At 67.0% G+C, this 57671-nt stretch carries 50 protein-coding genes, 2 tRNA genes and 1 riboswitch (2 of these 53 cut by a window edge); of the genes, 27 read left to right on the top strand and 25 right to left on the bottom strand.

The features are described 5' to 3' along the window. The 5 genes from NI1_RS38360 to NI1_RS36005 all read right to left on the bottom strand — a co-directional run. Positions 1–308, bottom strand: partial view of a hypothetical protein gene (locus NI1_RS38360; RefSeq protein ID WP_067830675.1) — the 5' portion only. Its footprint begins 121 nt before the window's first position; only the first 308 of its 429 coding nucleotides appear in the window; its start codon is at positions 306–308; its stop codon lies beyond the left edge, outside the window. 169 nt (positions 309–477) lie between these two features. Then, positions 478–831, bottom strand: a complete 354-nt coding sequence (locus tag NI1_RS36020; protein WP_067830673.1) for a UBP-type zinc finger domain-containing protein — start codon at positions 829–831, stop codon at positions 478–480. 2 nt (positions 832–833) lie between these two features. Further along, positions 834–2294: an ATP-binding protein gene (locus NI1_RS36015; protein WP_067830670.1), complete on the bottom strand. Its 1461-nt coding sequence runs from the start codon at positions 2292–2294 to the stop codon at positions 834–836. 10 nt (positions 2295–2304) lie between these two features. After that, entirely contained in the window at positions 2305–3978 is a 1674-nt protein-coding gene (locus NI1_RS36010; protein ID WP_067830667.1) for an NAD(P)/FAD-dependent oxidoreductase, read from the bottom strand. Between the two features lie 55 nt (positions 3979–4033). Beyond that, positions 4034–4213, bottom strand: a complete 180-nt coding sequence (locus NI1_RS36005; RefSeq protein WP_067830665.1) for a hypothetical protein — start codon at positions 4211–4213, stop codon at positions 4034–4036. Positions 4214–4388: 175 nt separating this feature from the next. Here NI1_RS36005 and NI1_RS36000 point away from each other — a divergent pair, with 175 nt between their 5' ends. After that, a complete protein-coding gene (locus tag NI1_RS36000; protein ID WP_067830662.1) occupies positions 4389–4838 on the top strand; it encodes an SRPBCC family protein in 450 nt (149 codons plus the stop codon). A 16-nt stretch (positions 4839–4854) separates the two neighbouring features. Next, positions 4855–5541 carry an SIMPL domain-containing protein gene (locus tag NI1_RS35995; RefSeq protein ID WP_067830660.1) on the top strand — a complete coding sequence of 229 codons (687 nt, stop codon included), beginning with the start codon at positions 4855–4857 and terminating at the stop codon, positions 5539–5541. A gap of 63 nt (positions 5542–5604) precedes the next feature. Here NI1_RS35995 and NI1_RS35990 read toward each other — a convergent pair whose 3' ends face one another. Beyond that, complete coding sequence (locus tag NI1_RS35990) at positions 5605–6633, bottom strand: beta-ketoacyl-ACP synthase III (RefSeq protein WP_067830658.1); 1029 nt, start codon at positions 6631–6633, stop codon at positions 5605–5607. Positions 6634–6914: 281 nt separating this feature from the next. Here NI1_RS35990 and NI1_RS35985 point away from each other — a divergent pair, with 281 nt between their 5' ends. From NI1_RS35985 to NI1_RS35970, 4 genes are all read left to right on the top strand, one after another. Then, positions 6915–7631 carry a phosphatidylserine decarboxylase gene (locus NI1_RS35985; RefSeq protein WP_067830656.1) on the top strand — a complete coding sequence of 239 codons (717 nt, stop codon included), beginning with the start codon at positions 6915–6917 and terminating at the stop codon, positions 7629–7631. Then, a complete protein-coding gene (gene pssA, locus NI1_RS35980; RefSeq protein ID WP_439957335.1) occupies positions 7628–8518 on the top strand; it encodes a CDP-diacylglycerol--serine O-phosphatidyltransferase in 891 nt (296 codons plus the stop codon). Before NI1_RS35985 ends, pssA begins: the two co-directional genes overlap by 4 nt. Before the next feature lie 173 nt (positions 8519–8691). After that, positions 8692–11301, top strand: a complete 2610-nt coding sequence (locus tag NI1_RS35975; protein WP_084524236.1) for an AAA family ATPase — start codon at positions 8692–8694, stop codon at positions 11299–11301. 492 nt (positions 11302–11793) lie between these two features. Continuing rightward, a complete protein-coding gene (locus tag NI1_RS35970) occupies positions 11794–13140 on the top strand; it encodes a hypothetical protein (RefSeq protein WP_157535530.1) in 1347 nt (448 codons plus the stop codon). Between the two features lie 67 nt (positions 13141–13207). Here NI1_RS35970 and NI1_RS35965 read toward each other — a convergent pair whose 3' ends face one another. The 5 genes from NI1_RS35965 to napA form a co-directional block, all read right to left on the bottom strand. Next, on the bottom strand, positions 13208–14560 hold the full coding sequence (locus NI1_RS35965; RefSeq protein ID WP_067830646.1) for a phosphatase PAP2 family protein: 1353 nt from the start codon (positions 14558–14560) through the stop codon (positions 13208–13210). Between the two features lie 174 nt (positions 14561–14734). Further along, entirely contained in the window at positions 14735–15883 is a 1149-nt protein-coding gene (locus NI1_RS35960; RefSeq protein ID WP_067830644.1) for a glutamate--cysteine ligase, read from the bottom strand. A gap of 14 nt (positions 15884–15897) precedes the next feature. After that, positions 15898–16596 carry a superoxide dismutase[Cu-Zn] gene (gene sodC / locus NI1_RS35955; protein WP_067830642.1) on the bottom strand — a complete coding sequence of 233 codons (699 nt, stop codon included), beginning with the start codon at positions 16594–16596 and terminating at the stop codon, positions 15898–15900. Positions 16597–16721: 125 nt separating this feature from the next. Then, entirely contained in the window at positions 16722–17303 is a 582-nt protein-coding gene (locus tag NI1_RS35950) for a LytR C-terminal domain-containing protein (protein ID WP_067830639.1), read from the bottom strand. Between the two features lie 17 nt (positions 17304–17320). Beyond that, positions 17321–17707, bottom strand: coding sequence for a nucleoid-associated protein NapA (napA, locus tag NI1_RS35945; RefSeq protein WP_084524235.1), 387 nt, complete (start codon positions 17705–17707; stop codon positions 17321–17323). A 182-nt stretch (positions 17708–17889) separates the two neighbouring features. On the opposite strand from napA, the gene NI1_RS35940 reads away from it, so the two are divergent. The 3 genes from NI1_RS35940 to NI1_RS35930 are packed head-to-tail and all read left to right on the top strand — an operon-like array spanning position 17890 to position 20298. Beyond that, complete coding sequence (locus tag NI1_RS35940) at positions 17890–18498, top strand: peptide deformylase (protein WP_067830636.1); 609 nt, start codon at positions 17890–17892, stop codon at positions 18496–18498. After that, the gene (locus tag NI1_RS35935; protein WP_067830633.1) at positions 18488–19447 is read left to right on the top strand and encodes an N-acetylglutamate synthase, CG3035 family; all 960 of its coding nucleotides are present in this window, start codon (positions 18488–18490) and stop codon (positions 19445–19447) included. Before NI1_RS35940 ends, NI1_RS35935 begins: the two co-directional genes overlap by 11 nt. 35 nt (positions 19448–19482) lie before the next feature. Next, on the top strand, positions 19483–20298 hold the full coding sequence (locus NI1_RS35930; RefSeq protein ID WP_067830630.1) for an exodeoxyribonuclease III: 816 nt from the start codon (positions 19483–19485) through the stop codon (positions 20296–20298). Here the strand turns inward: NI1_RS35930 and NI1_RS35925 are convergent. The 4 genes from NI1_RS35925 to NI1_RS35910 form a co-directional block, all read right to left on the bottom strand. Further along, positions 20295–20933, bottom strand: a complete 639-nt coding sequence (locus tag NI1_RS35925) for a hypothetical protein (RefSeq protein WP_067830628.1) — start codon at positions 20931–20933, stop codon at positions 20295–20297. The genes NI1_RS35930 and NI1_RS35925 overlap by 4 nt on opposite strands. Before the next feature lie 110 nt (positions 20934–21043). Continuing rightward, positions 21044–22870 (bottom strand): acyl-CoA dehydrogenase, encoded by a 1827-nt coding sequence (locus tag NI1_RS35920; RefSeq protein WP_067830626.1) that lies wholly within the window; start codon positions 22868–22870, stop codon positions 21044–21046. Between the two features lie 184 nt (positions 22871–23054). Next, positions 23055–24005, bottom strand: coding sequence for an oxygenase MpaB family protein (locus NI1_RS35915; RefSeq protein ID WP_067830624.1), 951 nt, complete (start codon positions 24003–24005; stop codon positions 23055–23057). 230 nt (positions 24006–24235) lie between these two features. Continuing rightward, complete coding sequence (locus NI1_RS35910) at positions 24236–26191, bottom strand: acyl-CoA dehydrogenase family protein (protein WP_067830622.1); 1956 nt, start codon at positions 26189–26191, stop codon at positions 24236–24238. Positions 26192–26395: 204 nt separating this feature from the next. Between NI1_RS35910 and NI1_RS35905 the strand changes: the two genes are divergently transcribed. The 4 genes from NI1_RS35905 (at position 26396) to NI1_RS35890 (ending at position 31905) form a co-directional block, all read left to right on the top strand. Then, positions 26396–27022: a TetR/AcrR family transcriptional regulator gene (locus NI1_RS35905; protein ID WP_067830621.1), complete on the top strand. Its 627-nt coding sequence runs from the start codon at positions 26396–26398 to the stop codon at positions 27020–27022. An 82-nt stretch (positions 27023–27104) separates the two neighbouring features. Beyond that, positions 27105–28310 carry a homogentisate 1,2-dioxygenase gene (locus NI1_RS35900; RefSeq protein ID WP_067830619.1) on the top strand — a complete coding sequence of 402 codons (1206 nt, stop codon included), beginning with the start codon at positions 27105–27107 and terminating at the stop codon, positions 28308–28310. A 10-nt stretch (positions 28311–28320) separates the two neighbouring features. Further along, the gene (gene fahA / locus NI1_RS35895) at positions 28321–29487 is read left to right on the top strand and encodes a fumarylacetoacetase (RefSeq protein WP_067830617.1); all 1167 of its coding nucleotides are present in this window, start codon (positions 28321–28323) and stop codon (positions 29485–29487) included. A 126-nt stretch (positions 29488–29613) separates the two neighbouring features. After that, the gene (locus NI1_RS35890) at positions 29614–31905 is read left to right on the top strand and encodes an MMPL family transporter (RefSeq protein WP_067830615.1); all 2292 of its coding nucleotides are present in this window, start codon (positions 29614–29616) and stop codon (positions 31903–31905) included. A gap of 4 nt (positions 31906–31909) precedes the next feature. On the opposite strand, the gene NI1_RS35885 is transcribed toward NI1_RS35890, so the two are convergent. Further along, entirely contained in the window at positions 31910–32587 is a 678-nt protein-coding gene (locus NI1_RS35885) for a TetR/AcrR family transcriptional regulator (RefSeq protein WP_067830613.1), read from the bottom strand. Positions 32588–32684: 97 nt separating this feature from the next. Between NI1_RS35885 and NI1_RS35880 the strand changes: the two genes are divergently transcribed. From NI1_RS35880 to NI1_RS35870, 3 genes are all read left to right on the top strand, one after another. Beyond that, complete coding sequence (locus NI1_RS35880; RefSeq protein WP_169815693.1) at positions 32685–34079, top strand: lipase family protein; 1395 nt, start codon at positions 32685–32687, stop codon at positions 34077–34079. A gap of 74 nt (positions 34080–34153) precedes the next feature. Next, positions 34154–34265: riboswitch (TPP riboswitch) on the top strand. Beyond that, a complete protein-coding gene (gene thiC / locus NI1_RS35875) occupies positions 34257–35927 on the top strand; it encodes a phosphomethylpyrimidine synthase ThiC (RefSeq protein WP_067830608.1) in 1671 nt (556 codons plus the stop codon). Its footprint overlaps the riboswitch before it by 9 nt. A gap of 285 nt (positions 35928–36212) precedes the next feature. Next, positions 36213–37292, top strand: a complete 1080-nt coding sequence (locus NI1_RS35870; RefSeq protein WP_067830606.1) for an alpha/beta hydrolase — start codon at positions 36213–36215, stop codon at positions 37290–37292. Between the two features lie 75 nt (positions 37293–37367). Here the strand turns inward: NI1_RS35870 and NI1_RS35865 are convergent, their stop codons facing one another. Beyond that, positions 37368–41078, bottom strand: coding sequence for an arabinosyltransferase domain-containing protein (locus NI1_RS35865; protein ID WP_084524232.1), 3711 nt, complete (start codon positions 41076–41078; stop codon positions 37368–37370). A gap of 65 nt (positions 41079–41143) precedes the next feature. Next, positions 41144–41551 (bottom strand): VOC family protein, encoded by a 408-nt coding sequence (locus NI1_RS35860; protein WP_067830604.1) that lies wholly within the window; start codon positions 41549–41551, stop codon positions 41144–41146. A 199-nt stretch (positions 41552–41750) separates the two neighbouring features. Here NI1_RS35860 and NI1_RS35855 point away from each other — a divergent pair. After that, a tRNA-Glu gene (locus tag NI1_RS35855) sits at positions 41751–41829 on the top strand. Between the two features lies 1 nt (position 41830). Next, positions 41831–41906, top strand: a tRNA-Glu gene (locus NI1_RS35850). Positions 41907–42340: 434 nt separating this feature from the next. On the opposite strand, the gene NI1_RS35845 is transcribed toward NI1_RS35850, so the two are convergent. Then, a complete protein-coding gene (locus NI1_RS35845; protein WP_067830602.1) occupies positions 42341–43024 on the bottom strand; it encodes a GAP family protein in 684 nt (227 codons plus the stop codon). A gap of 140 nt (positions 43025–43164) precedes the next feature. Between NI1_RS35845 and NI1_RS35840 the strand changes: the two genes are divergently transcribed. Continuing rightward, complete coding sequence (locus NI1_RS35840; RefSeq protein WP_067830600.1) at positions 43165–43599, top strand: DUF4189 domain-containing protein; 435 nt, start codon at positions 43165–43167, stop codon at positions 43597–43599. Between the two features lie 105 nt (positions 43600–43704). Then, entirely contained in the window at positions 43705–44574 is an 870-nt protein-coding gene (locus NI1_RS35835; RefSeq protein WP_067830597.1) for an oxygenase MpaB family protein, read from the top strand. Positions 44575–44592: 18 nt separating this feature from the next. On the opposite strand, the gene NI1_RS35830 is transcribed toward NI1_RS35835, so the two are convergent. Both NI1_RS35830 and NI1_RS35825 read right to left on the bottom strand, forming a co-directional pair. Next, positions 44593–45036 (bottom strand): hypothetical protein, encoded by a 444-nt coding sequence (locus NI1_RS35830; RefSeq protein WP_245663577.1) that lies wholly within the window; start codon positions 45034–45036, stop codon positions 44593–44595. 97 nt (positions 45037–45133) lie between these two features. Continuing rightward, the gene (locus NI1_RS35825; RefSeq protein WP_067830593.1) at positions 45134–45778 is read right to left on the bottom strand and encodes a TetR/AcrR family transcriptional regulator; all 645 of its coding nucleotides are present in this window, start codon (positions 45776–45778) and stop codon (positions 45134–45136) included. A gap of 88 nt (positions 45779–45866) precedes the next feature. Here NI1_RS35825 and NI1_RS35820 point away from each other — a divergent pair, with 88 nt between their 5' ends. Next, on the top strand, positions 45867–47003 hold the full coding sequence (locus NI1_RS35820) for an epoxide hydrolase family protein (protein ID WP_067830721.1): 1137 nt from the start codon (positions 45867–45869) through the stop codon (positions 47001–47003). Positions 47004–47057: 54 nt separating this feature from the next. Here the strand turns inward: NI1_RS35820 and NI1_RS35815 are convergent, their stop codons facing one another. From NI1_RS35815 to NI1_RS40030, 3 genes are all read right to left on the bottom strand, one after another. Further along, positions 47058–48290, bottom strand: coding sequence for a phthiocerol/phthiodiolone dimycocerosyl transferase family protein (locus NI1_RS35815; RefSeq protein ID WP_157535529.1), 1233 nt, complete (start codon positions 48288–48290; stop codon positions 47058–47060). Between the two features lie 114 nt (positions 48291–48404). Beyond that, positions 48405–51404: an AfsR/SARP family transcriptional regulator gene (locus tag NI1_RS35810; protein WP_067830589.1), complete on the bottom strand. Its 3000-nt coding sequence runs from the start codon at positions 51402–51404 to the stop codon at positions 48405–48407. 48 nt (positions 51405–51452) lie between these two features. Beyond that, positions 51453–51584 carry a hypothetical protein gene (locus NI1_RS40030; protein WP_281179530.1) on the bottom strand — a complete coding sequence of 44 codons (132 nt, stop codon included), beginning with the start codon at positions 51582–51584 and terminating at the stop codon, positions 51453–51455. 776 nt (positions 51585–52360) lie between these two features. On the opposite strand from NI1_RS40030, the gene NI1_RS35800 reads away from it, so the two are divergent. The 3 genes from NI1_RS35800 to NI1_RS35790 all read left to right on the top strand — a co-directional run bounded on the left by NI1_RS35800 (position 52361) and on the right by NI1_RS35790 (position 54047). After that, positions 52361–53134: a DUF5753 domain-containing protein gene (locus NI1_RS35800; RefSeq protein WP_157535528.1), complete on the top strand. Its 774-nt coding sequence runs from the start codon at positions 52361–52363 to the stop codon at positions 53132–53134. After that, complete coding sequence (locus NI1_RS35795) at positions 53131–53313, top strand: DUF397 domain-containing protein (RefSeq protein ID WP_067830583.1); 183 nt, start codon at positions 53131–53133, stop codon at positions 53311–53313. Before NI1_RS35800 ends, NI1_RS35795 begins: the two co-directional genes overlap by 4 nt. Before the next feature lie 110 nt (positions 53314–53423). Then, a complete protein-coding gene (locus tag NI1_RS35790) occupies positions 53424–54047 on the top strand; it encodes an NAD(P)-dependent oxidoreductase (RefSeq protein ID WP_067830580.1) in 624 nt (207 codons plus the stop codon). A 6-nt stretch (positions 54048–54053) separates the two neighbouring features. Here the strand turns inward: NI1_RS35790 and NI1_RS35785 are convergent, their stop codons facing one another. Beyond that, positions 54054–55202, bottom strand: coding sequence for a GTP-binding protein (locus tag NI1_RS35785; protein ID WP_067830578.1), 1149 nt, complete (start codon positions 55200–55202; stop codon positions 54054–54056). Positions 55203–55303: 101 nt separating this feature from the next. Here NI1_RS35785 and thiD point away from each other — a divergent pair, with 101 nt between their 5' ends. The 3 genes in view from thiD to NI1_RS35770 are tightly spaced (at most 53 nt apart) and all read left to right on the top strand, a layout consistent with a single transcriptional unit that may run on beyond the window. Continuing rightward, positions 55304–56155 carry a bifunctional hydroxymethylpyrimidine kinase/phosphomethylpyrimidine kinase gene (gene thiD, locus NI1_RS35780; RefSeq protein WP_067830576.1) on the top strand — a complete coding sequence of 284 codons (852 nt, stop codon included), beginning with the start codon at positions 55304–55306 and terminating at the stop codon, positions 56153–56155. A gap of 53 nt (positions 56156–56208) precedes the next feature. Next, a complete protein-coding gene (locus tag NI1_RS35775; RefSeq protein WP_067830573.1) occupies positions 56209–57474 on the top strand; it encodes a bifunctional glycosyltransferase family 2/GtrA family protein in 1266 nt (421 codons plus the stop codon). Further along, positions 57471–57671, top strand: partial view of an ArnT family glycosyltransferase gene (locus NI1_RS35770; RefSeq protein ID WP_067830570.1) — the start only. 1776 nt of this gene lie beyond the right edge of the window; the window shows 201 of its 1977 coding nt (coding positions 1–201); the start codon lies at positions 57471–57473; its stop codon lies beyond the right edge, outside the window. The genes NI1_RS35775 and NI1_RS35770 overlap by 4 nt, the downstream gene beginning before the upstream one ends.

The raw sequence follows: 57671 nt of genomic DNA, 5'->3' as shown, positions 1-57671 counted from the left end.
GCCGCCAGGATCTGGGTGATGACGTTCTTCTCGGTGGCGTCGTCCAGATCGCGGAATTCACCGCAGGTGGTCTGGGCGCCATTGGGAGCCGTGGTCTTCTTGGCGGCGGCGGTCGTGGTGGGAGCGGCGGTCGGCGGCTCGACCGGCGGCGTGACGACGGCGGAACTGGCGACAGCGGACGCCTTCACCGCCGTGCTGGATGTCGGCCGGGCGCTGTTCGATTCGGCTGATTTCGTATCCGAGCCGCAGCCGGCTAGCCCCAGCACCATCGCGCCTGCCGCGAGGGCGACGACAAACGTCCGCTTCATACCCTGCTTCCCGAGCTGCCGGAGGTGCTCTCCGGGAGTGCCTGCGCACCGACCTGCCCGGCGCTCGCAGCAGACTACCCGGACACGGCAAGTCCCGGTAGTGAAAGATCGCAGCCCGCAAAACCGCTGCGAGTGCGCTGCCGCGAGGCGTCCGGAATCGGGTCGGAGCTCAGTTCAGGTGCGACTGCCAGTCGGCCGGAACCCGGTCCCGCGGACCCGGAACGGACTGGTCCAGGGGATGGTGGTGCGGCGGAGCCAGTTTCGGGCCGCCCTCGAACATCTCCTGCGTCGGGAAGTTGTAGAACCACTCCTCGCCGGGCTCGTAACTCTGGATGAACGGGTGCCCGGTGGCTTCGAAGTGCTTGGTGCCGTGCTGGTTCGGCGACATGTCGCAGCAGCCGATGTGCCCGCACTGCGCGCAGCGGCGCAGATGCACCCACCAGCCGCCGCTCGCATCGCACTCCACGCAACCGGCCCCGCTGGGAGCGACGTCCGGATCGATACCCGCGATCTGCTCGGTCATCTCTAACCTTCCGTAATAGGTTGAGCCGCTTCGGTTTCCGGGGATTCCAGCGGCAGCCGGACGATGAACCGGGTATCGCCCGGCTCGGACTCCACGCGAATATCACCGTGATGCTTGTTCACCACGATGCGGAACGAGATATCCAGTCCCAGCCCGGTGCCCTCGCCGACCGGCTTGGTGGTGAAGAACGGTTCGAAGATGCGGGTCCGGATCTCCACCGGCACGCCCGGCCCGGTGTCGCCGATTTCCACTGCGGCACAACCGTTCTCACGATAGGTGCGGACGGTGAGCGTACCGCGCCCGGCCATCGCCGCGATGGCGTTGTCGATCAGGTTGGTCCACACCTGATTGAGTTCGGCCGCGAAGCAGGGCACATGCGGCAGCGTGTGGTCGTACTCCTTGACCACCTCGATATCGTCGCCGATCTTGCGCCCCAGCATGACCAGGGTGGAGTCCAGCAGGTCGTGGATGTCGACCACCTGGAACGGCGCCCGGTCCATCTGCGAGTACTGCTTGGCCGCGTTGACCAGCGAGGAGATGCGGGTGGTGGAGTCCGCGATCTCGTTCATGAGCAGTTCGGTCTCGACGGTGTAGTTGAGCCAGCGGATCGCGCCCTCGAAAGTGTCACCGCCGCAAGCGGTCAGGGTGCCGTGCACGGTCTCCAGCCAGTCGATCTCCAGTCCGGCCTGCACGAAGGTGGGCGCGATGTCCCAGCCGTTGGAGATGCCGTGCGCCTCCAGCCAATCGCCGAGTTCGTCCTCGCGATCGGCGGCTTCCAGGGAGGTCAGCGTCGGGGCCTTGGCGACCTGCGCGGCCGCCTCCTCCTGCAACTGCACCAGCGCTTCGAGGGTGTTGGAGTCGAACTTGCCGTGCGCCATCATCTTCAGCTTGTGCCGCATCCCGGCCACGCGTTCGCGCAGCGAGGAGGTGGCGCGCACGGCCGCGGCGGCGGGATTGTTGAGCTCGTGGGTCAGGCCCGCCGACAGCGAACCCAGCGCCAGCAGTCGTTCCCGCTGCCCGATGCGCTCGTTGGAGTTGCGATTGCCGAAGAAGACGCCTTCGAGCAGGTGCAAGGCCATCGGGAACCATTCGTGCATGATCGCCGAGAAGGTGCCCGCGTCGAGCACGAAGAACTTCGACGGCCGGGTCACATAGAGCGCGCCGTTGTAGGTCTGATCGACCTTGTCGCCCATGTACGCCGACCACGCGCCCGCGTACGAGCCGACATGGTCGGTGCGGACGAGCTCGATCTCCTCGCCGCCGGACATCTTGGTGATCACCACTTCGCCGTCCATCAGCACGTAGAAGCAGGTCGCCGGGTCGCCCTCGCGGTACACCGGACCGGTTTCGAAGGTTTCGACCCGCCCGTCGCGGCACAGCCAGGCCAGCTGTTCGTCGTCGAGTTTCTCGAACAGGAACAGCTTCCGCAGTTCGTTCGGATCGCAGATCAATTGGGTTCCCACGATGCGGCTCCTACTGTTTCGCCAGGTAGCGGTGCACGAGCATGACGGCCATGGCGCCTTCGCCGACCGCCGAGGCGACACGCTTCGCCGACTCCGAACGGACGTCACCGGCAATGAACACGCCCGGCACGCTGGATTCGAGATGGTGCGGCGGCCGGGTCAACTCCCAGCCGGCCGGGCGTTCGCCGTCGACCAGCAGGTCGGGTCCGGTGAGCACGTAGCCCGCCGGATCCCGCTTGACCATGCCGTCCAGCCATTCGGTTTCCGGTGCGGCGCCGATGAACAGGAACAAACGCTCCGCATCCACCTTTTCTTCCACCCCGGTCGCGTTATCGCGCAGCACCAGCCGTTCCAGATGATCGTCACCGTCGGCCGCGACCACCTCGGTGCGGGTGTGCAGCTTGATGTTCGGGATGTTCTCGATCTGCTGGATCAGGTAGTGCGACATGGAGGCTTCGAGCCCATCGGCGCGCACCAGGATGTGCACGGTCCGCGCGTTCCGGGACAGGAACACCGCCGCTTGGCCCGCCGAGTTCGCGCCGCCCACGATGTAGACGTCCTTGTCGGTGCAGTCGCTGGCCTCGGTCATGGCCGAGCCGTAGTAGACGCCGCGCCCGGTGAATTCGTCCACGCCCGGCGCGGGGTGATGCCGGTAGTTGACGCCGGTGGCGATCAACACCGAGTGCGCGGCGATGCTGCCGCCGTCCGCGAACTTCACCACGCGGGCGGCGCCGCACGCCTCCAGCGCGACAACCTCACGCGCCGTGATCAATTCGGCCCCGAACTTCACCGCCTGCCGCCGCGCGCGATCCGCCAGCTGGGCACCGGACACACCATCGGGGAAGCCCAGGTAGTTCTCGATACGGGAGCTCTGGCCGGCCTGACCGCCGGTGGCGGTGCGCTCGACCAGCACGGTCCGCAGGCCCTCCGACGCGCCGTACAACGCCGCGCCCAGACCGGCCGGGCCGCCGCCGACCACGATCAGGTCGTAGAAGTCGCTGGCCGCATCGGTATTGAGGCCGACGCCCGCCGCCAGCTCCGAATCCGAGGGCATCAACAGCACGTCACCGGCCTGGTTGATGATCACCGGGCACTGCTCCTCGGTGGCCCCGGCCGCGGTCAGCAGGCGTGCGCCCTCGGGCTCGTCGACCTGATAGAAGCGGTACGGCAATTGATTGCGCGCCAGGAACTCGCGCACCTCCGAGCAGCGCGCCGACCAGCGGTGGCCGACCACCTTGGTCTCGGTCACCGGCTTGTGCGCGTCCGAGCGCCAGGCCTCGAGCAGCGCGTCGATCACCGGGTACAGCTTCTCCTCCGGCGGATCCCACGGCTTGAGCAGATAGTGATCGAGATCCACCACATTGATGGCCTCGATGGCGGCATCGGTATCGGCGTAGGCGGTGAGCAGCACGCGCCGGGCATAGGGGTGCAGGTCCATGGCCTGCTCCAGGAATTCGACGCCGTTCATATTCGGCATCCGGTAGTCGGCGATCAGGACGGCCACGGGCTGCCCGCGCAGTTTCATCTCGCGCAGGGCATCGAGGGCGTCGGCGGCCGACTCCGCACGGAGAATCCGGTAGTCCGCCCCGTACCGGCGGCGCAGGTCGCGGACGACGGCGCGAGACACGCCGGGATCGTCGTCGACGCTGAGGATGGCCGGTTTGGCGGCAGCTGCTGAAGTCACCTAACGAGTATGGCTGTGCTTGGCAAATCGGCTGGAGGATGCGTTCGCCGCGTCATCAGATTCGATGATGCTGAACCAGATCCAGCTCACCGGGCGTGAGCAGGCGTTCGAGTTTTTCTTCCAACGCTCCATTGGTTCTGGATTTCGCGGTCCGGCCGGGCGGCGGCGGGGCTTCGTCGGCCGGCAAGAGCGGGACCGTTTCAGTTTTGCGATGCAGGAGCGAGCGCAGGTTCACGGCCGATCACCTCACGTTTCCCGTTCGGAAGCTGGTGGCTGTGGTCTGTTGCTACCTCTATCCCATATTGTGCGCCGCTCATTACATTGACCAGCGCGTCCCCATCGAAATGTGATCTACCCGTTTTTCAGCCTAGGATTCCTGGTACCGATAGTCACGTCTCACGGAGGCAGCGTTGCCGAACAATCTGGAAGCCAGCATCGACATTGCCGCCGCGCCCGAGCAGGTGTGGAGCGTCGTGTCGGACCTCAAGCGGATTCGCGAGTTCAGCCCGCAGACGCTGCGCATGCAGCCGATCGGCGCGGTCAAGACCGGAACCTGGACCATCAATCTCAACAAGGCCAAGGGTTACGTGTACCCGACCACCTCGCGGGTGGTGCGATTCGAGCCGAACAAGGCGATCGCGTTCCGGATGAACGAGAACCAGACCATCTGGAGTTACACGCTCGAGCCGACCGCCACCGGCACCCGCCTGGTGCAGCGCCGCGACACCCCGAACGGGGTCACCTGGATCGTGCGCAAGATGATCGACGGCATTCTCGGCGGCGAGCAAGCCTTCGAATCGGCGCTCGTGGACGGCATGAACGAAACCCTCGGGAAGATCAAGCGAACCGTCGAAGCCTGAGCGTAGTTTCGGCGGTATGCGACGACTTACAGGGATCTGCGCCGCGGCCGCCGGCGTCGCGTTACTGCTGAGCGGGTGCGGGAGCTCGGATTCGGGCGACCGCACCGTCACGGTGTCGGGGACCGGAAAGGTCCAGGGCACACCGGATGTGCTCGAGGCCGACCTCGGCGCGGAGGTCAATGCCACCGACGTCTCGACCGCTGTCGACGGGGTGAACGCCAAGGCCAAAGCCATGAGCGATGCCATGGTGACGGCGGGGGTCAAGAAGGAAGACATCAAGACCACCGAGCTGTCGGTGCAGCCGAGTTACGGGCCGGAGGGGCGGACCATCACCGGATACCGGGCGTCGAACTCGGTACATGTTGCGGTGCGGGATCTTTCGAAGGCGTCGGCGATTCTGGATGCCGCGGTCAAGGCGGGCGGCAATGACACCCGTATCAGCTCGGTGGCCTTCGATATCCAGGACGACTCGAAACTGGTGTCCGATGCGCGGGCCAAGGCATTCGAGGATGCCAAGAGCCGCGCCCAGCAGTACGCCGATCTGTCCGGGCTGAAGCTGAAGACGGTCAAGACCATCAGCGAGAACGGCAGCAGCGCACCGGGACCCATGTACAAGGAGGCGGCTCCCGCGAGCGGCTTCAATCTCGAACCGGGCCAGCAGACGGTGACCTTCACGGTCACCGTCGCCTGGGATCTGGGTTAACTCTCCGGACCCCGTGCGCCGCCCGAGGGCGGCGCACGGAGCGGAATTCAAGACCCGCAGGCCCTATTTCCAGTTCGGCAGCGTGACTACCTGGGCCGCGTAGGACAGGCCCGCGCCGAAGGCGATGAGCAGGGCGGTGCCGCCGGGTTTGGCATCGCCCTTGCGCATCATGGCCTCCATGGCCAGGGGAATCGAAGCGGCGGAGGTGTTTCCGGTCTCCTCGATGTCATTGGCCAGGGCGCAGTTGTCCGGGAGTTTCAGCACGCGCGCCATGATCTCGATGATGCGGCCGTTGGCCTGGTGCGGAACCATGGCGTCGAGGTCTTCGGTGGTCAACCCCGCCACGTCGATGGCCTCGCGGCACACCTTCTCCAATGAGTGTGCGGCCCAGCGGAATACCGCGGTGCCCTCCATGGCGAGGTAGGGGCGGACGGCGTCCAGGCCCTTCTCCTCGATCTCCCCGAAGAACTCCATCCAGTCCTTGTCCTGGCGGATGGCGTGATGCTGGGTGCCGTCCGAACCCCACACGGTCGGGCCGATGCCCGCTTCGTCGGAGGGTCCGACCACCACCGCGCCCGCGCCGTCGGCGAACAGGAAGGCGGTGCCGCGATCCTTCGGATTGATGGTGTCGGTGAGCCGCTCCACGCCGATGACCAGCACGTTCCGGGCGGTGCCGCCCTTCACCAGGTCCGAGGCGACCGCGAGCGCGTGGCAGAAGCCGGCGCAGCCCGCGGAGATGTCGAAGGCGGCCACATTGTTCAGCCCGAGTTCGGTGGCGATCTGCGGGGCGGCGGCGGGGGTGAGCAGCAGCCAGGTCGAGGTGGCGACGATGACGGCGTCGACCTGTCCCGGCGCTATCTCGGCCGCCTCCAACGCATCACGCGCGGCGGCCGAACTCATCGAGATGATGGTCTCCTCCGGCGAGGCGAACCGCCTGGTGCGTATGCCCGAACGGGTGCGAATCCATTCGTCGCTGGAGGCGATGGGTCCCGCGACCTCATCATTGGTGACAACACGTGCGGGACGGTAGACCCCGAGCCCGAGTATTGCGGTGTGCTCTACCCCGGTTATCGAGGCAATTCGAGCAGCCATGGTGCTTCTCCTATAGACCTCTGTACTGCGTGCAGAACGTGACCTTCATCGGGTCCCCACCCACTGCTTCGCACCGGTCGAGCCCGTTGACGGCGCAGACATGAGGCTCCCTCATATTAATCGAATCAGGGTGCCATGCGTGTGCGGATTCTCACAATCGGACATCGATGCCTTGCCGGTCATAACTACTTCGGCAGGCGAGGCCGCGAGGGTTGGGCCACTGTCACGTAGTGTGTGACGCGGTCCTTGACCAATTCGATCCACGCATGAAAGAGGAGCTAGTGGCCCGCCGACCCACCCCGCCCGGCACTCCCGAAACCACCGCGCTCGGCCATGTCGCCGACCTGGTGCGCAAGGCCGTTCCGCCGCTGCACCCGGCCGGTCTGCCGTTCGTCGCGGCGCCGCTCGCCGTCGCCGCACTCGGCTTCCGGCGCAAGTGGATTCGCCGCACGGGGCTGTTCGCGGCCGCCGCCACCGCCACCTTCTTCCGGCATCCGCACCGGGTGCCGCCGAACCGGCCCGGCGTGGTCGTCGCGCCCGCCGACGGTGAGGTCGCCCTGGTGGATCTGGCCGTGCCGCCCGCCGAGCTCGGACTGGGCACGCTGCCGTTGCCGCGGGTGAGCATCTTCCTGTCGGTGCTGGATGTGCACGTGCAGCGGGTGCCGATCAGCGGCAGCGTGGAGGAGATCGTCTACAAGAAGGGCGAATTCCTCTCCGCCGATCTGCCCGAGGCCTCCGATGCCAACGAGCGCAATTCGATGGTGATCGTGGCCGACAGCGGGCAGCGGTTCGCGGTCGTGCAGATCGCCGGGCTGCTGGCGCGCCGGATCGTGTGCGAGGCGAAGGTCGGCGACAAGCTGACCATCGGCGACACCTACGGCCTGATCCGCTTCGGCTCGCGCGTGGACACCTACTTCCCGGCCGGGACCGAATTGCTGGTCAACCCGGGGCAGCGGACCATCGGCGCGGAAACGGTGCTGGCCGAACTGGATTCATGATGGAACAACTCGCGCCGGTACCGGTGCAGCGGCGGCGCAATCGCACGGTTCGATTGCTGCCGAGCATGATTACGATTCTCGGGCTCTGCTCGGGGCTCTCGGCGGTCAAGTTCGCCATGGAGGCCCAGCTCGGGTTCGCGCTGGCGTTGACCGGCGCGGCCGCCATCTTCGACATGCTGGACGGTCGCATCGCCCGCATGCTGGATGCCACCAGCAAGATGGGCGCGGAATTGGACTCGCTGTCCGATGCCATCGCCTTCGGGGTGTCGCCGGCGCTGGTGTTGTACGTGACCTTCCTGCACGCCGACAGTTTCGGCTGGATCATCGCGCTGATGTTCGCGGTGTGCATGGTGTTGCGGCTGGCGCGGTTCAACACGCTGCTGGACGACGACTCGCGGCCGGATTGGCAGCGGGAGTACTTCACCGGTGTGCCCGCCCCGGCCGGTGCGCTGATCGTGCTGCTACCCCTCGCGCTGTCCGAGCAGTTCCACGAAGGCTGGTGGACCAGCGTGCCCGCGGTCTCGGTCTGGACGGTCTTCACCGGCCTGCTGTGCGTGAGCACGCTGCCCACCCTGGCCATCAAGTCGGTCTCGGTCGCCCCGCGCACCGCTCCCCTGCTGCTGGTCCTGGTCGCCCTGGCCGCCGCCCTGCTCGTCACCTACCCCCTGGTCCTGATGATGGCTCTGGTGGCGCTGTACCTCGGCCACATCCCGTTCGCGGTCCACTCGGCCCGCTGGGTGGCGGCCCGGCCGGAGACGTGGCATCACAAGCCCGCCGAACGCCGCGCTCAGCGGCGTGCGCAGCGCCGTCAGCGTCCGATCTCGGGCCGCGTCGCCCGCGTCTCCACGGCCCGCCTGCGATTGCGCCGCCCCGGCAGCAAGGTCTGAAACCCGGCCACTCAGAACGAAACTCGCCCGCGTCGCATATGCGACGCGGGCGAGTCGCATTCCGGAACCCCCAACCCGCCATTCCGGCAAACCACCTCCGTCATTCCGGCGTGCTTTTGGCCGGAATCCACACGGTTCGCTGAGGTGTGGATCCCGGCTGAAAGCATGCCGGGATGACGAGGCTGGTGTGCCGGGGTGGATGCGGCGGCGCAGGAGTTTGCGGAGCGGGTTGGGGCGAGGCGGGACGGGAGTGGGGGCGGGCGCGGCAGAATGGTTTGGTGCCGGAACTCGCGCTTACCGCTCGACTGAACACATCCGCCGCCGATGCCCGTCGGGGGCTGGTGCGGTTGCATCCGGAGGCGCTGACGGCGCTGGGGTTGCGGGAGTGGGATGGGATCACGTTGATCGGCGGGCGGCGGACGGCCGCGGTGGTCGCGCAGGCACCGGCCGGCACGCCGCCGGGGGTGGCATTGCTGGATGACGTGACCTTGTCCAATGCGGGGGTGAAGGAAGACGGCAGCGTGGTGGTGTCGCCCGCGACCGTCTTTGGGGCGCGCCGGATTTCGGTGACCGGGTCGGCCATGGCGACCGGGACGATTCCGGAGGCCACGTTGCGGCAGGCGCTGCTGGGCAAGGTGGTGACTGTCGGAGATACGGTTTCGCTGCTGCCGCGAGACCTGGGGCCGGGGACCAGCACTTCGGCTGCCACGCAGGCGCTTTCGCGGACTTTCGGAATCGCGTGGACTTCGGAACTGCTCACGGTGACCTCGACCGATCCGATGCCCGGCCCGGTGAGTGTGCAGCCGAACAGCGCGGTGTCGTGGGGGCCGGGGGTGGCGGGCACCGACCGGCCGCGATCGATGTTCGGGGACGGCACGGGAACCGGTGTGGCGCGGGCTGATCGGCCCGCTGCCCCGTTCGGCGGCACGGCGAGTGCGGCCGGAAGCTCCCGGCTGCCCGCGACCGGTGCGACCCCGGGGCACGGAAATGTCTTCGTGCCCGACGGCGGTTCGGGATCCGGCGCCGGGCCCGGGGCGACCGGTGCGGGCCCCGGGCGCGAGGGTGCGGGCACCGGCGGTGCACCCGACTCGGGCGGTGCTGGGTCCGCGGGCGCTGGGGCGAACGATTTTCCGGGGGCCGGGCGGGTTCCCGGAGCCGGCGCGAACGCGGGCGGCGACGGCGCGTGGAATACCGGGGTGCTGTCGCCGACTCCGATGTCGGCGGTCGCGGTGGCGGATCTGGCCGGGGTGCAGGCGCAGGCGGCGAAGTTGACCGAGTGGCTGAATCTGGCGCTGAACGAGCCGGAGTTGCTGAAAGCGCTTGGCGCGCCGTCACATTTGGGGGTGTTGATCACCGGTCCGGCCGGGGTGGGTAAGGCCACGCTGGCGCGGGCGGTCGCGGGGTCGCGGCGGCTGGTGGAGTTGGACGGGCCGACCGTGGGTGCGACCGAGAGCGGGACGCGGCTGCGGGAGGTGGGGATGGCGGTGTCGGATATCTGTTCGGGGGCGGGCGGGATTCTGCTGGTCAATGACATCGACGCGTTGCTGCCCGCGGAAGCCGAGCCGGTGGCGACGCTGATTTTGGATCAGTTGCGCGCTGCGGTGGCCGCTCCGGCGGTGGCGGTCCTGGCGACCACCTCCAATCCGGTCGCGGTGGATCCGCGACTGCGCGCGCCGGATCTGTGCGATCGCGAGGTGTCGCTGCCCTTGCCGAATGCCGGCGTGCGGGCCGCGCTGTTGGAGCAGTTGGTGCGCAAAGCCCCCGCCGAGGGACTGAAGCTGGACGAGATCGCCTCCCGCACACCCGGATTCGTGGTCTCGGACCTGGCCGCGCTGGTGCGGGAAGCGGCGTTGCGCGCGGCCTCGCGGGCCAGCCGCGACCATTCCGAGCCGATGCTGCGGCAGGAGGATCTGGTGGGCGCGCTGGAGGTGATCCGCCCGTTGTCGCGCTCCGGGTCGGAGGAGTTGGCCATCGGCTCACTGACTCTCGATGATGTCGGCGATATGGCCGAGACCAAGCAGGCGCTGACCGAGGCGGTGCTGTGGCCGCTGCGCCACCCGGATTCGTTCGCGCGATTGGGGATCGAGCCGCCGCGCGGCGTTCTGCTGTACGGCCCGCCCGGCTGCGGTAAGACCTTTCTGGTGCGGGCGCTGGCGGGCTCCGGGCAGTTGAGCGTGCACGCGGTCAAGGGCGCGGAACTCATGGACAAGTGGGTCGGCTCCTCGGAGCGTGCCGTGCGCGAATTGTTCCAGCGCGCCCGCGATTCCGCCCCCTCGCTGATCTTCCTCGACGAAATCGACGCCCTCGCTCCCCGCCGCGGCCAGAACACCGACTCCGGGGTCACCGATCGCGTGGTGGCCGCCCTTCTCACCGAACTGGACGGTGCCGAACCCCTCCGCGATGTGGTGGTGGTCGGCGCGACCAACCGCCCCGACCTCATCGACCCGGCGCTCACCCGCCCCGGCCGCCTGGAACGCCTGGTCTTCGTCCCCCCGCCGGACACCGCCGCGCGCGCCGAAATCCTCCGCACCGCCGCCAAATCCGTCCCCCTGGCCCGCGGCGTCAATCTCAAGAAGCTCGCCGCCGACCTCGACGGCTACTCGGCCGCGGACTGCGCCGCCCTGCTCCGCGAAGCCGCCCTCACCGCGATGCGCCGCAATGTCGACGCCGCCACCGTCACCGCCGCCGACATGACCGCCGCCCGCGCCGCCGTCCGCCCCTCCCTGGACCCCGACCAAGTCGTATCCCTCCGCAAATTCGCCGCCCAGCGCTCCGCAACCTGACCCCGGCCCGGCAGGCGGAGGGCGGCCGCACAACCAAAGGTCCCGAACACGGCCGACCATCGCACCCCGCCTGGCAGAGACGACCGGTCGTCCCACACCCGGCTGACCGGTCACGGCCCAGCCCGGCAGGGCGGCGGGCCCCACGACCAGTCATCCCGCACACGGCCAACCGGTCACGCCCGAGCCCGACGGGCCGACGGGCCGACGGGCCGACGGGCCGACGAGCCGACGAGCCGACGAGCCGACGAGCCACCCGACCAGTCATCCCGCACACGGCCAACCGGTCATGCCCCAGCCCGGCGGGGCGGCGGGCCGCACGGCCAGTCGTTCCGAACACGGCCGAGCGCTCTATCCAGCCCGGTCGTGCCGGGGGCGGTTGGTCAGCAGGACCTTTGCAGACCAGTTGGTCGCTTTAGCTGATCTGGCTAGCAAACTTCGCAACCCAGGCGAGTCGGACCGATCAGTCCGCTTGGCGGCGGTAGTTTCACCCAGGTGAGGTCGTACCAGGTGGCACTCGAGACCGTCACGGCGCTGCTGGCGACGACCGTTGCCGGACTGTCGCTGGCCATGCCGATCGATTTCGGGTGGACGTCGGAAACGTCCGCGCTGCAATTGGATCTGCTGGCGTACAGCCTGCCCCGCGCCATCGCGGCGGGGGTGCTGACGGCCATGATCGTGGCGGCGCTGATCACCACGCTCGGCAGCATCGTGGTGGCCTGGGCGACATCGCTGGCGGGACTGGCGGGGCTGACCATCAATCATCTGGTCGGCCACACCGCGCAGCCGATGTCCGGCCTGTCCACCATGAACTTCATCGATTCGCTGGCGGGCGGGGTGGTGCTCGGGGCGCTGGGGGCGGCGGTGCTGCATCACCGGCTGCCCGCGTACGGCTGGACGCTCGGCGTACTGATCAGCGTGCTGCTGGGTTCGGTCAATCCGGTGCCGCACGTGGGCGGGCTGCTGAATCAGGACTTCCCGGTCGACAATGTCCTCCAGGACATGCCACCGCTGTGGATGCTCGAGGTGGCGCTGGTGCTGGTGGCCCTCGGCACCCTGATGAACCGCAAACGCAAACCCGCCGAACGCCCGTCGATCGAGTTGCCGCTGACGCCGATCCTGGCGGGTGTGGTGCTGATCCTGGTGACGGTGGCGAGCGCGGAATGGCTGGCGCGGCACGGGGACTCGATGGCCGGCATCGGACTGGCGGTGGGTTCGTCGGTGGCGACCGGGGTGATCGCGGCCATGCTGCTGCCGGGCCGGGACGGCGAGCTGGTGCTGATCGCGGTGGCGTTGAGCGCGGTGGGGTCGGCGGCGCTGGCGCCGGAACTGCCGGCCTGGTCGATTCCGGTCGCGGTGGCGGTGGCGGTGCTGGGCCTTTGGTACGGGTCCCGGCACAGCGCGCCCATGTTGTGCCTGACGCTGCTGTTGCTGCTGGCCCTCTTCACCGCGTTCACCTCGAACTCCGACCTGGCCGTCGTGGTGATCGGCGGCACCGCGGCGCTGGTGTGGCTGGCCGGGTACGGAATGACCTCGGCGAAACCGCATTACGTACCGAACCGGGTGCTGGGCACCATGGTGATCTTCATTCCCTCGGCGGTGCTGGGTCTGCGCGACTACGTGGCGCGCGGCCATTACGCCATGCAGGACTCCAGTCAGGCCGTGGTGTGCACGGTCGCGCCGCAGGATCAGTCCGCGCCCGCCTGGACGGCGGTGCTCATCACGGTGGGCTGTATCGCCGGCCTGTACGCCCTGCGCCGCAATCGCCCGGCCGCCCCGCTCCCGGCCGCCACCGTGCCGGACGACGTCGAATCCGCCTCCGGCACAAGCAAGGACGACTGACCCACCGCATCCGTCGGAGACACGCTCACTCGTCCCGTCGCGTGAAGACGGCACGGCAGGCGGACCTTCAGGCGCGGGCAGGGGCCTCGAGGACAGGTTCGGCCGGCACCGGCCCGAACCAGGTGCGGTAGAAGGCGTATGCGTACGCCACCCCCACCCCGACCAGGAGAATGCCTGCGGGACCGGGGTATTCGGCGTACTGGACCGAGAGGTAGCGGTAGGACAGCAGCATGGCCGCGAACAGCGCCGCACCCCCGGCCACCAGCTGGACGCGCACGCTGTCCCACCCGCGCTCGGGCATCCGCAGCGCCGATTCGATGGTCAGGCACAGCACCGCGCCCGCGATCAGATCCGCCCCGTAGTGATACCCGAAGCCCAGCGTCGCGGAGATGGTGGCGAGCAGCCAGAACATTCCGCCCCAGCGCAGCCAGCGCGGCGCGAGCAGCCCGGTCACCACGTCGCGCCGCGAATGCAGGAACAGCGACAGCGCCCATGCGGTGTGCAGCGACGGCATGCAATTGCGCGGCGAGAACTTGTCGAAGGGAATGGCCCCCGGCGTCAGGTCCAGCGGCGGCACCAGATCCGGCCAGTAGTCGCCGAGCGCGAAGGAGTGCCCCTCGCTGCCGTACGCGAAGATCGGCCCGACCACCGGGAAGATGACGTACACGATCGGCCCGATCAGCCCGATGGTCAGGAAGGTCCGCACCAGATAGTGGCTCGGCCAGCCGCCCCCGAACGCGACCCGCCGCAACTGCCACACCGCCACGATCATCGCGCCCAGCGGCAGTTCGATGTATACCCAGTGCAGCACGAAAGTGACCACGGGCCCGAGGAATTCGAGCAGCTGCCCCATCATCCAGGAGGGGTCGGCGAGGGCGTGGTCGACCAGCACCACGTGTTCGTCCAGCACCTGCGGCCCGGCCAGCACGGTGATGTAGAGCCACACGTCCGCGACCTTGTTGGCGAAGACCAGCAGTATGCCCAGCGCCGCCGCGTGCAGCGCGTTCCCGCGCTCCACCCCTTGCCACTTCCACAGCGCCAGCACCACGATGCCGGTGAGCACGATGACGGGCCCGTTGCCGAGCGCGAGCGGTCCGCCGCTCAGCGTCCGCACGATCTGATACGCGATATCGATGCCCAGCGCGATGCCGACGGCATAGAACCGCCGCTGCCAGGTCAGTCCGATGAGCGCCAGCCCGAGCCCCGCCCACGGCACGGTCACCGATTTGGGTGTCCCGAAGAAGTCGGCCGCCAAGCTCTCCAGCGGTCCGAGAAAACCGTTGCGGGAGGCGACAATTTGCAGCGCGATGAACAACGCGGGCACGCCGGCCAGGATGCCGGTGATCAGGATGCGCTTCGACGGCACCAGACTCCGGCGTTCCTCGCCGACTGATTGAGAACGCGGACCGTCGAGCAACATCCAGCCATAGTAAACGTCACATGAACGCGACCCGCCCGGACAGTTGAACACGGGTGGTGACCCGAGATGAACAGCCCCCGGTCGCGCCCGCGTCCGCCCTGGCCAGCGGGTACGACGTACGCCGGATGGGTAGGCAATCTCACATCGGGAAAACGACACCGTGCGATCGGGTGGCTACTGGTCGAGCTCCTTGACGAGCGAGTCGACCACGGCGACCAGATCACCCTGGGTGGCGGCGGCGACCCGGCGCTGCCGCTGATAGGAGGCCCCGCGCGTCGGAATCTCCGCGGCCAGGGCGAGTTCGTTCTCGCAGCCCAGGCTCTTGGCCACGGGTTCGAGGCGGTTCAGCAGGTCGAACAGGTCGTCGGTGACCAGCCGCTCGTTGCTGTCGGCATCGGTGATGATGATGGCGTCCAGCCCATAGCGGGCCGCGCGCCACTTGTTCTCCTGAACGTGCCAGGGCGGCAACGGAGTCGGCAGCGTCTCCCCCGCCTCCACCCGCCGGTCCAGGTCGACGATCAGGCTGTGGATGAGCGCGACCAGCCCGGACAGCTCTGTGCGCGTGGGTGTTCCGTCGCAGATCCGCACCTCGATGGTGCCCCATTTCGGCGCCGGCCGGATATCCCAGTGCATGCCGCCGAGTTGTTCGAACACACCGGTTTTCGTCTGGTCGTGCACGAATCCCTCGAATTGCGTCCAGTTTTCGAACTGGAAGGGCAATCCGGCGGTGGGCAGCTGCTGGAACATCAGCGCCCGATTGCTGGCGTAACCGGTGTCCACCCCGGCCCACATGGGCGAGGAGGCCGAGAGCGCCAGCAGATGCGGGTAGGTGGTGAGCAGGTTGTTGAGGATCGGGAAGACCTTCTCCGGATGCGAGACCCCGACGTGCACGTGCACGCCCCAGATCAGCATCTGCCGCCCCCACCACTGGGTGCGTTCGATGAGTTCGTCGTAATGCTCACTGCGCGTGAGCTGTTGGCTCGACCACTGCGCGAACGGATGGGTGCCCGCGCAGAACAGGTCGACGCCGAGCGGATCCGCCGCGCGCCGGACCGCGTCCATGGTGGTGTGCAACTCGTCGACGACCTCGCCGACGGTGTCGTGCACACCGGAGACGATCTCGACGGTGTTCTTCAGCAGTTCCTTGGTGATCAGCGGGTTGCCCTCGGCGGACCGCAGATCACTACAGGCTTCGAAAACCGCTGCGGCCGTATTGGAAAGGTCGCGGGTCTGCTTGTCGACCAGCGCCACTTCCCATTCCACGCCGAGCGTGGGCCGAGGCGACGAGTTGAAGTGGACCTTCGAGATGCCTGCCCCGGCCATGGCTCACCTTGTGGTTAGGAGACGACGCCGCAGGCGACCCGGCTGCCAGCGTCACCGGTCGCCTGGGTGTCGGCGTCCGGGCCGGTGGCTCCGCCGGGCTGCGTGTAGCGGCTGGGGATATTTCCGAAGTTGTCCGAGCTCGCGTGGACGATCAGGGCCTTGCCCTTGATCTCGTCCAGCTTGACCGAGTCGGTGGTGGTGACCAGCTTGGCCGAACCGTCGGAACGCACCTCGAGCGAGGTGAGATCGCCGCTGGCGGGCTTGGCGTTCTGATCGCCGAGCTGGAAGTGGCCTCCGGCGGAGAGGAAGTCACCGGCCGGGCCACCGGAGGGCGCGGTGGAGTTGGCTTCGCACTTGCCGACCTGGTGGAAGTGCAGACCGTGGAAGCCGGGCTTGAGGCCGTGGGCTTCGACGGTGAGCTCGAGGTGGTTGCCCACCTGGGCGATGGTGGCGGTGCCGACCGAGGCGCCCGAGGGGTCCTTCAGCGTGACGCTGGAGGAGTTCTCCGGAGCGGCGCTGCTGCCGCCGTGTTCGGAACCGTGGCCGCTGCCGGTGCCCGCGGGGGCCGGGGAGCTGGTGAAGACCGCCGGGTTCGTCCCTTTGACGTCACTCGATTCCTGGCTGTTGGAGCAGGCCGTCAGGCCGAGCACCGCGACCGCGAGCACCGGGGTCACTGTCCACCAGGACGGGCGACGAGTCATGGACGAAGCCATCGAGGAACTCCTTTACGAGTACCGAGTTTAACGGGTAAAGCTGCCTGGACAGATTGCTAGTCGGTCAAGATGATGCCAGAGGCGTCAGCACGACTCGTGCAGGGGCTGGCCGGTGGCTGCGCTGGTCAGTTGCTCGTGACAATGACGATGACGCCCGAGGGAGAATCGGCGATGCCGTCGAATCGGGGTTCCGCGGAAGCACCCAGTTCACCGGCGATGGCGATGGCCAGCGCCTTCTCCTTGGCCGAGCTGTTGCTGTAGTACACAGTGGTTTTCGGGATGTTACCGGAGCCGTAGTTACCGGTCTCGGTCACGTTGTACCCGCTGGCGACCAGTTGATCCCTGGTCTTGCCGGCCAATCCGGCGACCATGCTGTTGTTGAAAACCCTTACGGGTAGCGACTTGTCGACCGCGCCCGCGGCCGGGGTGGTCGGCGCGGGGGTGGTGCTCGGCGGGGTGGTGGCCGCGGCGGCCGAGCTGCTGGGCGGCGCGGGCTGCGTCGTAACCGGCGGGGCGGCAATCACACTGGCCGTCGGGCTGGCGACGCTGGTGGTGGTGCTGCCGGTCTCCTCGGCTTCGGTACTCGAGGAGTCCGAACTCGACAGCGACATCGCGCCGATTCCGGCGAACACGATGGCGAGGGCGATGAGAACCATCGCGAGTGCCCGCAGCGGCGGACCGCCGGACGGCGAAGTCGGGTTGCTCACGGCATCGAGCCTAGTACTCACACCTGGAATCCGAGACGCCGTGCGGCGCGGGTCTTCTGACGGCTGGCGCGCAACCGGCGCAGGCGTTTCACCAGCATCGGGTCGGCGGCGAGGGCTTCGGGCTTGTCGACGACGGCATTGAGCACCTGGTAGTAGCGGGTGGCCGAGAGGTCGAAAAGCTCACGGATGGCTTCTTCTTTGGCGCCGGCGTACTTCCACCATTTGCGCTCGAAGTCGAGAATGTCGAGTTCGCGCCGGGAAAGGCCGTGTGCGCCTTCCTGGTCGGCGGCCGGATCCTGTCCGGCGGCCGCGATATCGTCGGTGATCGAGGCGGAGAGTGCCTGGCTCGCGGCAGCGCCGCCGTCCTCGCTTGCGGAAATGCTCCGTGCCGCTGCGCTGTCCATACTGCTCCCTCGCCGAGTTGGAACCAGACGATTGTGGTGCTTGCGTCCGCCGCTCATTCAACCACGCGGCACTGACTTGCCGACGCGTACCGCTCGGCGTGTTTCCGCCGATTCACACGGCGTGTCGGGGTGCGCGGCCACCTGTGAACGGACTCCCGGCAGTACCCGTTAGGCTCTTGACCATGGCTATCCTCCCGATTCGCATTGTCGGCGACCCGGTTCTGCACCGCCCGACCACTCCGGTCACGCAGACACCCGAGGAACTGGCGACGCTGATCGCGGACATGTTCGACACCATGGACGCCGCCCACGGCGTCGGCCTGGCCGGCAATCAGGTGATCATCAACGAGGTGGACGAGCTCGCGCCGCGCCTGTTCGTCTACGACTGCCCCGACGAACAGCCGGACGGCAGCATGGTGCGCCGCCGCGGGTGCGTGGTGAATCCGAAGTTGGAGACCTCCGCGATTCCGGAGAGCATGCCCGATCCGGACGATGACGAAGAGGGCTGCCTATCGGTCCCGGGAGAGCAATTCCCCACCGGCCGTGCCGATTGGGCGCGCGTCACCGGCACCGATGAGCAGGGCGAGCCGGTCGAGATCGAGGGCAACGGCTTCTTCGCGCGCATGTTGCAGCACGAGACCGGGCATCTGGACGGCTTCCTCTATGTGGACGTGCTGGTGGGCCGCAATGCCCGCGGCGCCAAGAAGGCCATCAAGCGCAATGGCTGGGGCAAGCCGGGTTTGAGCTGGGTGCCGGGCACCGTCCCGGATCCGTTCGGGCATGACGACTGAGCCTCGCGAGCCGCAGCTGGGGAAACGGGTGGTGGTGCGCTACCGCCTGCCCGAAGGCTATCCGCAGCCGCTGACCGATGTGATCGGCGAGCTCATCGCCCTGGACCCGTTGACGGTGCGCACCGGCGACGGGCAGGTGGTCTCGGTCGCGCGCGATCGGGTGGTGGCCTGGAAGACGCTGGGCCCCAGGCCGATTCGCACCAGCGAGATCCGCTCCCTGGAGGCGGCCGCGGCCGACGGCTGGCCCGGGCTGCAACGGGCCTGGATCGACGGCTGGCTGCTGCGCGCGGGCAGCGGGTACACCGGGCGCGCGAATTCGGCGGTGCCACTGGGCGGTTCGGACGGTCCGGCGGATATGACGCTGGAGACCCTGCATCGCATCGGCGAGTGGTACACCGCGCACGGGCTGCCGGTGCAACTGCTGCTGCCCGATCGCCTGGTGCCGGTGCCGCCGGGCTGGCAGACCTGGAACGAGACCCGGGTGCTGGCCGTGGACATCGGGAATCTGGTGCTGCCGCAAGGTCCTTCGATGGTGCGGGTGCTGCCCGCCCCGGATGGCGCCTGGCTCTCCATGCACCGGCATCGCGGCGGCGATTCCGCGGCCGGGGGTGCGCCCATGGTGGAGGTGCTGACCGCGGTGCGCGAGGGCGAACTGGGCTTCGCGGCGCTGGGCGTGCCGTCGCCGCTGGCCATCGGCCGGGGTGCGGTGACCACCGCCCCGGACGGCCGCCGCTGGGTAGGCTTGACGTGTGTGACGGTGGCCGCCGAGCATCGCCGGCACGGTCTGGGTTCGCTGGTGTGCGCGGAGCTGATCCGCTGGGGTCAGGCGCGCGGCGCGACCCACGCGTACGTGCAGGTGCTCGCGGACAATGACGCGGCGCTCGGGATGTACCGGGAGATGGGGTTCCTGGAGCATCACACCTACCGCTACGCGGCGCCCGGACAATAGAACGTTCGAATCCCTTATTGCTGAAAGGCTCTCCTGTGCGGCTCGCGACCTGGAACGTGAATTCGATTCGCACCCGTGTGGATCGGGTGATCTCCTGGCTGGATCGGTCGGATATCGACGTGCTCGCCATGCAGGAGACCAAGTGCAAGGACGAGCAGTTCCCGTTCGAGGCGTTCGAGGCGGCCGGGTACGAGGTCGCGCATGTCGGGCACAGCCAGTGGAACGGCGTCGCCATCGCGTCCCGAGTGGGCATGGAGGATGTCGAGCTCGCCTTCCCGCACCAGCCCGGTTTCGACAAGAACGCCGGTGAATCGCTGATCAGCACGCCGGTGGTGGAGGCGCGCGCGCTCGGCGCGACCTGCGGCGGCGTGCGGATCTGGAGTCTGTACGTCCCGAACGGCCGTGCCCTCGACGACCCGCACTACACCTACAAGCTGGAATGGCTTGCGGCGCTGCGCAAGAACGGCGCGGAATGGCTGGACCGGGATCCGCAGGCGCAGATCGCTTTGGTCGGTGACTGGAATATCGCGCCCACCGACCTGGACGTCTGGTCCCCGGAGTTCTTCGCCGGCAAAACCCATGTCTCCGACCAGGAACGCGACGCCTTCGAGGCGATGACCGAGGCCGGTTTCTCGGATGTCATGCGGCCGTTCCACCCCGGCCCGGGCGTCTACACCTACTGGGATTACACCCAGCTGCGCTTCCCCCGCAAGGAAGGCATGCGCATCGACTTCATCCTGGGCTCCCCCGCTCTCGCGGCCCGCGTCACCGACTCGAACGTGGACCGTGAGGAGCGAAAGGGCAAGGGGGCCAGCGATCATGCCCCCGTGTGGGCAGAGCTCGCCGACTAGACCGGGCGGGTCTTGATGGCGTCGCGGGATATGTAGACGTCGTAGGTGCCGGGGGTGGCGATGACGGCATTGCCGTAGGCGGAGCGGACGAACGGCTTGGTGTACCAGGTCTCGTTCTTCATGTCCTGGAAGAAGTCTCCGTCGCCGCCGTTGAGGAAGATGTGGTTCTGCTTGGTCGCGATGCCGTCCAGGCGCTGCCCGTAGATGCGGGTGACCTTGTAACCGGAGTGGAAGCCCATGGCGTTCACCCATGGCTCGAGTTCGACGATATTGGCCTGTAGCACCCACATATCGCCTTCGACCTGGTATTTCAGGTGCTGCTCGTCATGTTCCTTGTCCCCGTACAGGGTCAGGTCCACATCCATCAGATGTTCTTGTCCCGCAACGGGAGTCGCCACGACGTGGGCGGCTTTGATCTCCCCGGTGAGGCCCAGGAAGGTCTGCAACAGGGTGGTGATCCAAAGGATGACCACGGCGACGAGCACGAGTCCGACCGCGCCCATGCCACGACCGGCCAGCACCCGCCAGCCGACCTTGCGCGCCTTGAAAACTGCGGTGACCAGGAGCGCCAAGGCGACGATGCCGAGCACCGCGAGCAACACCTGGATCCAGCCGAAGGAAATCGGGAAGACCATGCCGTAGTTGTACCCGCTACGCCGGACACAACTCGGCAGATCCCGAACAGAACAAGCGTGTCATTCCGGCGCGGCGCGAAACACGCCGGAATGACACGCCATCAGCAGTTTTAGAACGCCGCTTCGTCGAGCTTCATGATGTCGTTGTCGAGGTTCTCCACGACGTTGCGGACGCCCGCGATCAGCGGCAGCTTGTTCTTGGCGAACCAGGAAGCCACCGCCACCTTGCCGGTGTAGAAGTTGACGTCCTTGGCATCGGCGCCGCCGTCCAGGGCCGCCTGCGCGATGGCGGCGTGCTCCAGCAGCCGCCACGCGATGACGAGATCGCCGGTGGCGTAGAGGAATCGGACCGAACCCAGGCCGACCTTGTACAGCTCTTCGGGGTTCTGCTGCGACGCCATCAGGTATCCGGTGAGCGCCGCCGCCATGGCCTGCACGTCGGCCAGCGCCGCGCCCAGCAGCCCGCGCTCGACCTTGAACTGGTCCGGCCCGGAGTCCACGAACTTCTGCACCAGTCCCGCGACGTGCGCCAGCGCCACGCCCTTATCGCGAATGATCTTGCGGAAGAAGAAGTCCTGCGCCTGGATGGCGGTGGTGCCCTCGTACAGCGAGTCGATCTTGCAGTCGCGGATGTACTGCTCGATCGGGTAATCCTGAAGGTAGCCGGAGCCGCCCAGGGTCTGGAGCGATTCGGTCAGGCTCTCGTACGCCCGATCCGAGCCGCAGCCCTTGACGATCGGCAGCAGCAGATCGTTGACCTTCTCCGCCAGCTCGGCGTCCACGCCGTAGTTGGCCGCGGCCACATCGGCGTTCTGGTAGGAGGCGCAGTACATGTACAGCGCGCGCAGACCCTCGGCGTACGCCTTCTGCGTGGCCAGCGAACGCCGCACATCCGGGTGGTGGGTGATGGTCACGCGCGGCGCGGCCTTATCGGTCATCTGGGTCAGATCCGCACCTTGCACGCGCTGCTTGGCGTACTCGAGGGCGTTCAGGTAACCGGTCGACAGCGCGCCGGTGGCCTTGGTGCCCACCATCATTCGCGCGTTCTCGATGACCTTGAACATCTGCGCGATGCCATTGTGCTTGTCGCCCACCAGGTATCCGACGGCCGGGATATCGCCGCCGAAGGTGATCTCACAGGTGGGCGAGGACTTGATGCCCATCTTGTGCTCGACGCCGGTGACCAGCGCGCCGTTCTTCTCGCCGATCACCATGGTCTCGGGATCGAAGTGGAAGCGCGGCACGATGAACAGCGACAGCCCCTTGGTGCCCGGTCCCGCGCCTTCGGGGCGGGCCAGCACCAGGTGGAAGATGTTGTCGGCGGTGTCGCCCACATCGCCGCCGGAGATGAAGCGCTTCACGCCTTCGATGTGCCAGGTGCCGTCGGTCTGCTGAATCGCCTTGGTGCGCCCCATACCCACGTCGGAACCGGCGTCCGGCTCGGTCAGCACCATGGTGCCGCCCCAGCGGTTCTCCCAGGCGTAGGCCGCCCACTTCTGCTGCTGTTCGGTGCCCTCGTCGAAGATCACCTTGTGCATCAGCGGGCCCATATTGAAGAAGCTCGCCGAGTTGTTGGCGGCCACGATCATTTCCTGGATGCCCCAGATGAGGGCGTTCGGCGCGGGCACGCCGCCCATCTCCTCGGACATGCCCAGACCCGAGTACCCGGCGTCGTTGACCGCGGCGACCGTCTTCTTCAGCCCTTCCGGGACGGTGATGGTGTGCTGGTCCGGAATGAACTCGACCGGGTGGCGGTCGGCCTCGACGAAGGACTCGGCGACCGGCCCCTCGGCCAGCCGCTTCGCCTCGGCGAGCATGTCGCGGGCGGTCTCGCTGTCCAGGTCGCCGTAGGCGTCCGTATCCAGCAGCTCGCCGATTCCCAAAACTTCGAACAAGTTGAACTCGATGTCACGCAGGTTCGCTTTGTAGTGGGACACGGGAATGGGCCTCCTCGACGAAAGTCTTGATGATCAAGCGAAGGCTGCCGTACGCTCGTTCGGTTACGCAACCGTAGGAACCCCGCTTACCGCGAGAAGGCCGCCGCGACCGGGTCGAATCCCGAAGGTTCCGAAACGATCACCTTTCCGCCCGCACCGCTCTCACCTGGGCTTCGCCGGATTTTCAGCCCGCCGATCGCGCCGCGCGCCCGTACAAACGCTTGGCTTCCTGTGGGGAAATCGTCACCGGGTCAGCGGGGATTCCGGCTCGCATGTGCTCGGCCAGCAATCGTCCGGTCATCGGACCGATCGCGTTCTTGGCGACCTGCAACAGCAGCTGATCGTTATGCAGCGCCCGGGTGGCGAGACGCATCGCGGGCCGGTACGCGGCCGACAACGCCCGCGGCTGCTCGAACCCGCCGGTCTCCCGCATCCATTTCGGCAGCGTCGCGATGGCGGCCGGCGCGACCAGGCGGCTGCCGGCCCACAGCCGGAAACCCTTGTCGCGCGGCGTGAACAGCAGATAGTGCATGCCGCGATGAGCGCGTTCGGAAGTGCACAGGCGTGGACGCACATCCGCGAAGTACTGCCGCACCTCCGCACGCGAGGTCGGCACATCGGCAGCCTTGCAGGTCTGCAATTCCGCGGCGGTGACGCAATCGGCCCAGTACTGCTTCTCCTCGGCCGGGCTCAGCTTGCCGGGACCGTACATCTCGTAGCACTTGAGCACCGAATGCCAGCCGGTCACATGGATCCACAGCTGCGAGTCGGGATTGTTTGCGCTGTAACGCTTTCCGCTGATCGGCTCGATGCCGGTGGCCTTGGCGTGCACGGTCATCAAATGCTCGGAAGCCTCGATGGCCATCCGACTGTCGGCCACGGCGGCGATCAGGAAGTAGGCGAAGGTGTGATCGAGCCGCCCCTTCGGATCGCTGTAGATGCCACCCACGTCGGCGACCGCGGCGGTGAGATCCGGGTCGAAATGCTCGAGCGTCACCGCGCGCTGGAAACCGATCAATGCGGTCGGCGCGGTCCAGACCTTCCAGGTCGGCGAGCCCGGCCCGAAGAAGCCGTAATCGACTTCACGGATGGTGCGGGCGGGGGCGTCGAACTGCGGACGCGAGGTCGCGGTCATCGTGCTGCTCCTTTGCAGTGGCTCCTCCGCCTCTCCGCGTTTTCAGCGGGCGGCTGAGAGCCGTCGATGTGATGCACCCGTGCCGGCGGTTGGGTGACCGATCAATTTCGGGCGTGCCCGGGGAGTTACCCCGAACCTCGCCGAATCAGTTGTCCAGCCGCATGGATCACCGGTTTCATTCACGACTGTAGCATTTCGACGCGCCGGGTGACACGCCGCAATACGGGGGCTCAGGGATTCATTTCATACTGTCCAGCCAGCGCCGTGACCTGCGCCGTCACCTTCTCGAAGCGGGCCTTGTCGGCGACCGGGCGGCGGACCAGATCCAGGGCGCGGGTCTGCTGCGCCTTGGTGGCGGTGGGCTTGGCGTGCAGAGTCAGCGCGTGCTTGGAGAACTCGCGCACGAAGAGGTCGAAGAGCTGATCCAGGACTGCTTCGTCGGCGCCCTGGATCTCGGCCTGTTCCAGGATCAATTGCGCGTACGGCAGCGTGGTGAACAGCTCGCCCAAGCCGAAGAGGAAGTCCACGTCCTGCTGCTGGGAAGCGGTCGGAGTCGCTGCGGCGAGCAGGGTTTGCAGCGCGAGGGCCTGCTCGAGGAAGACCGCGACGTTCGGGATGTGCGCGAAGCGCTCGAACACCGGCCGCCAATCGGCGAAGCGGATCTTGCCCAGGCCGCTGCTGGGTCCCTGCCGGAAGAGGAATTCGTCGTCGGCGGCATCGCGGCGGGTGGGCACGGGAGCGTGTGTGGCGCGGGCGAATTCGGCCTTCAGCTTGGGTACGGCCTTGCTGGCGGGGCCGGTGGCTCGGCGGCTGGTCCAGCTCAGCGCCTTGGAGACCGCATTGACAGCGGACTTGGGGGCGATGCCGGCACCCGGCAGGTAGCCGAGGGCCGCGAGACCCGCGTCGGCCGGGTGGAACATGTAGTTGGGCATGAACTTCAGCGACAGCGCCATGTTCACGTGCACGGTGCCTTCCAGGCGCGGCAGGCCGAACATGCCGACCATGGCCATGGGGAAGTACATGTCGTTCTCGAAGCCGCGGGCCGCGATCACATCGGCGAGGTCCTCGTACAGCTTCTGGCCGTGCCGGGTGACCGACATCTTCTCGATGGCGTTGAACAGCAGGTAGCGCCGGTCGTCGTCGCCCGCCGACCGCATGTAGTCGATGGCGCGCTCGCTGTAGAGCTTCATGCCGAGCAATCGCGCGAAGCTGTCCGCGAGCAGCTGCTTCACCTGCGGGAACTCGGTCACGTTGTGCCCGAACAGGATTCGGTTCTCGGCGTGCGTGACGGCCTCGAACATGGCGTGCTCGCACGCGCCGACCGCGCCGAAGCCGAGGTTGAACTTGCCGACGTTCACCGTGTTCATGGCGGCGTCGAATGCGGCGCGCCCGGTGTGCAGGATGTCGGATTCGGCGACCGGATATTTCTCCAGATCGAATGCGGCGACGTACATCTGGGAGTCGACGACGTTCTTGCGCAGCTTGTAGTTCTGGTGCCGGGAGTCGGCGGCGAAGAACAGGTAGCCGGAGTACTCCTCGTCGGTCATCTTCCGCATGAAGTCGGAGGAGTCGATGATCGGCTTGTCGGCGCGGCGGCCGAAGACCGAAACCATCGCGGCGTCATTGCCATTGCCGATGTAGTGCTTGCCGCCGGTCGCGGTGAAGCCGCCGCGCGCCTCGGGCTCGAGGATCATATCGGTGGAGTAGATGTCCGCGCCGTGATCCTTCTCGGACAGGCCGAAGGCGAAGATCTCACCCGATTCCAGATGGCCGGCGGCGCGCGCCTTGGCCGCTTTGTTCGCGCTCTGCCAGATCGGCCCGAGGCCGAGGATGGTGACCTGCCAGACGTACCAGTACTGCATGCCGTAGAAGCCGAGGATCTTGCTCATCATGGCGATGCGGGCGGTGTCCCAGCGCTTGTTCGGATCGCCGTTCGCCTCGGCGGCCGGGGTCAGGAAGGTCGCGAAGACCCGTTCCCGCTTCACGAAATCCAGGAAGTCCGAGTACCACACCCGATCGCGGCTGTCGGCGAGCAAACGCACCTTGCCGAAGGCTTCGAAGTAGTCGACGGTGGCGCGCAACAGCCGCCGCGTCTCCGCATCGAACTCCGCGAATTCACACGTCTTCGGGTTGAACAGCACAATTCCGCCTCTCCGCGACTTTTGCGCACGGCCGGGTGCCGTCATCGGCACACGCGCGCGCCGCGGTCAGGTGCCGACTCGATTCTGGACGTCCCCGGTGAGTTACCCGGATCCTTCCGCAATCAGTGGACCCTTTCCGCACTTTCATTCAGGACTGTAGCATTTTCCTCCACGCATGCAGGAAACGATCTTGTTTCAACCTCCGACCTGCTCGTCCCTTCTTTCCGAGCGCTGCTATCGTCGGTGCGCATGGGTACCGATTCGGCAGTACGACCCCGCCAGCGCGCGCGGCATCTGGGGCCGGAGCGGCGTCGCCCGCAGGTTTTGGACACGGCCTTGCAGATCGCCGTCGAGGACGGAATAGCCGCGGTGACCATCGCGGCGGTGGCGGATCGGATGAAGGTCACCCGCCCGGTCGTGTACGCCTGCTTCGCCGATCGCGTCGAGCTACTCGAGGCCCTGATTCGCCGCGAAGAGGATTACCTGGTCACCGGGGTTCTCGAGGCCCTGCCCCGCCGCCGAGTCGAGGCCGACGAAGAGGTTTTCGTCGAGGGCTTCCGCGCCCTGCTGCACGCCACCACCGCCCGCCCGGACACCTGGCGGCTGCTCTACGGCAATCCCGATCCGGCCGTACAGGATTCGTTCGGCAAGGGCCGCAAGCTCGCGGTCGAGCGCTGCACCCGCCGCCTGCGCCCGACGCTCAAGGCCTGGGGCACCGAGGACGCCGAGCGCAAACTTCCGGCGCTGGTCGAGCTGTGGGTATCGGCCGGGGAAGGCGCGGTACGCACCCTGTTGAACGATCCGGGCGACTGGACTCCGGACACCCTGGGCGAATTCGTCGGCGCGGCCGTGTATCGCGCACTCCGCCACGCCTGAGCAACCTTTCGAACTCCGGCCGTCTCCGGCAATCCGATGGTTACGATGGCAATCGGGATCATCAGTCAATGGGAGACCGGCGATGACGTTCTATCGACAGGTTGGGTCCGTGCCGCCCAAGCGGCACACACAGCATCGTGATGAGCAGGGGAACCTCTATTACGAAGAGCTGATGGGAGAAGAGGGCTTTTCCGGCGACTCCTCCCTGCTCTATCACCGGGGTTTACCGCCGGCCATTGTGGATTCGTCGGTGTGGGCGCTGCCCTCGCAGCAGCTGACCCCGAATCACCCACTGCGGCACCGGCATTTGAAGCTGCACGAACTGTTCCAGGACGAGCTGCCCAGCATCGCCGACGTGGTGACCGGCCGCCGCCTGCTGCTCGGCAACTCCGATGTGCGCATTTCCTATGTGGCGGCGCTGCGGGAATCGCCGTTGTACCGCAATGCCATCGGCGACGAGCTGGTCTATATCGAGTCCGGCACCGGCCGGGTGGAGACGGTTTTCGGGACGCTGCCGGTGCGGCAGGGGCACCAGGTGCTGCTACCGCGCGCCACCACGCACCGCTGGCTACCCGAGGGGCCGGAGCCGTTGCGCGCCTATGTGATCGAGGGTTCCGGGCATATCACGCCACCCAAGCGCTATCTCTCCAAGTACGGGCAGTTCCTGGAGCATTCGCCGTACTGTGAGCGCGACCTGCACGGACCGGCCGAACCGCTGCTGGCCACGGGCACCGATGTGGAGGTGCTGGTCAAGCACCGGCCCGCCGGTGAAATCGTCGGGACCAGACTGATTTACGCCACCCATCCGTTCGATGCGGTGGGCTGGGACGGCTGCCTGTACCCGTTCACCTTCGACATCGCCGACTTCGAACCCATCACCGGGCGCGTGCATCAGCCGCCGCCCGCGCATCAGGCGTTCGAGGGCAGCAACTTCGTGGTCTGCAATTTCGTGCCGCGCAAGGTGGACTATCACCCGCTCTCCATCCCGGTGCCCTACTACCACTCGAACGTCGACTCCGACGAGATCATGTTCTATTGCGGCGGAAACTACGAGGCGCGCAAGGGATCCGGCATCGGGCAGGGATCGGTCTCGATCCATCCCGGCGGCTACGCGCACGGGCCACAGCCGGGCGCGTACGAGCGCAGCATCGGCCTGGAATTCTTCGACGAGCTCGCCGTCATGGTCGACACCTTCCACCCGCTGCAATTGGGTGAGGGCGCATTGGCGTGCGAGGACACCGGATACGCCTGGACCTGGTCGGGACGCGGTCCCACCGAGTGGATATGAGGGACCGTGTATGAACAGTCGAGTACGGATCGAAGTCCCCGCGGATTCCGGATTCGGCCCGACCCATCTCCCGTACGGCGTGTTCCGCCCGCTCGGCGGCGAACCGCGGGTGGGCGTGCGGCTGGGTGACTCCGTCGTCGATCTGGCTGTGGCCCTGGATGATCCGATGTTCGCCCAGCCCAGCCTGAACGCCTTCATGACGCAGGGCCCGCAGTGCTGGCGTGAGGTGCGCGAGCATGTGACGGGGTTCGCGGATGCGGAATTGCCTGCCGCCGCGGTGCATTCGGTGAGCGCGGTGCAGCTGGATCTGCCGGTGGCGATCGCCGATTACGTGGACTTCTACGCGAGCATCGATCACGCCACCGCGCTGGGCCGCATCTACCGGCCGGAAGGTGAACCGCTGCTGCCGAATTGGCGGCATCTGCCGGTCGGTTATCACGGCCGGTCCGGGACGATAGTGGTGTCGGGCACCGAGATCACCCGGCCGCACGGGCAGATCGCAACCGATTCCGGTACACCGGATTTCGGGCCGACGCGGCGGCTGGATATCGAGGCGGAGCTGGGGTTCGTGGTGGGCGCGGGCTCCGCGATTGGCACACCGGTGGCCGCCGCGGACTTCGATCAGCACGTGTTCGGGGTGGCGCTGGTCAACGACTGGTCGGCGCGGGACATCCAGGGCTGGGAAGCGCAACCGCTCGGACCGTTCCTGGGCAAGTCCTTCGCTACCTCGCTGTCGGCGTGGGTGACGCCCCTGGATGCCTTGGCCGAGGCGCGGATTCCGCTGCCGGTCCAAGATCCGGAACCGCTGCCGTATCTGCGCGATGGGACTTGGGGATTGGATATCCAGCTCGGCGTGGAGTGGAACGGGCAGCCGGTGTCGTCACCGCCCTACGACCGCATGTACTGGTCACCCGCGCAGATGCTGGCGCATATGACGGTCAACGGAGCCTCCACCCGGACCGGTGATCTCTTCGCCTCGGGGACCATCTCCGGTCCGGAGCGGGATCAGCGCGGCTCGTTCATGGAGCTGAGCTGGGGCGGGACCGAGCCGTTCGATCTGAACGGAGTGAAGCGGACATTCCTGGAGGACGGTGACGAGGTGGTGATCACCGCCTCCGCACCCGCGATCGGCGGCGGACGGCTCACGCTCGGTGAAGTGCGGGGCCGAATCGCCTGACCCATCGACGGCCCGTTTGCTCTTTCATAGCCGAATGCCATGCACATGACCGCCGTCATAGTGCATCGACCCGGGTAGACCAGGAACGCTACCGTTCCGAGGCATAAGACTTCGGAGGTTGCGTCGATGCTGACCAGACTTGCCCGGTTCGCCATGACGCGCCCGCGCGCCGTCCTGGTGGCCGCCCTGTTGCTGATGATCATTTGCGGCGGCTTCGGCGCGACCGCGAAGTCACACATGGTCGGCGGCGGCTACCTCACCGGCGAGCTGGAATCGGTGCAGGCCAACGATTTCATCGAAGACCACTTCCCCGGCGGCAATCCGAACCTCATCGTCATGGTCTCCGGTGACGGCGGGGTGGGCAGTCAGCCGGTGCGCGAGGAAGCCCAGCGCATCACCGACGAACTGAGCAAGTCCGCGGGAATCACCGGCGTGCAGTCGTATTGGACGACCGCCGCCCAGCGCCCCGATCTCGCCGCCGCGCTGAAGAGCAAGGACGGCAAGCGCGGCCTGATCATGGCCACCATCACCGGCACCGATACCGAGGTGCAGAACCGCGCGAACACCTTGAGCAATGACCTCAACGGCGATCGCGACGGCGTCGAGGTGCGGATCGGCGGTATGGCCGGCACCTTCGCCAATATCAACCATCAGGTCGAGAAGGACCTGATCCTGGCCGAGGCCATCGCGATTCCGGTGTCGGGCCTGCTGCTGGTGCTGGTGTTCGGCAGTGTGGTGGCGGCGTCGCTGCCGCTGGGGGTCGGCCTCTTCGCCATCGCGGCCACGCTGGGCATTCTGCGGCTGCTCACCACGGTCATGGATGTGTCGATCTTCGCGCTCAACATGACCAGCGCGCTCGGGCTGGCCCTGGCCATCGACTACAGCTTGTTCATCGTGAGCCGGTATCGCGAGGAGCTCGCGGCCGGGCGCGACCCGCACGCGGCGATCATGCGTTCGGTGCAGACGGCCGGGCGGACCGTGGTGTTCTCCGGTCTGACCGTGGCGCTGGCGCTCGCGGCGCTGGCGGTGTTCCCGCAGCCGTTCTTCAAGTCCTTCGCCTACGCCGGGGTGGCGGTGGTGGCGGCGGCCGTCGGCGCTTCGGTGCTGTTGCTGCCCGCCGCGCTCGCGCTGCTGGGCGATCGGGTCAACGCCTGGGATCTGCGCAAACCCTTGCGCCGCATGCTCGGCCGGCCCGAGCGGCCGGTGACCCGGCCGGAGGAGAGCGGCTGGTACCGCCTGGTCACCGCGGTCATGCGGCGGCCCGCACCGGTCGCCATCGGCGCGACGGCGGTGCTGTTGTTCCTCGGAACCCCGTTCCTGTCGGCGCATTTCGGCACCCCGGACGATCGCGTGATCGGCGAGTTCGCCTCGGCCCGCCAGGTCGGCGATGCGCTGCGCGCGGACTTCAATGCCGATATGGCCTCGACAGCGGTGGTCGCGCTGCCCGGATTCCGTGGCGCGCCGGGCGAACTCGGTGCGTACGCCTCGAAGCTCGCCGAGGTGGCGGGCGTGACAGGCGTGCTGTCCAGCGATGGCGTGTACGCACCGGTGACAGGCGCGGACGGCAGCGTAAAGGGCGCGAAGATGGCGGGCGGCATTGCGCAGATGGCGGGGGCGGATGGGGCCTATCTCTCGGTGGGCGTCAACGTCGCGCCCTATGCGGACGAGGGCAAACAGCAGCTGACCGCGCTGCGCGCGGTCCCGGCCCCGGGCGAGACCCTCTTCGGCGGCGCGGCGGCGCTCAACGAGGACACCATGGACTCGGTCATCTCGCGACTGCCCGTGGCGGGCGCGCTGATCGCGGTCATCACCCTGATCCTGCTGTTCTTGTTCACCGGCAGCGTCGTGCTTCCGGTGAAGGCTCTGATCCTCAATATGCTTTCGCTCACCGCGACTTTCGGCGCGATGATCTGGATCTTCGAACAGGGCCACCTGTCCGGTCTGCTCGGCTTCACCCCGACCAACAGCATCGACCTGTTCATGCCGATCCTCATGTTCTGCCTGGCCTTCGGCATGTCCATGGACTACGAGGTGTTCCTGCTCTCCCGTATCCGCGAGGAGTGGCTGGCCTCGGATCGCAGCAGGGAAGCCAACACCACCTCCGTGGCATTGGGCGTGGCCCGCACCGGCCGGATCTTCACCGCCGCAGCGGGTTTGATGGCGGTGGTGCTGCTCGCGGTCGCTACTTCGCATGTGGCCCCGATGAAACTGTTCGGCATCGGGCTGGCGCTGGCCGTGGTCTCCGACGCCACCATCATCCGCGGCCTGCTCGCTCCCGCCTTGATGCGCCTGATGTCCACCGGCAACTGGTGGGCGCCGAAACCCCTTGCCGCACTGCACAAACGGATCGGCCTGGAGGAGGCTCCGGCGGACGAGCCGGAGCGCGTACGGGAAGCGGCCCCGGCGCTCGCCGAGTAGCCGATCAGGGGCGAGCTGCCGGCCGCCCCGCATCGACCACGCTCACGAAGCGGGTCAGGTCCTCGATCAGGGTCTCGACCGTGTCCTGCGCGCCGCCGTCGTCATGGTGATGCAGCCAGTCGGCGACCAGTTCGAACATGCCGCCGATGACGGCCAGGGCGAGGGCCAGCCGCTGGCGTTCGTCGAGCGCATCACTCTGCGGCCATAGCTGATCCAGGAAGGCGGCCGACCAGCGGCGATTGCTGCGGCGCTGGGCTTCGACGGCGGGTGAGATGCCGCCCGCCTCACCGAAGGTCACCTTGGCCAGGCGCGGGTCGTCGGTGATCGCGCCCGCGAACGCGGCGACCACGGCGCGCATGCGCTCCGGCCATTCGGCGTCCACGGTCTCGGCCGCGACCTCTCCGACGCGTTGCTGAATCTGCGCGGTGATCTGTTCCAGCAGGGCGGTGTAGCACGCCTCCTTGCTTTCGAAGTGATCGTAGAAGCCTTTGGTGCCGACGTACGCGTGCTGACAGATCTGCTCTATCGAAGTGCCCGAATAGCTTTGCCGGGCAAACAGTTCGGTGGCGGCGGCGAGTAACTGACGACGGCGCTGGGCGCTGCGCTCGTCGGCGTCGAGGCCGCGGATGCGGCGCCGCACGGGGGTCCGGTCGGGCGCCGCGGCGGGAATGCTGCGGGACATGCCTAGACGATAGCCAAGCACATTTCAGAAAGACATCTTGTTGGCAACCCGGTGCCGTGTTGTAATCGCTCTCACGTCGATGAGGAAGGGAACAGACGTGGCAATCAATGGGGATCGCCGAAGGCGAGGGTGGCGGCGGTTTACCGCGGCCGCGCTCGCCACGGCATTGACGGCAGCCGGTGCGGTGCTGGTGGGGAGCACCGCGGCGCCCGCGGGGGCGGCGCCACAACCGCTGAATGTGGATGCGTTCTATCAAGCGCCGGAGGGCTTCGAGTCCTCCGCGCCGGGCACGATTCTGCGATCACGGGAGGTCCAGCTCGCGGTTCTGACCGTACTGCCGGTGAACGTCCGGTCGTGGCAATTGCTCTATCGCACAACGGATCTGTTCGGGCAGCCGACGGTGGCGGCGACCACGGTGGCGGTTCCGCAGGGGGCCGATACCTCGCACAGCCGGCCGCTGGTGTCGCATCAGTTCTTCTACGACAGCACCTCGCCGAATTGCGCGCCGTCGTACATCCTCCAGCAGGGTGGCGGGCTGCCGGCGCTGGAAGGCATCCACTCCACCGTGGAGTATCTGGAGCTGGCGGCCTCGCTCAGCCAGGGTTACGCCATCAATGTGCCTGACTACGAAGGGCTTTACGGACATCTCGCGGTGGCCAAGGAACCCGGCTACATGATTCTGGACAGCGTGCGGGCGGCCGAGTCCTTCCAGCCGCTCGGTCTGGACGGCGCGAATACCCCTGTCGCACTGTGGGGTTACTCCGGCGGCGGTATGGGCAGCGGATGGGCGGCGGAGATGCAGCCGACCTACGCGCCCGAGCTGAACGTGAAGGGCATCGCCCTGGGCGCGCCCGTCTCGGACGTGGAATCGCTACTGCACGTGAACGGTTCGATGTTCGCGAGCCTGATCGGCGTCGGCATCGCCTCGCTCCGCAACGCCTACCCGAAGTTCGCCGAGACCACCGACCGCTACCTGACCGCCGAGGGCCGCGCGATCATGGATCGCACCGCCAGCCAATGCCTGGTGCGCAATGTCCTGAACCTGATGTTCACCGACTACCAGCGCATGATGACCATCCCGATCGCCGACTACCTGGCCCTCCCGGAGATCAAGGAAGTCTTCGATTCGACTGTGCTGGGCAGCAATCCGCCCACCGCCCCCACCATGGTCTACCAAGGCGTTTTCGACGAAGCCGTCCCGTGGTACACCAACGACCGGATGGTCCAGCAATGGTGCGACGGCGGAACCTCCGTCTACTACAAACGCGACCACCTCAGCGAACACCTCACCCTGACCACCCTCGGCATGGCAGACGCCTTCAACTGGATCAAAACCCGCCTCGCCCCCGGCGCGGCCGACCCCGCCGGCTGCCGCACCGACAACGTCATCACCATGTTCGGCAGCATCGAAGCCCTGGCGACCATGACCGAAATCGAACTCAACGCCGCCTTCGGCGCCCTCGGCTGGCCCATCGGCCCGCGGGAGCGGTAAGCCCGCGAATCGTATATGCCTGTGGATTCGATTCCGGCGCGGCAACCCGGTTGGGTATGGTCGGGGCGAAAACCAATTCGCTCCAACGGGGGCTCGCACCAGCGGGCTGAGAGGACGGCTAGTGGGCCGTCGACCGTATGAACCTGACCGGGTAATGCCGGCGTAGGGAGGATTCACATGTCATCTGATTCTGTCGTGTCCAAGAACGGTTCGACCGCTCCTGTCGACACGGTGACAACGGGTCCCATCGAAGGCAGCGTCAAGCACTACGAGCAGGTCGAGGCCGACGGCACGACCCTGCGAATCCCGGTGCGGCGCATCAACCTCACCAATGGCGATCACTTCGACGTGTACGACACCTCGGGTCCGTACACCGACGACACCGCCACCATCGACCTGGAAGCCGGCCTCCCGAAGCTGCGCGATTCCTGGACCAAGCCGCAGGTCGACGGCCCGCCGACGCAGCTGGCCTGGGCGCGGCAGGGCATCATCACCCCCGAGATGCGCTTCATCGCCGCGCGCGAGGGCGTCGACGCCGAGCTGGTGCGCGACGAGGTCGCCGCGGGCCGCGCCGTCATTCCGGCCAATCACAAGCATCCGGAGTCCGAGCCGATGATCATCGGCAAGAAGTTCGCGGTGAAGATCAACGCGAATATCGGCAACTCCGCCGTCTCCTCCTCCATCGCCGAGGAGGTGGAGAAGATGGTGTGGGCCACCCGCTGGGGCGCCGACACCATCATGGACCTGTCCACCGGCAAGAACATTCACGAGACCCGCGAGTGGATCCTGCGCAACTCCCCGGTCCCGGTCGGCACCGTCCCGATGTACCAGGCCCTCGAGAAGGTCAACGGCGATCCCACCAAGCTCACCTGGGAGATCTACCGCGACACCGTGATCGAGCAGGCCGAGCAGGGCGTCGACTACATGACGGTGCACGCCGGCGTGCTGCTGCGCTACATCCCGCTGACCGCCAAGCGCGTCACCGGCATCGTCTCGCGCGGCGGTTCGATCATGGCGGCGTGGTGCCTGGCGCATCACACGGAGTCGTTCCTGTACACCAACTTCCGTGAGCTGTGCGAGATCCTGGCCAAGTACGACATCACCTTCTCCCTGGGTGACGGCCTGCGCCCGGGTTCCATCGCGGACGCCAATGACGAGGCGCAGTTCGCCGAACTCACCACGCTGGGCGAGCTGACCAAAATCGCGAAATCCTATGGCGTGCAGGTGATGATCGAGGGCCCGGGCCACGTGCCCATGCACAAGATCGTGGAGAACGTGCGGCTGGAGGAGGAGCTCTGCGAGGAGGCTCCCTTCTACACCCTCGGCCCGCTCGCCACCGATATCGCGCCCGCCTACGACCACATCACCTCGGCGATCGGCGCGGCCATCATCGCGCAGGCGGGCACCGCGATGCTCTGCTACGTCACTCCCAAGGAGCACCTGGGCCTGCCCAACCGGGACGACGTGAAGGTCGGCGTCATCACCTACAAGATCGCCGCCCACTCCGCCGACCTGGCCAAGCAGCACCCCCGCGCCCAGGAACGCGATAACGAATTGTCCAAGGCGCGCTTCGAATTCCGCTGGAAGGACCAGTTCGCGCTCTCCCTCGACCCGGATACCGCCCGCGAATACCACGACGAAACCCTGCCCGCGGAACCCGCCAAGACCGCCCACTTCTGCTCCATGTGCGGCCCGAAGTTCTGCTCCATGCGCATCTCCGCCGATGTGCGCGAGTACGCGGAGAAGCAGGGCCTCACCGATGTGGCGGCGATCGAAGCGGGCATGGCCGAGAAGTCGGCCGAGTTCGCCTCCACCGGCAACCAGGTGTACCTGCCGGTCGTTTCCTGATCCGCGCCGGCGGCAGGTCGCCCGTGCGGCGACCTGCCGCGGCGGCGATCCGCCAACCCCATTGATACCCAACAGCTATCGCTGATTCGATGAGACCCGGCTTGTGGGGCGCGATATGCTGCGACGGCACTGTCGCGCCTTGATCATGGGCGGCGATATCGAGGGGAAGCGGCCCGGTGCGGTCGCGCACAAAGGGAAAGGCCAAAACCAAATATGCGAGGCATGGCTGTGCGAAGGGCGCAGGAGCGCCGTCACAGATCCCGGGGAGGATGGCTCAAGCGCACAGTGGTGGGAACCGTTGTCGCCGCGCTGCTGCCGTTCGGGGCGTCGGCGGTAGTGGCGGGGCCCGCCGCGGCGGAGTACGACTCGGCCGGGTTCGACTTCTTCGTCGATTCCAGCATGGGGTCGGTCAAGAACCGCATCTTCCGCGCGGCCGACGGCAATACCGACCGGGTCGTCTACCTGTTGGACGGGGAGCGGGCCGAGAGTTCGCTCAACGGGTGGGAACTGCACACCTCCATTCCGGCGGCACTCACCAAGTTCAATATCAATGTGGTGATGCCGGTCGGCGGTATGTCCAGCTTCTACGTGGACTGGGACGCACCCAGCAGCTTCGCCGGATACAACCTCGAGGCCACCGGACTGCCCTCCGGGTCGGCCATCGACGGATTCTCCGAGACGATGGGTAAGACGAACACCTATGCGTGGGAGAGCTACCTCACCAAGGATCTGAAGAACGCGCTGCGAAACAAGCTGGGGTTCAGCGACTCTCGCAACGGCGTCGTCGGCCTGTCGATGGGCGGCGGTGCGGCGTTGATGATGGCGGCGTACCACCCGGACCAGTTCGTGTACGCGGGATCGCTCTCGGGGTACCTGTACATGTCGGCGCCGGGCATGCGAGAAGCGTTGCGGCTGGCCATGTTCGCGGCCGGCGGGTACAACATCGACTGCATGACGGCGGCCGGTAGCGAGAAGTGGAATCGCATGGACCCCTACCAGTTCATGCCGCAGTTGATCGCCAACGGGACGCAGCTGTACATCGGCAACGGCAGTGCGATTCCGGCCAGCCAGGACCTGACCTCGACGGACGCCATCACCCTCGGCATGCCGTTGGAAGGGATCGCGCTGGCGAATACCAAGGCGTTCCAGAGCAAGCTGAACGGGCTCGGATACGACAAGGTCACCTACGATTTCCCCGAGTACGGCATCCACAACTGGGGTACCTGGGAGCAGATGGCGAACCGGGTGATGCCCGATATCGCCAAGTACATCGGCAAGCCGCTGCCGGCCGGTGCGCAGCCGCCGCCGCCCGCGGACGGTCAGCCGGGTGGGCAGGGTGCGCCCGGCGGGGCTCCGCAGAACTGATGCGGTGACCGCGACAAGCGAATAGAGCGAAGATCCGCCGCTTCCTTATGGAGGCGGCGGATCTTTTCGTTCAGGTCACTTGGTCTTGATCGGTGCGTCTTTCTCCCAGCCCCAACAGTTTTCGACCTGTACGCCGATATTCGCGGGTGAGGTGTACACGTACGGGATGAGCACTTGCAGCTCGCCCCAGTCGCGGGTCCAGTCGTTGTTCAGGTAGGTCGGGAGGGTGCGGGAGCGGACCAGCAAGTTGGCCCAGCCCAGCGGGCCACCGCCGGTGTCGCCCTCCCAGGTCTGCGAGACCGCGGCATTCAGCTTGTCGGGGAGGATCCGCCACTTCGGCAGCTGGACCACCACACCATCGCGGGTGTCGAAGGCGTGCTGGCACGGGAAAGCCAGTCCCACATGGAAATCGGTGATAACCGGGTCCTTCGCGCCGACGACCGCGTTCAGGGTGCCCAGCCGGGGCAGGCGCGGGGGCGTGACGGCGATCCACTGTTTACCGGTCGGATCGCCGGCGTCGGTGTCGGCGACCAATCGAATCGCGTTGGTCTGCGCGGGGATTCGATCCAGCGCCACCGGGAGATTGCGCCAGGTCGGTGCGCCGCCCACACTCGGCGGAGTCAGCTCCCCGAGCTGCCGCACGCTGCCGTCGTCGGCGCGCTGCGCGAACTCCAGGCGCAGGCGAGCGCCCGGCGCTTGACCGTTCTCCCCGGCACCGATCCGCCCGGCCACCGTCAGCACCAGCACCCGATACGCGGAATCCCGCTGCGCCGCAGTCAGATCCAGCTTGTACCACTGTGTGGCGAGATGCGATGCGGCCTGCTGACCACCGCTCGCGTAACTGCCGAGCACCGGCGTGCGCGACGCCTCCAGCCCGAACGGGAGCATCACGGTGCTGCCGTTGATCCCGGGCTCGGAGGAACCGCCGCCGGGGGCACCGTTCGGACCGCCCGGACCGGAGCCGCCCTGGCCAGCGGGCCCGCCAGGGCCACCGGGGCCATCGCCGCCGCCCGGGCCCGCGCCTGAATCAGGCGCTCCGCCACCGCTGCCGGAGTCTGGGGCGTTCTGGCCGCTGGGGCCGTCGGGCTTGAGGTCGCCTACGCCGTTGGGGGTGAAGCCGGTGTTTTCGGCGGCGAGGCCGTCGGCGGCCGTGCCGGTGTAGGGGGTGAGCAGTGAATCGGCCGAGTTGCGCTCCACCAGGACCTCGTCGGCGAGCGCACACGAGTTGCCCTGGAGTGAGCGGAGGTTCGACAGCGCGACCGAGTAGGCCGGGTATTGCGCGTATGCGGCCGTGGCGAAGGTGATCACCTCGAACAGCACCAGCGCGGCCGCCGCCACGGTCAGGGGACGGATCACGATGCCGCCGAACGGGCGTGCGCCCGTAGCGTTTTCGCCGGTTCGGTACGGCTCACGGAAGTACTGCCAGGCTGCGGCGAGCAGGCACAGCACGACTCCGGCGAGCAGCAGCGTGGCGATGTCCACGCCCGCTACCCGGGGCGCATCCTTCGGCCAGCTCACGCCGTAGCCGGAGACATACCACCAGCCGTTGGAGCCGGTGAAGCAGATCGCGAGGATGAACAGCACCGCCGCGGCGAAGAGCGAGCGGTAGTGGCGGGTTCGAATACCGTTGCGGCCCAGTACGACCGTTGTCACGGCCGCGAGCGCGGCGGCCAGCCCCGCGTAGACGCCGAAGTGATGGGTCCACTTGGTCGGGGTGAACATCATCAGCAGCATCGACATGAAGACGATCGCGAGCACGCGCGCTACCGGGCCCCGGGCGGTATCGGGGATGCGGCCGCCCTTGCGCAGGGCGACGAGTACACAGACACCCAGGCACAGCACCATCGCGAGGACGCCGAAACGCCGGGCGAGCGAGCCGTCCGGGTTCAACGACAGCAGGGTCTGCCAGCGGGTGTACTCCTCGTACCAGGACTTGTCGGGCCCCACGGCCGTTCGCACCCGAGCGGATTCGCGGATCGCGGCCAGGCCGTGGTCGGCGAAGGTCACCACCAGCACCAGCGCGCCCGCGGCGAGCATCGGGGCGAGGCGGGACGCGTAGCCGAGCAGCGTCCCCGGGGCGTCGCCGGACGCGCCGGTGTCGGCGCGCACGCGGGTGACGAGGATCTGGAAGATCTGGCGCGCGCCCGCGAAAAGCGCTGCCAGGCAGATCAATCCGGACGGGCCCGCGCCCAGCGAGAAGGCCGCGATCAGGATCGCCACCGCTGCGGGCAGCAGGCGGCGCGTGGCGATGGCGCGTTCGATGGAGCACCAGGTCAGCAAGGCTCCCAGCGCGATCAGCGGTTCGGGGCGCAGGCCGTTGTTGTAGGGCAGCCAGAAAGCCAGGAACACCAGCCCGGCGGTCCAGCGCGCCGCGGCGCTGCCGCGTACGCGAGCGCCCAAGCGCGGCAGCACTTCCCGGCTGATCACCCACCAGCAGAGGATGCCGGTGAGCAGGGCGGGCAATCGCATCCACAGGCTGGCGTCGCTGACCCGGGTCATCTGCGCCAGGACCTCGTACGGCCAGCCGACCGGGGCTTCCGCGACACCGAACCAGCGGTAGTAGTTGGCGGTGTAGCCGGCTTCCCGCGAGGCGCGGGCCATGGTGAGGATGTAGCCGTCGTCGGAGGTGTTGGCGCCGATGACATGCCACACCAGCAGGGTGCCGGCGACCACGGCATCGGCCGGCGTCACGCGCCACCAGCGGGCAGGCAGGAAGCGGCGGGTGCGGCGGCCGTCGGTGGCATCGACGAAGTAGAGGCAGATCAGCGACAGCAGGGTGAACAGGACCGCGCCGATGATCGCCGCGAGTTTCCACGCGCTCGGGCTGGAGGAGAAGCGGGAATCGACATCGGCGTGCAAGCGGATGTCGCCCAGCCTCGTCTGTTCGATATCGGTGTAGACGCCGACGATCTGCGGACGGATGTCACGGTCGACCGCACCGCGATACGCGGAACCGTCTTTCTTTGTGACACCGGTCAATTCGGCGGTGGTCGACGCGTAGCCGGAGTGCAGGGTCAGGCCGCAGCCGTTGTCGCTCTTGGTGCCACCGGCACCCGGCTGGGTTCCCGGGGCAGCGGTCGTGCTCGGTGGTGCGGTCACGCCCGAAGGTGCGGCACCGGACGGCGGAACACTGCCGGGCGGGATCGCGCCGGAGGGTGGGGTGCTGCCGGGTGGCGGTGTACTGCCAGGCGGCGGGGTGCTTCCCGGCGGCGGCGTACTGCCGGGCGGCGGAGTGCTGCCCGGCGGCGGCGTCCCAGGCGGCGGTCCACTACCTGCGGGCGGCCCGGACGGCCGACCGGTGCTGGCTCCGGTCCCCGGAACGGCCTGCACCCCGGTGTCCGCCCCGTTCGCCGCACCCGGCTGTGTCCCCGCACCCGAATTCGGTGCTCCACCCGAACCGGACCCCGCTCCGTCGGAAATCGTTCCCGCACCGGCGAGTTCGCTGACCGGCACGGTCAGCAATGGAATATTGCGCACCAGCACCGAAAGCGTGCGCCCGGCCCCCGCCACATCCTCGACCTTGACCAGCAGCCCCTTCGCCTGCGCCCCCGGCGCGGACACGGGAATGGTGGACAGCACCGTCCCGCTCTGCAATCCGCGAATGGTCGTGCACGGCACGCTCACATCCACGCTCAGCGGCACATAGTCGACCAGCGGCGCGGTCACCTGCAACGACTGCGCCTGCGGCCAATCCAGGCTCGCCCGATCCTGTCGCACCGGCAACAACGGCACCAGCACGGCCAGCAACAAGCCCAGTAATCCCGAGACGACGGCAAGCAAACGCATTCGCAAAGATCCCCCACCAAACACACGCACGAACGACGATGCTAGCCATCCCCACTCGTGAGCAGCTACGCCCGTGCGGAGATCTGCTGGACAGCCCAGCTGTTGCCGTCCGGATCGTCGAAGAAGACGAACCCCACATTATCGAGCGGATGCGGTGTCTGCGAGCTGCTTTCCCCCAGCACCTGCACCTCACTCACCGTCACCCCGCGCTCCACCAGCTCGGCGCGCGCCTGCCGGATATCCGGAACCACCAGCTGCAATCCCTTCAAATACCCCGGCTCCATCTTCGGCACCGCCCCCTCCCCGATGACGATCGAACACCCCGACCCGGGCGGCGTCAGCTGTACCAGCCGCTTGCCCTCCCCCGGGCTGATATCGAAGTCCACCTCGAATCCGAGCTGCTCACTGTAGAAGTGCTTGGCCCGATCCACATCCGACACCGGCACGATGACAACCTCGAGCGTCCACTTCATGAGCCGCCCTTCCGCTAGGCCCCCGAATAAATCGATACCCCCACCCAAGACGCCCTGTTATCGTTCCAGACACCACCGACAAGGAAGGAGACGGCGATGACCGGCAGTTCGAACACCGCATCCGAACGCACCCGCTGCGCCGTCGAACCCCTTCCCTCCGAACGGTTTTCGACGCTCTCCAAGTAACCCCCGCCCGCATGGCGCAGTTGCTCTGATGGATATGGGCGTTCTGGCTTTCACCCAGAATCTCGTCGGTTCAATTCCGATCTGCGTCACCACGACCTCGTGCTGAGTTGGCTAGGCACCCTGACTCTCGATCAGGATTTCGCGGGTTCGATTCCCGTCGAGGTCACCATCGCTGTGAGAGACCGGATTTCGCGGATCACAGCAGTGCCGACCGGCGGGGGCATACAATGTGCACAGAACCGATGCCGGATGTTTGCTATTGCGCTGGTACGACTCTCAGAGCGTGTCGCCGAACGCAGGGAATTGGGCAAATTCCGTTCGGCGACACGCCTTTCCGAGTGAGGCGGGGGCTCAACCCGCCTCGTTGGTTGACTATGCCACCAATCAATATTTGCCACAATATAGCCATCAATTGAAAATGGGCCGTTGTGTCACAGCCGAACTCGGCTCGACGCGACTACCTCGGTAGATCATTCGAGCCGCCGGTACACAAGAGCATCGGGGTAGAGATTTCTATGACATTTTCCCTGGAATCCAGCCGTCTCGGTGAGAAAAATGGACAATTGACCAATATTCGGGCCGCAGGAAACGCATCGAAACTCGCTACAGCGAGGCGTAATTGCGGAGGGCGTCGATGACGAGGACCGCGCCGAAGATCAGAAAGAGGATGCGGACCGACAGCGGTCCGAAACGGTTCAGGGCGCGAACGAAAGAGCGGTAAAAGCGCTGGGCGCGGCGGGAGGTGCGGGTTGCGGTGTACAGCACCAGGATCGGCGGCAGGACCGCGATGAGGCAGTAGGCGAAGACGATCACCGGCCATACCGCCGGTCTCGGTTCGCGGACCGAAAGCATTGCCAGCGCGGCCAGATACGGAACCGCGGTCGGCGCCTGGCCGAGACCCACCCCCGCCCCTATCATCCCCAGCAGCGCGGGGCGTCTTCGTGCTTCGATCGCCCAGGGCGGCAGTGTGCCTCCCGCCCCCTTCGGCAGGCGGACGCCACCGAGTAGAAGCAGCACCGCGCCGACCACGAGTTCACCCCGGTAGCGAACCGCCGGCGTGATTTCGAAGTCGACGAGATCCGTCAGAAAACTCAGACCGAGCACGGTGCAGATTCCGAAGGCCGTGGTGACGGTGAGGATGCCCGCGATGAAGCTCGCGGCCCCCGGCACCGGCGAACGGCGACTCAAGCGGCTGTCGACGACGATCCCGGCGGTGATCCCGATGTTCAGGACGTGCAGAGAATCCAGCAGGGCGAACCCCGCGAGCGCCAGTAGGAAGGTGAGCATGACGCTACCGACCATACGGTAGGTGAATGATGGGCTGTCGGCGGGAAATGTGATCCGACACCTCGGCCGAGCGAATTTGATCTTGATGCGCCATGATTCGGCAGTTCATATCTGCATGTGTTCACAGAGGAAAGTGCTTGATGAGGTTCATGGGTAAGGCCGTTGTCGCGGTCGCCGCGGCGGGTCTTGCGGCCGGGTCGGCGATCGGCGCCGGTACGGCGAATGCGGCAAGTCTGCACGGCGCGATCGCTTTCAGCGCCGAGGAGTGGAGTTACGGCACCAGCGTGGATGCGCTGAGCCGGGAAGGCGCGATCGACGAGGCGCTCGCCAACTGCGGGCTGTACGAGGGCGTGTCCGATTGCATCGTCCTGGTCGACTGGGCGGACGGCTGCGGTGCTCTCGTCTACACCGACGGCGCGGTGGCCAGTGGCGCGGGCATCAACTCGTCGGCAGCGCTGTTCGGCGCCTACACCAGCCTGGCCAGGTTCTACCCGCCAGCCTTCCTCGCGAATGTCGGCTCCGCCGACAGGTCGGGGGCGGAGGTCAGCGAAGTGGTGTGCACCGCTAACGCGTGAGTTCGGGGCCGTACTTTTGCTCAACTCTCGCCTGCTATCGGCAGTTTTCCGCCGAGATGAGGGAGAAGTGGAGCAAAAGGACGGCTGCTTCGCTTAGGAATAGGGATGGCGCAACCTGATTCCGCGGCGGTACGACCGGAGCTGGGGCCCGAGTCGCTGCTTTGGCGGTACGCGGGGGACTGGCGGTCGGTGGTGGAGGGGACTTCGGCCGGGGTGTTGCAGCTGATGTATCCGGCGCTGGGGGCGGCGGTGGCGAGGCAGTCGGAGTTCTTCGGGGATCCGTTCGGGCGGATTTATCGGTCGGTGCCGCAGATTTGGGCGACCATCTTTGCCGGTGACCATGAGGTGCGCGGGGTGCGTATTCGCGAGCTGCATCGGGATATCAAGGGGGTCATGGGTTCCGGTGAGCGGTATCACGCGCTGGATCCGGGTACGTTCTGGTGGGCGCACGCCACGTTCACTTGGCTGATCTTCCGGTCCGTCGAGTTGTATTACCCGGCAGGGGAACTGGATGATGCCGGGCGGGAGCGGCTGTATCGAGAGACCGTGGAGTGGTATCGGCGGTATGGGGTGAGTATGCGGCCGGTGCCGGAGGATTACGCCGCGTTCCGGGCGGCGTTCACCCGGATTTGCCTCGAGGAGCTGGAGCTGACGCCGGCGGCTCGGCGGGCGTTGGAGATCGCGGAATTCGGTGAGCCAGAGGCGATTCCGGTGTTGCCGGCGGGGGTGGCGCGGGCGCTGCGGCGGGTGTTGCGGCCGTGGTCGCGGGGTGCCGTGGTGGGCGGGTTGCCGCCCGAGGTGCGGGAGCGGTTCGGGTTGAGGTGGAGCCGGGGGGATGAGCGGCGGGATCGGTTCACGACGGGGGTGGTGCGGGTGGGGTTCCGGGTTTTGCCGGGGCGGGTGAATCGGGGGAGTTTTTCGTGGGCGATTCGGTTACTGGGCGCACGGACGCGGTCGCGGCGGTTCGCCCGGTAACCCATCGTCCAAGCATGGTCAGGCGTTGAGGGCGGCGGTGATTTTGCGGGCCATTTCGGTGAGGGTGGGGGTGGGCTGGATTTGGGCGGCTTCGACTGCGACGAGGACGATGTCGCGGAAGTTGTCGGCTTCGGTTTTGTCCTGGGCGGCGAGCAGGGTTACGGACTCGGTGAGGGCGGGGAGGACGTGGTCGGCGAGTTGGGCGACGGTTTTGCCTTCGAGTTTGATGTCGCGGGACTTGGCGGCCAGGACGTGGCCGATCGGGCCGGTGGCGGTGTAGAGGGCGGCGGTGCCGGCGGCGGCGGACTTGCCGGGCTTGGGGCTGGCGGCGGACAGCAGGGAGACGGCGCCGTAGGCGGCGGTGCGGAGGGTGGAGGTTTGCTGGGCGGTGAGGTTGATCGACATGGTGGGCTCCTTGGAAGTTGTTGTGGTGGGCGGGGAGTCGTTGGTGCTCCGCGTCATGACAACTACTTTCGAGGGCCGGGCTGACAGCCGGCTGACAGCGCGCTGATACCGGCGCTGATACGGGATTCCGGCTGTTCACACCATGATTCGACGGTCAGTTGCGCTGCCAGCGGTAGGCGAATTCACCGGGGGCGGGAGGCGGGCCGGGAAGATCTCCGGGGGTGGCGAGGCCGTCGAGGAGGACGGCGAGGATGCGGCGGCGGAGCTGGGCGGAGCGTTCCGCGGCGGGAAGGGTGATGGCCGAGCAGGCTTCGAGGAGCAGGCCGAGATCCAGGACGGTGATCTCGGGGCGGAGGCGGCCGGAATCGTGTGCGCGGCGGACTATTTCGGTGGTGAGATCGCTGGAACGCTGGACCTCGGGGAGGAACGAGTCGTCGGGGGTGAAGGTGCCGGCCAGGTGCGTGGTGAGCGAATGGACATCGGCGTCCACTACGCGTTCGAGGAAGCCGACGAGAGCTTGCCAGCCGTCCGGGTCCGAGAGGGCGGCTTCGGCCTCGGTGTTGTAGCGCCGGAGCCCGTCGTAGCAGAGGGTGCGGAGCAGGTCCTCCTTACCGGGATAACGGCGGTAGAGGGCACTGATGCCGACGCCCGCCCGCTCGGCGACCGCCGAGATCGGAGCCTTGGGATCGGCCAGGAAGACGTCCCGGGCGGCGGTGAGGATGAGCTCGTCATTGCGCGCGGCCTGCGCCTTGCGTCCGGGGAGAGCCCGTTGAGCTGGGGTTTCTGATGTCTTCGGCATGAGTTCGAGAATACCACTTGAACGGAATCATCCGTTCCGTTATGGTTAGAACAGAACGAAGCATTCCGTTCCACCCAAGGAGAGAATGATGAACGCCATCCGCCCCTTCCGCATCGACGTTCCGCAGACCCAGCTCGACGACCTGAGCGACCGGCTGAAGCGGGCGCTGTACCCGAACGAGCTCCCCGGCGTCGGCGACTCCTACGGCGTGCCCAACGACCGGGTGCGCACGCTCGCCGAGTATTGGATGAACGAATTCGATTGGCGGGCACTGGAAGCCAAGCTGAACAGCTACCCGCAGTTCACCACCGAAATCGAGGGCGAGGACATCCACTTCCTGCACGTCCGCTCCGAGCGGGCGGACGCACTACCGGTCATCCTGACCCACGGCTGGCCGGGTTCCATCCTCGAATACCTCGACGTCATCGAGCCACTCACCAACCCCGAATCCGCCGACCAGCCGGCCTTCCATCTGGTCATCCCGTCGGTTCCCGGTTTCGGTTTCTCCGGCCCGACCCGCTCCACCGGCTGGAGCCGCTACCGCACCGCCCGTGCCTGGGCGCAGCTCATGGACCGCCTCGGCTACCAGCGTTACGGCGCGATCGGCAACGACGGCGGGTCGATGATCTCCCCCGAGCTCGGCCGCATCGCCCCCGACAAGGTCGTCGGAGTCCATGTCACCCAGTTGTTCTCGTTCCCGTCCGGCGATCCGGCCGAGTTCGAAGGCATGTCCGCCGAGGACTTCGAGGCGCTGGAGGTCCTGAAGTGGTTCCACGAGAACAAGATGTCCTTCAACCACTTGCACAGCCAGCAGCCGCAGACCCTCGCCTTCGCCCTGGCGGATTCCCCGGTCGGCCTGCTGGGCTGGAACTCGCAGCTCTTCGGTGAGTCCTTGGACGCCGACTTCATCATCGGCAATATCGCCCTATATTGGCTGACCGGTACCGCGGGCTCCTCGATCCGCTTCTACTACGAGGACGCCCACACCACCGACCACCTGACCGAACCCACCACGGTGCCGACCGCCCTGGCGATGTTCAAGGGAGACTTCCAGTCGATCCGCCGCTTCGCCGAACGCGACCACAAGAACATCGTGAGCTGGAATGCCTACGACGTGGCGTCCGCCAAGGGCGGGCCGAACGATGCTGCCGGGCACTACGCCGCCCACGAGGCGACCGACGTCCTGGTCGCCGACATCCAGCGCTTCTTCGCCGAATACCGCTGAGCCCGAACCGAATCGGCCCTCCCCGCCGGGGAGGGCCTTCGGTGTTCCCGCCGATCAGGCAGCCGCGGCCCGGAGAGTCGCGATCTCGGCCGCGACCGCACGACTCAATTCGTTGATCCGGGAACGGGAATGGCAGGTTTCCGAGAAGGTGAAGTCGATACTCAGCCGGCCTTGGAACGTGTAGATGAAATAGCTGATCTCACGCCTGGAGTTGCCGGTGGCGAAGCCGCGGAAGTCGACCATGCGCACACCCGCCGGGACGGGCAGCTCCGGCACCACACCCCAATTGGTGACAATGTTGACCGTGGCGGCGAGCGTATCGGTCTCGGCGAGCCGGGCGGCGGCGAACATCGTGGCCAGCGCTCCCCCGCCGTCGATACCGTGCACGATCTGCGCCTTGATCTCCTTGGCGAGCACGTGTGGATCGGAGTCGAGCCCGCACATGACGACCGTGGGCGCGAATCCCAGGCCATTGGTCACGTCGGCGGGGCGCGCGGGCGGGGTCAGGTGCGGACGCAGATCGACGGCATGGCCGATGATCATGGGAAGTTCGGCTCCGGTTGCCGCGCCGAAGGTTTCGGTGGTCATCGCGCGTTCGGCGCGCACAATGGCCGCGCTGAGCAGGGCGTGCAGCGTCGTTCCCTGCGCCCGCGCGTGGCGTAGCAGAGCGCCGGTATCACCGGCGGAGAGCAGGATTCGGGATTCGTCCGCGAGGCGCAAGCCCGGCCTGCCGCGGGTCTCCACCGGCGCGAAGCTGTGCAAGCCGGCCAGTTCGGGCAGCTGCGCGTCCGGAACCGCGATACCGCGTGCGGCGAGCGCGTCCTCGAGGCTGCGCGGAACCACCGGGACCGGCTCGGCGACCGGAATGCACGCGCCGAGCGTGGCGGCGGCACGCCAGAACTCTTCCAGCAGTCCGAATCCCATGTGTGCGTCGTTGACGGCGTGCGACACCCGCAGCGCCACCGCCGTGATCTCGCCGTCGCGGGCGATCTCCAGCCGTGCCAGGCTCCGGGCGGGATCGATCGACCGGAGGCCGTCCAGCCAGTCGGGCAGGGTGCCCGGTACGACCTGCACCGGATCACCACAGCCGCGCTCGGGAATTTCGAGCCAGGCGTCGCCATCACGCGTTTCGATGCTTCCGCGCAATGCCGGAAACCGCCGGCACATGAGCTTGAAGGCGCGCCGCAAAAGCTCGGTGTCTACCGCACCGGCACAGATTGCCACGTACGAGACGGTCACTTCCTTCTGCACGAAGCTCTGATCGATGATGCCCAGCCGGTATTCCATGTTCACTCCTCGGATCTGATGTCGATCCGATCCTGCGAGTACCGCTCGAGCAGCCGTTGAGCCGCGAATGAACGCCCAGCCGGAACGGCTTCCGTGCCGGACGCATCGAACTCGCTATGTCGCCGTCGGCTCGGCCTGGACTCGGCGGGCAGGCCCGATGGCGGCGCACCGGCCGGGCGGCGTGCTCGCGTGCGGGTCCGGCGGAGGTGGGAGCGGGCCGACACGGGTGCTCAGCTCATCCAATTGCGCTCTCACGTTCCGCGCCTCGGCGTTCCGGCCTTGGGCCGCCAGGGCTTCGGCATGGAAGTGCAGGGAGTGCGCCCGCCGGATCGGATCGGCCGCCCGGGTGAGGACCTCGGCTGCCTCGGCAGCGGCGGATTCGGCGATGTCGAAGCGACCGGCGTGGAAGCTGGTCTCGGCCAAACGGAAAAGGGCCCAGCCGAGCAGGAGCCGGCGGCCGTACCGGCGCGCCGTGCGCACCGCTGCTTCGCCGATGGCGACGGCGCGCTCCGGATCCGCGTCGCGCATCAGCGTGACCCGGCCGAGCTGGGAGCGGGCCAGTGATTCGAAGGCCGCGCCGCCCAGCCGTTCCGCCGAACCCAGTGCGCGCTCGACGAATTCGGCGGACAGCTCCCAGCGGCCGCTGTCGCCGTAGCGATCGGCGAGGGTGGCGCAGGCCCATCCTTCCCACGCCGCATCGCCCAGGGCATGGAAGATGCCGACCGCGGCCGACATATGGTCGATGGCCTCCTCCAGGCGGCCGAGATACAGAGCGGCGGCTCCGAGCACATGTTCGACGAAGCCCAGCAAGAGGCTGTTCCCGTTGGGCTGCAACAGTTCCCGGGCCGGTTCGAGCACCTCGACCGCTTCGGCCGCGCGACCCAGATCCAAGGCGAGCACCAACCCGAGTGCCGCCCGGGCACGAAGTTCGGTCATTCGATCGGCGAATCCGGCTGCGACGGTGAGCAGCCGGCGCAAGGCATCCGCCAGCTCCCCGGATTGCGGTGACGGATCGATGGACTCGCCGATCAGCATGGCCACATCCACGCACGCGGGCACCAGGGCCGGGTGATCGGCGGCGATCTGGCGATGCAGGGCGATCAGCGCGGTGCGCTCACTGTCCAGCCACGCATGCGCGTCGGCTTCGGAGCCGATCGCCGTGCCGGATGCCCCCGTCGCCGGAACATAGTCCAGCCGATGCCCCGGGTAGCGCAGGGTGACAATGCTTTTCGCCGTCGCCAGGTAGTAGTTCAACAGCCGGGAAAGCACTCCGGCCCGGTCCAGCTCCGGATCGACGGTGCGGGCGTAGAGGCGCAGCAGGTCGTGGTAGCCGTAGCGATCGACTCCGGCGGATTGCAGCAGCCCGAGATCGACCAGGGATTCGCAGACCTGCGCGGCGGCCGCGATGTCCGTGCCCAGGATCGCCGCCGCGGCGGCAACCGACAGGTCCGGCACGGCGGGGACCGCCAGTTCCATGAAGGCCCGTGCCGTGGCGGGCGGCAGGTCCCGGTATCCGAAGCCGAAGCAGGCGTCGATGGCGAGCTCGCCACATCGCAACTCCGACAGTCGATTCCGCTCGTCAGCCAGCTTTCGCGCCACCTCGGCGATACTCCATCGCGGTCGCATCACCAGTCGCGCACCGATAATCCTGACGGCCAGCGGCAACAGCCCGCACGCCCCGATCACCGCATCGACGGCGTCCGGTTCGGCGGCCGTCCGACGCGCACCGACGATGCTCCCCAGCAGATTTCGTGCTTCATCGACGGACAGCGGGTGCAGCTGCCGGTGCGCGGCATCGGGTAGCGGCAGCACCGCGCGGCTGGTGACCAGCACCGCGCAGCCGGGTCCGCTCGGCAACAGCGAGGTCACCTGATCGAGCGGGCCCGCATTGTCGAGCACCATGAGCATGCGCCGGTCCGCCAGCACGCTGCGTAGCAGTGCGGCGCGCTCGGCTTCGCCGGGCGGAATATCGCTGTCCGGAACAGCCAGGGCACGCAGGAAGCCGCCCAGTATCCCGACGGGTTCGGCGGGCCGGTCGTCGGCGCCACGCAGATCGGCATAGAGCTGACCGTCCGGGAAACGGTCGCTGACCGCAAGCGCGACGTGGGTTGCCAACGTCGTCTTACCGACACCGCCCATGCCGGTGATCACCACCACGGGCGGTGTCGGCCCGGATCGGGCGAGGGCTTCGCGAAGCTCCGCCACCAGGACGTCGCGACCGGTGAAATCGGCTATTCCCCTCGGCAATTGCGCGGGGCGGACCCCTTCGCGGGATCCAGGGCCGCGGACTTGTCGCGCCGGGCCGGGTTGCGTGGATCCGGTGCGGGCACGGTCGGGGGCCGGCGGCGGCAGGTTGTCGTCGAGGATGCGCCGGTGTAGTTCGTTCAGTTCGGGGCCGGGCTCGATACCGAGTTCTTCGACCAGCAGGCGACGGGTGCAGGTGTAGACGGTGAGGGCTTCACCGCGGCGACCGGAGCGGTACAGGGCGGTCATCCACAGGGCGCGCAGGCGTTCTCGAAGGGGGAATTCCGCACTGGTAGCGGCTATTTCACCGAGCATGGCCGCATGACGGCCGAGTTGCAGGCCCATATCGAAGCGGGATTCGAGGAGGGTGGCGCGCAGGTCCGCGAGGCGTCGGCGCTGGTCGGCCGCGGCCGGCCCCGGCACGCCCGCGAGCGGCTCGCCTCGCCACAGCGACAGCGCCGCGGTGAGCAGATCGTGCGCCTGCTCCAAAGCTCCTGTGGCCCTGGCAGTCTCGGCATCCGCCGCGAGCGACTGGGCGCGAAAGGCATCCAGGGAGTCGCGGCTGACCCGCAGTTCATAGCCGTCGCCGACCGAGACGAGCACCGCGGGCGGGGTACGCGGGGCACGCTCCGGTTCCACGAGTTTGCGCAGCAGCAAAGCGTGGGAACGCAGGGATGCGACCGGGTCCCCGGGCAATTCCTCGCCCCAGACCGCGTCGACCAGTTGCGCGGCGGTCAGCGGCCGACCGGCCGCGAACAGCAGCGCGGTGAGCACGGCCTGGGTCCGAAGCCGGCCCGACTCCAGAGTCAGCGGGCCGCGCCGGACGGAGACGCGGCCCAGCACCGTAAAGCTCAGTTCCGCGGGTTCCATCGGCTTCTCTCGGTAAAACATGGGATCAGCCGATCTTATGCGGAATGCTCAGGTCGCCCGCGCGACGAGGTCCTTGACCGCGAATACCACGTACAGGCCGACCCCGTACAACGTGAGCAACATCCACTTGGCCACCCGCCGAGTCTCGGGCCAAGCGGGCGGAGGCGTTCGATTCGTCATGCCGGCAACGGTAGGAATCATCGCTGATCACCCGATTCCTCCCGATGAACAGCCGATCAACGTACCTGGTCAACGCGATTTCCCCGTATCGGGAACCTTCGCCACCCACGCCCAGCCCGCCTCCACCGCGATAGTCATGAGCTGCCGCCGCGCCCCACACGATCTCGGCGAAATGCCGTCTCCCGCAATGCATGCCATGTGTGAGTACATGAGCGCTTCGACACTCCGTGAGAATTTCAGGGCGGCGGCATCCTCGGGAAACCGCTCATGCTTGATCTGCGAGACGACGTAGACCATTGCCTCACCATCCCGCTCGGTGCCGGCCACGGTGCAGCCGGCCTGTTCTTCCCGATGCGGAAACGTAAAGACACCCTTGCCCTTCGATGAGAGCCAAACGCAGAAATCGAGTGCCTTGGTCTCGTGTGGCGTCCAGAAATCCCCAGACCGCTATCGCGAGGAGTGCGGCGACCAACGCAAGCAAGGTCCATGTTTCCCAAGACATTTCGATTCCCCTCGTTGCTGTTGCTATCTCCCGGTAATCCATAGACTGACACCAAAAGCACATCAGGAGAAGACATCTGAAGAGATTCGCTGGATGTCCACGGCGGACATGTCCACGGTAGACACTCCCCAGATAGAGAGGCTAACGAATGGCCGGGTCGACGGTCTCTCGCATGGATTTCGGGAACTTCATGCGAGAGTTGAGAATGCGGGCTGGAATGACAATTCTAGCGAGTGCGATGCATTTGGAAACTTCTCGGCAAACACTTATGCGCTTGGAGGACGGTCTGCCGACCAAGTTGGCGACCATCCACATCAATAGCCTGCTGGACCTCTACTCGCCCGATGCGCGGACTCGACAGCAGGCGCTCGATCTCTGGAAGGAGGTTCGAGAGCAAGACAAAGCCGCTAAGGCACAAGGCAATTCGAAGGGATTCTGGCGGCCGTACTCCGACCAAGTCGCCCCGCACTTTCCCAAGTTCCTTCGACTCGAAGCCACAGCCTCGAGAATCATCGCGCACCAGCTTGTCATCATGCCCGGCCTGCTCCAGACACCCGACTACCGGCGAGCGATCATTCGGATGTACGAACCACAGCTGTCGCCGGTCGATATCGAGCGCCGCATCGAGCTCACCGCCCACAGGCAAGCCCGACTGGACGAGAGCGATTTCCACCTGGAGGTGCTGCTGTCCGAGGCCGTATTGCGGCACTGCCCCGCTCATCCGGCGACCATGGCCGCGCAACTCCGGTGGGTCGCCGAGGCGGGGGAACGCGCGAATCTCAGCGTACGGGTCATCCCGTTCTCGGTCGGACCACATCCCGGGCTGGCGATGCTGACTTTCACGCTGCTGCGGTTCCCGGCGGGTGCCAGCGGAATGACCCTGCCACCAGTGGTTTATGTGGAGGAGGCGATAGGCAGCGTCTTCCATGAGCATGCCGACGTGGTTGATCAATATCGCCAGGCGATCGAGGGTATGCGGGTTGTAGCGTTGACGGAGGAGGGAACCCGAGACTTCGTGTTTCAAATTGCGAAGGAGTACACGGTATGAGAGATCCGGTTACGGGCCGTTGGTACAAGTCGAGCAGGTCGGACGGCGCTAAGCAGTGCGTCGAGGTCTGCCATGAGCGGGAGCGGACCGGGGTGCGAGACAGCAAGCAGCCCGGCGGGCCGGAGCTGTTCTTCAGTCCGCGGGAGTGGGCCGGGTTCGTTCGGTTCGTCAGCGAGTAGACCCCGAGACCCTCTCACATGGGCGTGAGACGCACGGCGATGTTCGCGGGGCTCCTGGATTGACAAGCTGAATTCACCTTCAAGACAACGAAATTCGAAAGGTGAATGCAATGCGAATCGCAATCTTCGGAGCCACCGGGACCGTCGGCCGCAAGGTCACCGAGCAGGCTTTGCAGGCCGGGCACGAGGTCACCATCCTGACCCGGTCGGCTGCCAACTCCACTGTCTCGCACCATGATCTGAAGGTCGTCGTCGGTGACGTCCTCGATCCGGCGGCAGTCGAGCAGACCGTCATCGGGCAGGACGCGGTCATCGTCACGCTGGGCGCGGGGCGTAAGGGCGTGTTGCGCGCCGAGGGGACCAAGACCGTCATCCAGGCCATGGAGCGGACCGGGGTCAAGCGGCTGGTGTGCATGTCGTCGCTGGGGGTGGGCGACTCTCGCGGGAACCTCAACTTCCTGTGGAAGTACATCCTGTTCGGGATGCTGCTGCGGCAGGCTTACGCCGATCACGGTGTCCAGGAAACGTATGTGCAGGCCAGCAACCTGGATTGGACCATCGTGCGACCGGCCGCCTTCACCGACGATGCGCCCACCGGCGAGTACCACCGGGATGTCGCGCCCGATGCCAAGGGGTTGACGCTGAAGATCTCGCGCGCCGATGTGGCCGCGTTCCTGCTGGAGCAGGTCACCGACAGCACCTACCTGCGCCGCACCCCCGGCATCTCGAATTGAGCCGGATCAGGCGTGGGAGTGGGCCTCACCCCAGGACGGGAAGGGATCCGGGAACCGCAGCCAGGACTGCGGCCCGGATGCCAGCTCGGCATCGGTGAGCAGGGCCGAATTCAGCAGGTCTCGCACGTGCGGGCGGTCCAGGTGCACGCCGATGAAGACGATCTCCTGACCGGGTTGCATGTCCAGGGCGGTCCAGTACGCGGCCGGTTCGAAGGTCAGATTGGGTCCGGCCTGGGACCAGAGGGCGGCCAGATCGGGGCGGGTGGCCAGCCAGAAGAAGCCCTTGGAGCGCAGCAGGCGCTGCATTTGGGCGAGAGCGGACTCGAGGCGTTCGGGGTGGAAGGGGCGGTCGGCGGTGAAGGTGATGCTGCTGATCCCGTACTCCTCGGTTTCGGGAGTGTGGCCGCCGGCGAGTTCCTCGTCCCAGCCCTCGAATTGGGCGGCGATATCGGGGTTGTAGAGGCCGGTGCCGAGGATTTCCGACAGGTCCACCACGCCGTGCGCCGAGCGCACGATGCGGGCGGTGGGATTCAAACGGCGGATCGTAGCCTCCACGCTCCCAACGGCATTCGCGCTCACCAGATCGGTTTTGTTGAGCACCAGCACATTCGCGAACTCCACCTGATCCACCAGTAGGTCGGCGATGGTGCGCACATCCCCTTCGCCCGCTTGCATATTCCGCTCCGCCAGCGCCTGGCCCTTCACCACCTCGATGAGGAAGGTGGAGGCGTCGACCACCGTCACCATGGTGTCGAGCTTTGCGAGCTCGCCGAGTTTGAAACCGTCCTCGAATTCCCATTCGAAGGTGGCGGCGACCGGCATGGGTTCGGAGATGCCGGTGGATTCGATGACCAGATGGTCGAAGCGGCCCTCCCGCGCCAGCTTGCCGACCGATTCGATGAGGTCCTCGCGCAGCGTGCAGCAGATGCAGCCGTTGGTGAGTTCGACCAGTTTCTCCTCGGTGCGATCCAGGTGCCCCTGGCCGGCGACGAGTGCGGCGTCGATGTTCACCTCGCTCATATCGTTCACGATGACGGCCACGCGACGGCCCTCGCGGTTGGCGAGCAGGTGGTTGAGCAGGGTGGTTTTACCCGCGCCCAGGAAGCCGGAGAGCACGGTCACGGGCAGCGGGGCGAGGGGCTGGGCTGAGGTCATGCCGTAATGATAATGGTTTTCATTAGCCGTTGACGCTCGGGGCGCACGCAGGCCGGGACACGCAGGCCACCCCGGGTGCCGAACCACGTAGGGTCACGAATGTGGAACTGCTACCGCTCACCCCCAATGGCCAGACGCCGGTACGCGCGCTCACCATCGCCGGCACGGACTCCGGCGGCGGCGCGGGCATCCAAGCCGACTCGCGCACCATGGCGCTGTGCGGCGTGCACGCGTGCGTCGCGGTCGCCGCGGTGACCGTGCAGAACACCCTGGGCGTCAGCGGTTTTCATGAGATCCCCCCGCAGATCGTGGCCGATCAGGTCCGAACTGTGGTCAGCGATATCGGCATCGGGGCGGCCAAGACCGGGATGCTGGCCTCCACCGCCATCATCGAAGCGGTCGCCGGAGTGTGCCGGGAAGTCGGCATCGGCCGCGACGGAACCATTCCGCTCGTCGTGGATCCCGTCGCGGCCTCCATGCACGGCGATCCACTCCTGCACGCCGAAGCCCTGGACGCGGTGCGGCACACACTGATTCCGCTCGCCACCGTGGTCACCCCGAACCTCGACGAGGTCCGGCTGATCACCGGCATCGAGGTCATCGACGATGCCACCGCACGCAAGGCCGCCGAAGCCCTGCACGCCCTCGGCCCGCGCTGGGCCATCGTCAAGGGCGGCCACCTGCGCTCCTCCGAGCTCAGCACCGATCTGCTCTTCGACGGCGAAACCTTCCACGAACTGCCCGCCCGGCGCATCGCCACCGGCAACGACCACGGCGGCGGCGACACCCTCGCGGCCGCCATCTGCTGCGCCCTCGCCCACGGCTACCCGGTGCCGGACGCGGTCGCCTTCGCCAAGGAATGGACCTTCCGCTGTCTGGAAGCCTCCTACGACCTGGGCGCCGGCCACGGACCGGTGTCGCCGCTCTGGCGACTGCACCTCGGCTCCCAGTAACCTCCCAGCCAAGCACCAGGTGTGCTCGAGCGTGGTCGTCGAAGTTGGACACCATGATCGAGACAGCAATCGCCGTCGGGGCGGCGGAATCAACGGAGGCCGTGACCGCACCCATTGTGGACATTGTCGTTCCGGTCTACAACGAGGAACGGGATCTGGGGCCGTGCGTGCGGAGACTGCACGCGTTCCTCAGCACCACCTTTCCGTTCCGGGCGCGAATCACAGTGGCGGACAACGCATCCACCGATGACACCCTCGCCGTCGCGCGGATACTCGCGGCCGAACTGGACGGGGTGGAGGTGGTGCATCTGGATCGCAAGGGGCGAGGGCGGGCGCTGCGGGAAGTGTGGCAGCGGTCGGACGCGCAGGTGGTGGCGTACATGGATGTCGATCTTTCGACGGACCTGAACGCACTGCTGCCGTTGGTCGCGCCGCTGGTGTCCGGACATTCGGATGTCGCCATCGGGACGCGGCTGGCATCCTCCGCGCGGGTGGTGCGCGGGCCGAAGCGGGAGATCATCTCGCGTTGCTACAACCTGATCCTGCGGACCTCGTTGCAGGCGCGGTTCACCGATGCGCAGTGCGGGTTCAAGGCCATGCGCGGGCCGGTGGCGAAGCTGGTGTTGCCGCTGGTGGAGGACGGGGAATGGTTCTTCGATACCGAACTGCTGGTGCTGGCGGAGCGAATCGGGCTGCGGATTCACGAAGTGCCGGTGGACTGGATCGACGATCCGGACAGCCGGGTGGACATCGTCGATACGGCTCGTAAAGACCTGCAAGGGATTTGGCGGGTGGGGCGGGCGTTGACCACCGGGCGGTTGCCGATCAACGAGTTGCGGGAGGCGATCGGGCGGGAGCCATTGGTCGAAGGGGTGCCGCTCGGAATGGTCGGGCAGCTGGTGCGATTCGGGATCGTCGGAGTGGCGTCCACGCTGGCATATCTGGCGCTTTATGTTGCGCTGCAAGGGATTACCGGGGCGCAGATCGCCAACTTCGTGGCTTTGCTGGTCACCGCCATCGGCAATACGGCGGCCAACCGGGCCTTCACCTTCGGGGTGCGCGGGTCCACGCGGGCCGTCTCACACCACTTCCAAGGATTACTCATCTTCGGGGTCGGGCTGTTCCTCACCAGCGGATCACTGTTCGTGCTGCACCACTGGGCGCCGGAAGCCGAAGTGCATTTGGAGCTGCTGTTCCTGGTGCTCGCCAACCTGCTCGCGACGCTGGCTCGATTCGTCGGCCTGCGCTGGGTGTTCCGGCAGGCCGGGGCGCCCGGTGCGCGAAACGTTCCCGCCGTCGCGGAAGGAGTGAGCGAATGACCTCGACCTTGACCGAATCGCCCCGGACCTCGCCTTCGGCCGCAACGGCCGCGACCGGTATCGGTGACCGGCCGCGGTGGGAGCTGCCGGCGCTGGCGGTGCTGCTCATCGGAACAGCCGCCGCCTACCTGTGGAACCTGTCCGCCAACGGCTGGGCCAACTCGTTCTATTCCGCTGCGGTACAGGCGGGTTCGGTG

The organism is Nocardia inohanensis NBRC 100128 (genome assembly GCF_001612945.1).
GTDB classification, from domain to species: Bacteria; Actinomycetota; Actinomycetes; order Mycobacteriales; family Mycobacteriaceae; genus Nocardia; species Nocardia inohanensis.
This window is presented reverse-complemented; position numbering and strand designations above follow the sequence as displayed.

Excerpts from the sequence above, each read along its gene's own strand:
- NI1_RS35860 (WP_067830604.1), bottom strand. The coding sequence starts at position 41,551 with ATGAAGTGGACGCTCGAGGTTGTCATCGTGCCGGTGTCGGATGTGGAT.
- NI1_RS35965 (WP_067830646.1), bottom strand. The coding sequence starts at position 14,560 with ATGTTGCTCGACGGTCCGCGTTCTCAATCAGTCGGCGAGGAACGCCGG.
- NI1_RS35900 (WP_067830619.1), top strand. The coding sequence starts at position 27,105 with ATGACGTTCTATCGACAGGTTGGGTCCGTGCCGCCCAAGCGGCACACA.
- NI1_RS35995 (WP_067830660.1), top strand. The coding sequence starts at position 4,855 with ATGCGACGACTTACAGGGATCTGCGCCGCGGCCGCCGGCGTCGCGTTA.
- NI1_RS35795 (WP_067830583.1), top strand. The coding sequence starts at position 53,131 with ATGAGAGATCCGGTTACGGGCCGTTGGTACAAGTCGAGCAGGTCGGAC.
- NI1_RS35940 (WP_067830636.1), top strand. The coding sequence starts at position 17,890 with ATGGCTATCCTCCCGATTCGCATTGTCGGCGACCCGGTTCTGCACCGC.
- NI1_RS40030 (WP_281179530.1), bottom strand. The coding sequence starts at position 51,584 with ATGACGAATCGAACGCCTCCGCCCGCTTGGCCCGAGACTCGGCGGGTG.
- NI1_RS35910 (WP_067830622.1), bottom strand. The coding sequence starts at position 26,191 with ATGACGGCACCCGGCCGTGCGCAAAAGTCGCGGAGAGGCGGAATTGTG.
- NI1_RS35865 (WP_084524232.1), bottom strand. The coding sequence starts at position 41,078 with ATGCGTTTGCTTGCCGTCGTCTCGGGATTACTGGGCTTGTTGCTGGCC.
- NI1_RS35830 (WP_245663577.1), bottom strand. The coding sequence starts at position 45,036 with ATGACGCGGAGCACCAACGACTCCCCGCCCACCACAACAACTTCCAAG.
- NI1_RS35775 (WP_067830573.1), top strand. The coding sequence starts at position 56,209 with ATGATCGAGACAGCAATCGCCGTCGGGGCGGCGGAATCAACGGAGGCC.
- NI1_RS35825 (WP_067830593.1), bottom strand. The coding sequence starts at position 45,778 with ATGCCGAAGACATCAGAAACCCCAGCTCAACGGGCTCTCCCCGGACGC.
- NI1_RS35790 (WP_067830580.1), top strand. The coding sequence starts at position 53,424 with ATGCGAATCGCAATCTTCGGAGCCACCGGGACCGTCGGCCGCAAGGTC.
- NI1_RS35785 (WP_067830578.1), bottom strand. The coding sequence starts at position 55,202 with ATGACCTCAGCCCAGCCCCTCGCCCCGCTGCCCGTGACCGTGCTCTCC.
- NI1_RS35935 (WP_067830633.1), top strand. The coding sequence starts at position 18,488 with ATGACGACTGAGCCTCGCGAGCCGCAGCTGGGGAAACGGGTGGTGGTG.
- pssA (WP_439957335.1), top strand. The coding sequence starts at position 7,628 with ATGATGGAACAACTCGCGCCGGTACCGGTGCAGCGGCGGCGCAATCGC.
- NI1_RS35810 (WP_067830589.1), bottom strand. The coding sequence starts at position 51,404 with ATGGAACCCGCGGAACTGAGCTTTACGGTGCTGGGCCGCGTCTCCGTC.
- NI1_RS35915 (WP_067830624.1), bottom strand. The coding sequence starts at position 24,005 with ATGACCGCGACCTCGCGTCCGCAGTTCGACGCCCCCGCCCGCACCATC.
- NI1_RS35820 (WP_067830721.1), top strand. The coding sequence starts at position 45,867 with ATGAACGCCATCCGCCCCTTCCGCATCGACGTTCCGCAGACCCAGCTC.
- NI1_RS35845 (WP_067830602.1), bottom strand. The coding sequence starts at position 43,024 with ATGCTCACCTTCCTACTGGCGCTCGCGGGGTTCGCCCTGCTGGATTCT.
- thiC (WP_067830608.1), top strand. The coding sequence starts at position 34,257 with ATGTCATCTGATTCTGTCGTGTCCAAGAACGGTTCGACCGCTCCTGTC.
- NI1_RS35960 (WP_067830644.1), bottom strand. The coding sequence starts at position 15,883 with ATGGCCGGGGCAGGCATCTCGAAGGTCCACTTCAACTCGTCGCCTCGG.
- NI1_RS36020 (WP_067830673.1), bottom strand. The coding sequence starts at position 831 with ATGACCGAGCAGATCGCGGGTATCGATCCGGACGTCGCTCCCAGCGGG.
- NI1_RS35835 (WP_067830597.1), top strand. The coding sequence starts at position 43,705 with ATGGCGCAACCTGATTCCGCGGCGGTACGACCGGAGCTGGGGCCCGAG.
- fahA (WP_067830617.1), top strand. The coding sequence starts at position 28,321 with ATGAACAGTCGAGTACGGATCGAAGTCCCCGCGGATTCCGGATTCGGC.
- NI1_RS35890 (WP_067830615.1), top strand. The coding sequence starts at position 29,614 with ATGCTGACCAGACTTGCCCGGTTCGCCATGACGCGCCCGCGCGCCGTC.
- NI1_RS35925 (WP_067830628.1), bottom strand. The coding sequence starts at position 20,933 with ATGGTCTTCCCGATTTCCTTCGGCTGGATCCAGGTGTTGCTCGCGGTG.
- sodC (WP_067830642.1), bottom strand. The coding sequence starts at position 16,596 with ATGGCTTCGTCCATGACTCGTCGCCCGTCCTGGTGGACAGTGACCCCG.
- NI1_RS35840 (WP_067830600.1), top strand. The coding sequence starts at position 43,165 with ATGAGGTTCATGGGTAAGGCCGTTGTCGCGGTCGCCGCGGCGGGTCTT.
- NI1_RS35975 (WP_084524236.1), top strand. The coding sequence starts at position 8,692 with ATGACGAGGCTGGTGTGCCGGGGTGGATGCGGCGGCGCAGGAGTTTGC.
- napA (WP_084524235.1), bottom strand. The coding sequence starts at position 17,707 with ATGGACAGCGCAGCGGCACGGAGCATTTCCGCAAGCGAGGACGGCGGC.
- NI1_RS35990 (WP_067830658.1), bottom strand. The coding sequence starts at position 6,633 with ATGGCTGCTCGAATTGCCTCGATAACCGGGGTAGAGCACACCGCAATA.
- NI1_RS35815 (WP_157535529.1), bottom strand. The coding sequence starts at position 48,290 with ATGGAATACCGGCTGGGCATCATCGATCAGAGCTTCGTGCAGAAGGAA.
- NI1_RS35905 (WP_067830621.1), top strand. The coding sequence starts at position 26,396 with ATGGGTACCGATTCGGCAGTACGACCCCGCCAGCGCGCGCGGCATCTG.
- NI1_RS35885 (WP_067830613.1), bottom strand. The coding sequence starts at position 32,587 with ATGTCCCGCAGCATTCCCGCCGCGGCGCCCGACCGGACCCCCGTGCGG.